Annotated in this window: 46 protein-coding genes and 1 CRISPR repeat array (1 of these 47 cut by a window edge); of the genes, 26 read left to right on the top strand and 20 right to left on the bottom strand. The window is 47.8% G+C overall.

The window, feature by feature from the left end; translation table 11 throughout:
• Both NG792_RS17125 and NG792_RS17120 read right to left on the bottom strand, forming a co-directional pair.
• A protein-coding gene (locus tag NG792_RS17125) for a dynamin family protein (protein WP_261236180.1) crosses the window boundary here: on the bottom strand, positions 1–1,367 show its 5' portion. It extends 1,078 nt beyond the left edge of the window; 1,367 of the gene's 2,445 nt are visible here — the first part of the coding sequence; its start codon is at positions 1,365–1,367; its stop codon lies off the left edge, out of view.
• Positions 1,368–1,578: 211 nt separating this feature from the next.
• On the bottom strand, positions 1,579–3,048 hold the full coding sequence (locus NG792_RS17120) for a GH25 family lysozyme (protein WP_261236179.1): 1,470 nt from the start codon (positions 3,046–3,048) through the stop codon (positions 1,579–1,581).
• A 346-nt stretch (positions 3,049–3,394) separates the two neighbouring features.
• Between NG792_RS17120 and hisA the strand changes: the two genes are divergently transcribed.
• Complete coding sequence (gene hisA / locus NG792_RS17115; RefSeq protein WP_261236178.1) at positions 3,395–4,168, top strand: 1-(5-phosphoribosyl)-5-[(5-phosphoribosylamino)methylideneamino]imidazole-4-carboxamide isomerase; 774 nt, start codon at positions 3,395–3,397, stop codon at positions 4,166–4,168.
• A 701-nt stretch (positions 4,169–4,869) separates the two neighbouring features.
• Here hisA and NG792_RS17110 read toward each other — a convergent pair.
• Positions 4,870–6,234, bottom strand: coding sequence for a PAS domain-containing sensor histidine kinase (locus tag NG792_RS17110; protein ID WP_261236177.1), 1,365 nt, complete (start codon positions 6,232–6,234; stop codon positions 4,870–4,872).
• A 197-nt stretch (positions 6,235–6,431) separates the two neighbouring features.
• On the bottom strand, positions 6,432–8,291 hold the full coding sequence (locus tag NG792_RS17105) for a CheR family methyltransferase (protein ID WP_261236176.1): 1,860 nt from the start codon (positions 8,289–8,291) through the stop codon (positions 6,432–6,434).
• Between the two features lie 558 nt (positions 8,292–8,849).
• Between NG792_RS17105 and sipA the strand changes: the two genes are divergently transcribed.
• The 8 genes from sipA to NG792_RS17065 all read left to right on the top strand — a co-directional run bounded on the left by sipA (position 8,850) and on the right by NG792_RS17065 (position 15,839).
• The gene (gene sipA, locus NG792_RS17100) at positions 8,850–9,110 is read left to right on the top strand and encodes a regulatory protein SipA (protein ID WP_261236175.1); all 261 of its coding nucleotides are present in this window, start codon (positions 8,850–8,852) and stop codon (positions 9,108–9,110) included.
• Positions 9,107–10,006, top strand: a complete 900-nt coding sequence (locus NG792_RS17095) for a YegS/Rv2252/BmrU family lipid kinase (RefSeq protein ID WP_261236174.1) — start codon at positions 9,107–9,109, stop codon at positions 10,004–10,006. The genes sipA and NG792_RS17095 overlap by 4 nt, the downstream gene beginning before the upstream one ends.
• A gap of 788 nt (positions 10,007–10,794) precedes the next feature.
• A complete protein-coding gene (gene coaD, locus NG792_RS17090; protein WP_261199123.1) occupies positions 10,795–11,343 on the top strand; it encodes a pantetheine-phosphate adenylyltransferase in 549 nt (182 codons plus the stop codon).
• Positions 11,256–11,888, top strand: coding sequence for an ATP synthase subunit B family protein (locus NG792_RS17085; RefSeq protein ID WP_261199122.1), 633 nt, complete (start codon positions 11,256–11,258; stop codon positions 11,886–11,888). Before coaD ends, NG792_RS17085 begins: the two co-directional genes overlap by 88 nt.
• Positions 11,889–12,166: 278 nt before the next feature.
• The gene (locus NG792_RS17080; RefSeq protein WP_261236173.1) at positions 12,167–13,624 is read left to right on the top strand and encodes a DUF2157 domain-containing protein; all 1,458 of its coding nucleotides are present in this window, start codon (positions 12,167–12,169) and stop codon (positions 13,622–13,624) included.
• 217 nt (positions 13,625–13,841) lie between these two features.
• On the top strand, positions 13,842–14,534 hold the full coding sequence (locus NG792_RS17075) for a GDYXXLXY domain-containing protein (RefSeq protein ID WP_261199120.1): 693 nt from the start codon (positions 13,842–13,844) through the stop codon (positions 14,532–14,534).
• 30 nt (positions 14,535–14,564) lie between these two features.
• On the top strand, positions 14,565–15,092 hold the full coding sequence (locus NG792_RS17070; RefSeq protein ID WP_261199119.1) for a DUF192 domain-containing protein: 528 nt from the start codon (positions 14,565–14,567) through the stop codon (positions 15,090–15,092).
• Between the two features lie 357 nt (positions 15,093–15,449).
• A complete protein-coding gene (locus NG792_RS17065; protein WP_261199118.1) occupies positions 15,450–15,839 on the top strand; it encodes a 6-pyruvoyl trahydropterin synthase family protein in 390 nt (129 codons plus the stop codon).
• A gap of 86 nt (positions 15,840–15,925) precedes the next feature.
• On the opposite strand, the gene NG792_RS17060 is transcribed toward NG792_RS17065, so the two are convergent.
• A complete protein-coding gene (locus tag NG792_RS17060) occupies positions 15,926–16,249 on the bottom strand; it encodes a DUF4926 domain-containing protein (protein WP_261236172.1) in 324 nt (107 codons plus the stop codon).
• A 324-nt stretch (positions 16,250–16,573) separates the two neighbouring features.
• Between NG792_RS17060 and metH the strand changes: the two genes are divergently transcribed.
• From metH to NG792_RS17020, 8 genes are all read left to right on the top strand, one after another.
• A complete protein-coding gene (gene metH / locus NG792_RS17055) occupies positions 16,574–20,170 on the top strand; it encodes a methionine synthase (RefSeq protein ID WP_261199114.1) in 3,597 nt (1,198 codons plus the stop codon).
• Positions 20,171–20,645: 475 nt separating this feature from the next.
• Entirely contained in the window at positions 20,646–20,987 is a 342-nt protein-coding gene (locus NG792_RS17050; RefSeq protein WP_261236171.1) for an NADH-quinone oxidoreductase subunit K, read from the top strand.
• Entirely contained in the window at positions 20,984–22,429 is a 1,446-nt protein-coding gene (locus NG792_RS17045) for a cation:proton antiporter (protein WP_261236170.1), read from the top strand. Before NG792_RS17050 ends, NG792_RS17045 begins: the two co-directional genes overlap by 4 nt.
• Position 22,430: 1 nt before the next feature.
• Positions 22,431–22,820 (top strand): cation:proton antiporter, encoded by a 390-nt coding sequence (locus tag NG792_RS17040; protein ID WP_261236169.1) that lies wholly within the window; start codon positions 22,431–22,433, stop codon positions 22,818–22,820.
• Positions 22,821–22,828: 8 nt separating this feature from the next.
• Positions 22,829–23,074 (top strand): hypothetical protein, encoded by a 246-nt coding sequence (locus NG792_RS17035; protein ID WP_261199132.1) that lies wholly within the window; start codon positions 22,829–22,831, stop codon positions 23,072–23,074.
• 2 nt (positions 23,075–23,076) lie between these two features.
• A complete protein-coding gene (locus tag NG792_RS17030) occupies positions 23,077–23,355 on the top strand; it encodes a monovalent cation/H(+) antiporter subunit G (RefSeq protein WP_261199110.1) in 279 nt (92 codons plus the stop codon).
• A complete protein-coding gene (locus NG792_RS17025) occupies positions 23,348–23,944 on the top strand; it encodes a DUF4040 domain-containing protein (protein WP_261236168.1) in 597 nt (198 codons plus the stop codon). Before NG792_RS17030 ends, NG792_RS17025 begins: the two co-directional genes overlap by 8 nt.
• Complete coding sequence (locus NG792_RS17020; RefSeq protein ID WP_261236167.1) at positions 23,944–24,609, top strand: Na(+)/H(+) antiporter subunit B; 666 nt, start codon at positions 23,944–23,946, stop codon at positions 24,607–24,609. Before NG792_RS17025 ends, NG792_RS17020 begins: the two co-directional genes overlap by 1 nt.
• A 107-nt stretch (positions 24,610–24,716) precedes the next feature.
• Here the strand turns inward: NG792_RS17020 and NG792_RS17015 are convergent, their stop codons facing one another.
• Positions 24,717–25,556 (bottom strand): SWIM zinc finger family protein, encoded by an 840-nt coding sequence (locus tag NG792_RS17015; RefSeq protein WP_261199107.1) that lies wholly within the window; start codon positions 25,554–25,556, stop codon positions 24,717–24,719.
• A gap of 5 nt (positions 25,557–25,561) precedes the next feature.
• Positions 25,562–28,714, bottom strand: a complete 3,153-nt coding sequence (locus tag NG792_RS17010; protein WP_261236166.1) for a DEAD/DEAH box helicase — start codon at positions 28,712–28,714, stop codon at positions 25,562–25,564.
• 400 nt (positions 28,715–29,114) lie between these two features.
• Here NG792_RS17010 and NG792_RS17005 point away from each other — a divergent pair, with 400 nt between their 5' ends.
• Both NG792_RS17005 and NG792_RS17000 read left to right on the top strand, forming a co-directional pair.
• Entirely contained in the window at positions 29,115–29,378 is a 264-nt protein-coding gene (locus tag NG792_RS17005; protein WP_261199105.1) for a hypothetical protein, read from the top strand.
• 82 nt (positions 29,379–29,460) lie between these two features.
• A complete protein-coding gene (locus NG792_RS17000; protein WP_261199104.1) occupies positions 29,461–30,537 on the top strand; it encodes a coiled-coil domain-containing protein in 1,077 nt (358 codons plus the stop codon).
• Positions 30,538–30,551: 14 nt separating this feature from the next.
• On the opposite strand, the gene NG792_RS16995 is transcribed toward NG792_RS17000, so the two are convergent.
• Complete coding sequence (locus NG792_RS16995) at positions 30,552–31,535, bottom strand: SDR family NAD(P)-dependent oxidoreductase (protein WP_261199103.1); 984 nt, start codon at positions 31,533–31,535, stop codon at positions 30,552–30,554.
• A 226-nt stretch (positions 31,536–31,761) separates the two neighbouring features.
• Here NG792_RS16995 and arfB point away from each other — a divergent pair, with 226 nt between their 5' ends.
• On the top strand, positions 31,762–32,175 hold the full coding sequence (gene arfB / locus NG792_RS16990) for an alternative ribosome rescue aminoacyl-tRNA hydrolase ArfB (protein WP_261199102.1): 414 nt from the start codon (positions 31,762–31,764) through the stop codon (positions 32,173–32,175).
• Between the two features lie 96 nt (positions 32,176–32,271).
• Here the strand turns inward: arfB and NG792_RS16985 are convergent, their stop codons facing one another.
• Entirely contained in the window at positions 32,272–33,177 is a 906-nt protein-coding gene (locus tag NG792_RS16985) for a hypothetical protein (protein WP_261199101.1), read from the bottom strand.
• A 96-nt stretch (positions 33,178–33,273) separates the two neighbouring features.
• On the bottom strand, positions 33,274–33,915 hold the full coding sequence (locus NG792_RS16980; RefSeq protein ID WP_261199100.1) for a transaldolase family protein: 642 nt from the start codon (positions 33,913–33,915) through the stop codon (positions 33,274–33,276).
• Positions 33,916–33,999: 84 nt separating this feature from the next.
• Here NG792_RS16980 and NG792_RS16975 point away from each other — a divergent pair, with 84 nt between their 5' ends.
• From NG792_RS16975 to lepB, 3 genes are all read left to right on the top strand, one after another.
• Positions 34,000–34,602: a 4Fe-4S single cluster domain-containing protein gene (locus NG792_RS16975; RefSeq protein WP_261199099.1), complete on the top strand. Its 603-nt coding sequence runs from the start codon at positions 34,000–34,002 to the stop codon at positions 34,600–34,602.
• 8 nt (positions 34,603–34,610) lie between these two features.
• Positions 34,611–35,384, top strand: a complete 774-nt coding sequence (locus NG792_RS16970) for an SDR family oxidoreductase (RefSeq protein ID WP_261236165.1) — start codon at positions 34,611–34,613, stop codon at positions 35,382–35,384.
• A gap of 253 nt (positions 35,385–35,637) precedes the next feature.
• Positions 35,638–37,113, top strand: a complete 1,476-nt coding sequence (lepB, locus tag NG792_RS16965) for a signal peptidase I (RefSeq protein WP_261199097.1) — start codon at positions 35,638–35,640, stop codon at positions 37,111–37,113.
• A gap of 67 nt (positions 37,114–37,180) precedes the next feature.
• Here the strand turns inward: lepB and NG792_RS16960 are convergent, their stop codons facing one another.
• From NG792_RS16960 to NG792_RS16925, 8 genes are all read right to left on the bottom strand, one after another.
• Entirely contained in the window at positions 37,181–37,699 is a 519-nt protein-coding gene (locus NG792_RS16960; protein WP_261236164.1) for a porin family protein, read from the bottom strand.
• Positions 37,700–37,948: 249 nt separating this feature from the next.
• Positions 37,949–40,132: a pentapeptide repeat-containing protein gene (locus NG792_RS16955; RefSeq protein ID WP_261199095.1), complete on the bottom strand. Its 2,184-nt coding sequence runs from the start codon at positions 40,130–40,132 to the stop codon at positions 37,949–37,951.
• A gap of 9 nt (positions 40,133–40,141) precedes the next feature.
• Entirely contained in the window at positions 40,142–40,465 is a 324-nt protein-coding gene (locus tag NG792_RS16950) for a hypothetical protein (protein WP_261199094.1), read from the bottom strand.
• 634 nt (positions 40,466–41,099) lie between these two features.
• The gene (locus tag NG792_RS16945) at positions 41,100–43,019 is read right to left on the bottom strand and encodes a GTPase family protein (protein WP_261236163.1); all 1,920 of its coding nucleotides are present in this window, start codon (positions 43,017–43,019) and stop codon (positions 41,100–41,102) included.
• Between the two features lie 508 nt (positions 43,020–43,527).
• Positions 43,528–44,604 (bottom strand): fatty acid desaturase, encoded by a 1,077-nt coding sequence (locus NG792_RS16940; protein ID WP_261236162.1) that lies wholly within the window; start codon positions 44,602–44,604, stop codon positions 43,528–43,530.
• A gap of 394 nt (positions 44,605–44,998) precedes the next feature.
• Positions 44,999–45,160, bottom strand: a complete 162-nt coding sequence (locus NG792_RS16935; RefSeq protein WP_261236187.1) for a hypothetical protein — start codon at positions 45,158–45,160, stop codon at positions 44,999–45,001.
• 65 nt (positions 45,161–45,225) lie between these two features.
• Positions 45,226–48,162, bottom strand: coding sequence for a Calx-beta domain-containing protein (locus NG792_RS16930; RefSeq protein WP_261236161.1), 2,937 nt, complete (start codon positions 48,160–48,162; stop codon positions 45,226–45,228).
• Positions 48,163–48,433: 271 nt separating this feature from the next.
• A complete protein-coding gene (locus tag NG792_RS16925; protein ID WP_261199090.1) occupies positions 48,434–48,577 on the bottom strand; it encodes a hypothetical protein in 144 nt (47 codons plus the stop codon).
• A 259-nt stretch (positions 48,578–48,836) separates the two neighbouring features.
• Between NG792_RS16925 and leuS the strand changes: the two genes are divergently transcribed.
• Positions 48,837–51,398 (top strand): leucine--tRNA ligase, encoded by a 2,562-nt coding sequence (leuS, locus tag NG792_RS16920; protein ID WP_261236160.1) that lies wholly within the window; start codon positions 48,837–48,839, stop codon positions 51,396–51,398.
• A gap of 141 nt (positions 51,399–51,539) precedes the next feature.
• On the opposite strand, the gene NG792_RS16915 is transcribed toward leuS, so the two are convergent.
• Complete coding sequence (locus NG792_RS16915; RefSeq protein ID WP_261236159.1) at positions 51,540–52,520, bottom strand: RpnC/YadD family protein; 981 nt, start codon at positions 52,518–52,520, stop codon at positions 51,540–51,542.
• 349 nt (positions 52,521–52,869) lie between these two features.
• Here NG792_RS16915 and crn3 (NG792_RS16910) point away from each other — a divergent pair, with 349 nt between their 5' ends.
• Positions 52,870–53,196 (top strand): CRISPR-associated ring nuclease Crn3/Csx3, encoded by a 327-nt coding sequence (crn3, locus tag NG792_RS16910; RefSeq protein ID WP_261236158.1) that lies wholly within the window; start codon positions 52,870–52,872, stop codon positions 53,194–53,196.
• Positions 53,193–54,083 carry a CRISPR-associated ring nuclease Crn3/Csx3 gene (gene crn3 / locus NG792_RS16905; RefSeq protein ID WP_261236157.1) on the top strand — a complete coding sequence of 297 codons (891 nt, stop codon included), beginning with the start codon at positions 53,193–53,195 and terminating at the stop codon, positions 54,081–54,083. Before crn3 (NG792_RS16910) ends, crn3 (NG792_RS16905) begins: the two co-directional genes overlap by 4 nt.
• 213 nt (positions 54,084–54,296) lie before the next feature.
• Positions 54,297–56,771: a CRISPR direct-repeat array (repeat unit 35 nt; unit sequence GTTTCCAACAAGTCCGATTTTAACTAATCGGTAAG).
• A gap of 347 nt (positions 56,772–57,118) precedes the next feature.
• Here the strand turns inward: crn3 (NG792_RS16905) and cas2 are convergent.
• Positions 57,119–57,394 carry a CRISPR-associated endonuclease Cas2 gene (gene cas2, locus NG792_RS16900; RefSeq protein WP_261199085.1) on the bottom strand — a complete coding sequence of 92 codons (276 nt, stop codon included), beginning with the start codon at positions 57,392–57,394 and terminating at the stop codon, positions 57,119–57,121.
• Between the last annotated feature and the right edge of the window lie 277 nt (positions 57,395–57,671).

The raw sequence follows: 57,671 nt of genomic DNA, 5'->3' as shown, positions 1-57,671 counted from the left end.
AACAGCAGGCAGATGGGTTGGAGGTCATTGGCGAGGGTTTTAAAAAGAAGAGGGCGTTTTTCGTTGGTTAAGTAGTTGGTAATGCTGGTGCGAAACTCCTCAATGCCACTATCAGAAATGAGCTGATTTAGCAGAGAGGTTCCGCATTCGTTGAGGATGCGGACGTAGTTTTCATTCGGGGTTTCGTAGCTGTAAACCGCAATTTTAAATTGACTGGGGGAGAGTTTCCCGGAGTTGGCGCAGTAGCGGTTAAATTCGTTGACAAATTGCGGGGTGTCTTCCTGGATGCTGGTGTTTTTGACGCTTTCGGCAAACAGGGAATCTAATCCATAGCGATCGCGTTCGCTGGTTTGTTTGATTTGACTTCCCCAAAAACCCAGCAACCCACTGGTTTTATAGAGGCGTTTGGTATCTCGGAACTGAGTAACAATTAAATCATCTAACCGTTGCCGCAGTTGGCTATTATACCAGGTTTCGTCAATGCGGTTAAAGACATAAAAGACGCGATCGCGAATTCCGGGATTAGACCGCATTTTTTCCAGCAATTCCGTCTCTTCCGTGGTCATATCCCCTTCAGAAGCGGGTTTGAGGACGCATACCACCGCTGAGGTTTCCGGGTCTTCAATCTTGCGGTAGGTGAGTTCTGCATCCCGTTTCACCGGCGCATCAATTCCCGGCAAATCAATCAGCACATTCCCATCTTTGAGCAAGGGATGATAACAGTAATATTCAATCCGTTTCAATACCGAACTATTGCTACCCCGCCGCGCATAACTTGCCGCCTCTTTGAGGTTGGAAAAGTTAAACTGTTCCATCGAAAACGTGTTATTATTCACTGGATGGATGCGGCTGCTATTTTCTGCAAATCCATCCAGCAATAAGATTAATGCCTTCGCTTGCTTCGCTAACTGGGATTTACTTTCCCCCCCTTCTTTAGTCAGAATTGTTTGCCCAATCTCACGCACCAGTTTCAGAACTTCGGGTTCATTAATATTGGTTGCTGCTTTGATGCCCAAACGTTCACATAAAGCAGTAATCTGGTCTTTAATCTCACTTTCACTCAAAAACGTGAGGACGACTCGCCCTTGGTCCGGTTCAGCATATTCAATATAGCACTCTGTTCCGGTGGCGTGACCTTCTGCACTGTAGAGCAATTCTCGTTCTAACAGGGCATTAATCAGCATGGATTTACCCGCACTAAAAGCCCCAGCAAAGACAATTTCAAACTTAGGGGCGACGGCCTTTTTCAGAGAGGACTGAACAGCGGTGATATCCTGTTGTCGCAAAGCGGGTTCTTGATGCAACAATTCGAGAATGCGATCGACCTGATCCTGTAGATGCTGACACTGAGGGAGTAATTGAGTCATAGCAGTGGTGAAAAATGCCACAAAAAAACATTATGTCTCTAAGTATTCCACAGTTGCCTAGAAAACTATCACCCAAAAAATTTACCAGAAATCATGCTCCTCCATAAAAAAAAATCGGGGCAAATTCTAAACAATTGCCCCGACTTCGCCCTAGGTTAACTTGAGTTCAGCGGTGACCCAAAAGTCTCACATCCGCCCCCCCCTGAGCCCCTTAACTGCGCCACTTGCGGGTAAACTCATCCAACACTGAACTATGAATCTGCCGTTGCAACCAGTGGATTGCCTGTTGTTGATGGTTTAACCCTTGATAATGTTGGCAGACATCTACCAAAGAAATATTCCCAGCAACCGCAACTGATGAGCGATTGCGCCATTGACGAGAAAACTCAGACAAGGTAGTAGTGGGAATCTGAGTTTGCAACCACTGGAGGGCCTGCTTTTGGTTATTCAAGCTTTGATAATAAGTGCAAACATCGACTAAATCGATATTTGTAGATTGAGCGGCCATCTGCTGATTTCCCGATCGCCACCACCGGGCAAATTCGTTTAAAATCCCACTGGAAAGCTGACCTTGTAACCAAAAGATCGCCTGGTCTTGCATGGGCAATCCTTGATAAAATTTGGCCACATCCACAAAATTAATCGGGGATGACGCCGAGGCATGACCCCGCCAGCGACGAGCAAATTCTAGTAAATTTGCCTGAGATAATTGACCCTGTAACCAATTTAAAGCTTGATTTTGATGGGAAAATCCCTGATAAAATCGACAGACATCAATTAACCGAATCACAGGGTTCGGACTCGACTGAATCGGAGGCGAAGGAGGTGCAGGAGTTGGCGGTGGAATTGGAGTCGGTGTTGGAGTGGGAATATAAATCGGGGTAGGCGTCGGTTGAACTTGTGTCGAGGGTTGAATAGCGCTCACTAAAGCCGCCCAAGTCTGAATTCCGACAATGCCATCTACGGTAACATTCATCGCCCGTTGAAACGCCATCACTGTGGAGTGCATTGTAGCGCCAAATACCCCATCAATGGCACCGGGATTAAATCCTTTATCCCGTAAGCACATTTGGATATACTTAACATGGGAGCCTTTCCCCCCTTGGCGGCAGACGTTAAACCAGTTGATATCTACACCGCCATTAATTCCGCTGACTTTACCGCTTTCGGTGTATTGCCAAAAGGTCCAACCATCCCAACCCCCGGGAACCCAGGGATTATTGGTCTGATAGTGAGCAATCCACAAGGGATAATCGGTAAAAATTTTAGGATCACCAATCCGTTCCCAAAAACTGGGAAAAGTGTAAATAATTGGGCGACGTTTTGTCTCTTTCTCGACAATTTCGATCCAAGTTGTAATATCCCGAATAATCGAACTTGCACCGACTCCATCAGTGGACTCAATATCCAGAACTGGCGGCAAATCATTGGCTTCCAGTTTCACCGTTTTGAGGAAAATATCCGCTTGTGCTCTGGGGTCTTGTTTGGCACGGTAGAAGTGATAAGCACCCCGAGGTAACCCCACCGATTTCATTGCCGCCCAATTACTGCGATAGGAATCGGCCACAAACGTAGCGCCTTCGGTTGCTTTGGTAAAGGCAAACCCCATGCCATCCCCAACCACGGAATTCCAGTTTACAGGGTCTTGCCAATCGGAAACGTCGATACCTTTTGCACACATAATGGTAGATCTTGTTGAAAGAGTGAGGAACTGAGTGGCTTTGTTTTGGCTAAACTTCTCAAGGAAGTGGCCCGATGTTTGATACAATTAGGAGGCAATTCCTCGGGTGTTAGCCCCTGCACAAAGGCCGATCGCAGCTTGTGGTGCAGGAGGGAAAGAAGAGAAGGAAAAAGCCTGTGCTTCTCCTGCCACTCCCCGAAAATACCCCCTTGGAGTGATAAGTAAACTATACGGATGGTGATGACTTGGATCGGGAAAGGGTCAGGATTTAACTTGATCTGCAATCGATGACTTTCATCCCATCCCGTGCCATAGTAATTGAGTAAAATTTGAGGTCAGATTGTTTATGGAAGTGATTCCAGCGATTGATTTATTAGAAGGTCGTTGTGTCCGTCTGTATCAGGGGGATTACGATCGCTCGGATGTGTTTAACGAGGACCCGGTGGCAGTTGCAAAACAATGGGTAGACGAAGGTGCGACACGCTTGCATTTAGTGGACCTAGATGGGGCAAAAGCGGGGGAACCGCGTAATCTGAAAAGCATCGAGGCGATCGCCCGCGCCGTATCCGTCCCGATTCAAGTCGGTGGCGGGTTGCGCGACTATGCCTCCGTTGCCAATTTATTATCCCTCGGGATTGATCGCGCCATCCTCGGGACTGTGGCAGTTGAAAAACCGGAACTCGTCCAGCAACTCGCCCAAGAATTTCCGGGTCACATTGTGGTCGGAATTGATGCGCGAGATGGCAAAGTTGCCACCCGGGGATGGTTGGAAACCTCGGAAGTATTAGCGACGGTCCTGGCGCAACAAATGGTGGCGTTAGGTGTTGCAGCGATTATCTATACGGATATTCATCGCGATGGAACCTTGGCAGGACCGAATATTCCGGCATTGCGTGAACTGGCGAGGGCGATAGATATTCCGATTGTGGCCTCTGGGGGTGTGAGTTCTCTGACGGATTTGCTCAGTTTGCTGGCCCTGGAACCGTTAGGGGTGAATAGTGTGATTGTAGGGCGTGCGCTTTATACGGGGGATGTTTCCCTGAAAGAAGCAATCCAGGCGATCGGTCCTGCAAGAATTCAGGATGTGCCACCGGATTTCGGTTCTTCTACTTTTGCTTGAAATTAATAGACCTCTTGCAAAATAGCGATTTGCTCCCCCTTTCCCCCCTTAGAAAAGTAGGGTTTTGACCTTCAGGGAGTTTATCTCACATTTTAGCTCACTTCCGGTCCCCTCCCCTTGGCAAGGGGAGGGTTAGGGTGGGGTCCTCTTTAATCTCACTTGCCCTCCCCTCCCCAAGAATCTAGGGCTGTTTCATTGTCAAATTTTCCTTACCCCGTAAGCTTTACAGCCCGAGGGTTTTCGGCCTTATTTCCTAAGTTGAAACTAAGGACCACCCCGCCCCTACGGGGCACCCCTCCACAGGAGGGGAATTCCACCCCGTCCCTTCGGGACACCCCTCCTGTGGAGGGAAATATGCCCCAAAATTCCCCTCCCTTGGAGGGGTGCCCCGCAGGGGCGGGGTGGTCAATTCTAGCTAGTAATCAAGTATTGAGCTATGCTTCTTTACTCAAAAGTATATGTCTCTTCCCAATCAAGACACCACCCCGTCCCTACGGGACACCCCTCCACAGGAGGGGAATATGCCCCAAAATTTCCCTCCCTTGGAGGGGAATAGCCTGTATCCCCGGCCAGATAAAGCGATTGAACAATGCAAAAATTAATTGGGCTGGGAGAATGAAACAGCCCTCCCCAAGAATCAGGGGAGGGGACCGGAAGTGAGCCGTTATATATAAAGGCACATCACCATGAGCGTAAAAAACCTACTTTTGTCTGCCAGAAGTCTCTTCTACGGGTGAGAGTAGGCTGTTTTTTAACGGTAAGGATAAGGATTTGGGGGTGGAAGTGGTGGGGAGGGTAATGGTTAAAGTTGTGCCACCGCCAACGGTGCTTTCCACGGCGATCGCCCCACGGAGCAAGTCTACGGATTTTTTGACGATCGCCAATCCTAAACCCGCCCCTGAAAGCTCGCCGACGTTACTGCCTCGATAAAAGATTTCAAACAAGCTAGGGATATCTTCAGCGGGAATCCCCAAGCCGTGATCGCGAAAAGTTAAGATGAGCTGAGTCTCTTCACATTGTATAGAAATGTTGATTTGGCTGAACTCAGGCGTAAATTTGAAACAGTTTGAGAGGAGATTGCGGAAAATATGTCTGAGCAATTTAGTATTTGTAAAGACCGAGTGACAGTTCCCTGTTACTTGAAAATTAATAAAACGTTCCCCGGGGCTATAAAGATGTTTATATTCTTCTATCAGTTTCCAACAAAATTTCTGTATATCAATTGGAGAGGATTGAAGCGAACCACAATTTTGCTCTCCATTAAAAATTAAAATATCATCTAAAAGGAGGGTAATTTGTTTAATTGATGCCCTGATTTTTGAAAAAAGTGGAGTTCTTTTGGATTGTTTTACTCCATCACTATATCGTTCCAAAAGTTGTGTACAAAGATGAATCGTATTGAGGGGGGTGCGAAATTCTTGGGAAAGGATTTGGATAAAGCGAGATTTAATAAGATGTAATTCTCGTTGTACCGCCAGCTCTTGGCGATTTTTTTCAGCCTCTTTTAAATCGCTGATATTGCGAATCAACCAGCGCAACCCCGTGAGATTTCCCTGGAGATCGTGAACTGGAGAAACAGAAATTGCAGCAGGAAAGGACTCGCGATCGCGCGGGAGCATTCTTACTTCCCATTCCCTTACCGTTCCTACGGTTCGGACTTGCTCTAGTTGGCTGCGAAAGGCACTCCGTTCTTCCAGGTCTACAAAAACTGCTAAAGGTTTGTCGATCAGGAAGGGGCGACGTAAGTTAAATAACTCTTCCGCTGCCGCATTCGCTGCTTCAATCACGCCCACAGCATTCGTTACTAAATAAGGGTCCGGTGCTTCTTCAAATAACTTTTGATAGCGGTCCCGTTCTATTTCTACTTCTTCCCGAGTCGAGAGCAGTTGTTGATTTTGCTCCTGAATCTCCTCCGTGGCAACGTGCAGTTCTTCCAATGCCGTTGAGAGTTCGCCAAATACCTGTTCTAATAAGTCCGGTGGAGGGGAAGAAAACTCCTGAGCCAGTTGTTGCATCAGCTCTAAACGCACTCTAGCCTGTTCAATCTGCCCCGTAAAATTTTCCATCTTATTTCCTTGCTCCCGTTTTAGCCCTAACTTTAGGATAGTAGCTAATTGCCCAGACAGCCACCCAACGGAAAAAAGCCTAAAAAACTCATGGGGGGAGCCAATGGGGACTCCCAGTTCAGGGGTGATTATTTTCGTGAAATCGAGCCCGAAATCCCTGGCGGGAGAAGGGACAAGGCTCAAGAAGACAACCCCGGTTAAACTTCCTTGATTAAAAGAATCACCCCCAGAGGTTCTTTACTCCCATCTTGGAGGGGATTAAAACTTAGGCTGCACTGAATGGATTCACCTTGATTATTTAACGCATCAATGAGCATTTCTTCATCCGGTTGTGTTCCACTCAAGCATTGATAAAGGGGGTCGCGCAGGCGTTCTATGGGTAAGCCAATATCCAAACTAAAGATAGATTGCTGATTCACTTCCTCAGCCTTCGGTCCCCAGAGATTTTGGGCCGCTTCGTTCCAAGTTTGAATTAGAAATTGACGGTCTACCACAATCACCGCTGATGGCAGACTGGCAAAAATAGACTCTAAAAAAGCGTTACATTGCTTCAGTTCTAGAGTTTTTCTCCCGAGTTCATCATTGATGGTTTGAAGTTCCTCATTGCTAGATTGAAGTTCCTCATTCATCGTCTCTAATTCTTCATTGGTAGACTGGAGTTCTTCGTTTGTCGTCTCCAGTTCTTCATGGCTAGACTGGAGTTCCTCGTTAGTCGTCTCCAGTTCCTCATTGCTGGACTGAAGTTCCTCATTCACCGTTTCAAGTTCTTGGTTAGACCGTTCGAGTTCCTCTTGTAACTGGTGATAGCGAGTGACTTCGTTAAAACTGATACTCACCCCGAGGGGATCGCTGGTAGTTTGCTGTAAAAGGGAGATTTCAATATCCAAATACTGAATGCTGCCATCACTCCAGGTGCGAATGACATCGCTCACGAGAATCGAGTTACCTTCTTTGTAAACCCGTTCAATCTGCGATCGCAACTCTACGGGACGGTAAGAAATTTCTAAATCCTGGAACGGTCGTCCCAGGTCCTGACCATCAATGCCAAAACGGGACCGAGCTAACTGATTGGCTAGGATGAGATTGCTATCAGCGTCTACTACAATTTGCGCCACGGGCATGGCATTAAAAGCTGCTTCCAAGACACGAACATTTAAAGTCGATCGCATCCCGGCTTCTTCTTTTCTATTTTGTGTTAACACTAAGAGGCGATCGCGCCGGTCCATTTTTCGGGCTTTCTTAAAAATGCGGTGTTGTAAGTTTAGGGGACTAAACAGATCGGTGTTAGTGAGTAGCATTTCGGCTTTACCCAAAAACAAAAAGCCTGTGTCGTTGAGTGCAAAATGAAAGCGAGCCAAAATTTGCTTTTGGGTGTCCGCATTAAAATACATCAAGGTGTTGCGGCAGATGAGCAAATCCATGCGAGAAATAGGAGCATCGTGAATCAAGTCATGACGACCAAAAATTACCAGCCGACGCAGATCCCCATCTAATGCAAGGCGATCGCCCACCGGCTTAAAGTATCGCTGCTGCAACACCTCCGAGATGGACTCGATATCTTTTGCTTTATAGGTGGCATTCCGTGCCTGTGTCAACGCTTCCTCATTTACATCGGTGGCGTAAATTTTCACCCGCCGCAGACACTCTTCAATGCCGAGGGTTTCTGCCAGTAAAATAGCCAAGCTGTAGGCTTCTTCTCCCGAGGCACAACCAGCAGTCCAGAAGCGCAGGGGTTCATCCGGGGATTTGTGTTTAATAATCAGCGGCAGGATATGGGTGGCTAAGTATTCCCATGCTGTGAGATCTCGAAAAAAGCTAGTAACGTTTATTAAGATCGTGTTGAATAAGGCTAGGAATTCTTCGGGGTGCACTTTCAGGTAGTCCAGATAATCCCCAAAGTTTTCAATATGATGCACCTGCATTCGCTTGGTGACTCGACGCTGGAGGGAGGAACGCTTATATCCCACAAAATCAAAGCCACGCGATCGGCGCAGATACTCTAGAAGTGCTTCAAAGATCGTAGTCTGATCATTAGCCGCCACTGTTGATGGGAGCATGAGGACACAGTTAAGAAAGGATAGGAGAAAATTAGCAAAAGTAACCTACTATCGCAGTCCAGATTTTATGTTTTATCATAAAAGTTACTGGCGCAATACCGGATCTTACTGATTTTTGTAGATTTTAAGGTTGCCCCTGTTCGCCTGCTGTGGCACTGCTGTGGCTCAAAATCTCCGAGAGTCAATCCGGAAGTGGAGGGGTATTGTTGATTGAGATGGGGTCCGATGAACACCGGGGGTAGGACAGTCCGCAGGTAGGTCCCCGGGTATTCCGTTGGAGAGAAGGGGCCCGCCTCTGGAAATAGGGAGAGCTACAATATCAAAAGCCGACGGATTAACAAGGGGCGATCGCATTGCCTCTCTCCCACCGATATTTGGGCCTTATTGGAGTGATTAATACTCCTAATTAGGTAGTGGAGTGAATAAATTTTTAGGGAAAATGTTTGGGGTAAGTCCTGATTACCTCTGTCCTTTAATCATACTCCCCTTTAATCGCTTTAGACGAGATGGATTTTATCCTTTAAAATTTAAGAGATAAATCCTCAAATTCCCAAAGCAATGTCAAAAGAATTCACCCTCGGCGATCGCGTTCGGGTTGTCGCCTTACCCGCCTACCTCAAAACCGCTGAACCCATCCCCATGCTTCGTCCACCCAATGCCGTCAGCCTGGGGGAAGAAGGGACGATTTTTGATCGCAAACCGGGAGGATATTGGAGCGTCCGCTTTAAAAAAGGGGCGTTTCTCATCGAAAGCCACTATATTGAACCCATACAGGATACCGTGGAAACATCTCACGAAGGAACAGCAGAAAACGAATGAGCACCCGTTCAGCTTGCTTAATTTTTAATCCCTCTTCTGGCAACGGCAATCCCGAAGCCGAACTCAAACAGATTTTTTCACTTTTAGAACCCGAAATTACACTGGATATCCGCTATACGAAAGCCGATTTAGAACCCAGCCAACTGGCGCAAGAGGCGATCGCCCGGGGGGTTGATTTAGTGATTGCTTCCGGTGGCGATGGTACCGTTTCTGCGGTAGCCGAAGCCTTAGTTAATACGGAAATTCCTTTAGGGGTGATCCCCAGAGGGACCGCCAATGCCTTTGCCAGCGCCTTGTCCATTCCTACAAATATAGCCGGTGCTTGTGAAACGATTTTAAATGGACTAATCCGGGCGATCGATGCGGCAACTTGCAACGGTAAACCCTGCATTTTGCTCGCTGGAATTGGATGGGAAGCTGAAACCGTCGAACAAGCCGATCGCGAGGCGAAAAACTGGTTTGGAGTCATGGCATATTTGGTCGCCGGAATCGAAAAACTCTGGGAGATCCAGTCCTTTGAAGTCGAGCTTGAAATGGACGGAGAAATCAGCAGACTGCGGGCGATCGCTGTCACCGTTGCCAATGCTGCACCCGCTACCTCAGTCCTAGCTCAAGGACCTGGCGGCGTCATCCCCGATGATGGATTGCTCGATGTCACGATTCTATCCACCCAGACCGAAATGAGTACCTTGGGAGCGGTTTCTAGCTTAATGACAGGCGCATTACGGGGAGTCGCTTCTCAACACAATGATGTCTTATACCTGCGGACCAATCGCATCAAAGTGACCACAAATCCCCCCCAAAAAGTGACCGTTGATGGGGAAATCACAGGGACCACCCCCGTAGAAATTGAATGCATTCCCTTGGGTCTAAAGGTCATGGTTCCCGAGATCTAGCCTACCGGACAAGGCTCAAACAAGGAAGCACCTCCGGTCCCCTCCCCTTGCCAAGGGGAGGGAACCACCTCCGGTCCCCTCCCCTTGGCAAGGGGAGGGTTAGGGTGGGGTTCTTGTGACGCGATTCCCTACGGGAGAGCTTCCGCTTACCGCGCCTCACCAAGTAAAGAGCAGGGTTAGGGTGGGGTTCTTGTGACGCGATTCCCTACGGGAGAGCTTCCGCTTACCGCGCCTCACGAAAAAAGAGCTTGGATCAGCCTCCATACAAACGCTTAAGCCTCCTTTGAGTGCCTGACGTAGTTTTCCCACCTCACCGCCGACACCCCACCCTAACCCTCCCCTTGCCAAGGGGAGGGGATCATCAGGTGCAATTAATAGGAAGGCAAATCACCATGAGCGTAAAAAACTACGGTGTCAATTCTCAGGGGAAAAAGTCTAAATATTCTTCTAAATCCCAGATATTTGGCGCAAATGCTCCAGTAAATATTGGGTTTGATTTGACCTTTAATTTCTGGATCTGATCCCGGGAAGGTAAACTGTTCACGGTGAGCAGATAGCTTCTCAAAAATTTCCCTAACAATAGCCAGTCCCCTGGTAAGAAATAAGCCCTAACTATGAACAAAGCAGGAACTTGAGTGGCGAGTCATCCTAAAGGTGGTATCATGGGGTTTGTTAGCCGTTGCCATTTCAACAAAAGCAAATGTCCAAACGGCACATTTGCCCTAACCGAAATGGCATCGGACTTGACCTCTAAAGTCCCTCCCTGCGAATCTGATAACTAAATCCTTGTGATTGCAATTTATCCGGGCAGCTTTGATCCCATTACCCTAGGTCACCTTGACATCATAGAGCGAGGGTGTAAGCTGTTTGACCAAGTGATTGTAGCAGTGGTCATCAATCCCAATAAAATCCCACTGTTTACTGTGCAAGAGCGTTTAGAACAAATTCGCCTTGCGACCCCCCATTTGTCTAATTTAGAAATAGACTGTTTTGAGGGCTTGACGGTGAACTATGCCAGAATTCGAGGGGCGAGTGTCCTGTTACGGGGACTACGAGTGCTCTCGGACTTTGAGCTAGAACTCCAAATGGCTCATACCAACAAAACCCTAGCTACTGAAATTGAGACCGTTTTTTTAGCAACTTCTAACGAATACAGCTTTTTAAGCAGTAGTGTAGTAAAGGAAGTTGCCCGATTTGGCGGCTCCATCGATCACCTTGTTCCCCAGCACGTTGCGCTTGATATCTACCGATGTTACGCCAAGACACAGCCCGGATTGACCCAGACGACAGATCGAGTCTCCCAGAAGAATCTCCCGAGCACGAGCAGGGACTCCTAGATATCCAGAGGGAACTAAACCGACTGGAGGAGATGATTCTCGAAAGTCCGCGCATCCCGTTTACGGGAAGGACCCTGGTGGATGAGGAGCAGTTGCTAGAGCAGCTCGATCTCCTGCGGCTGAATTTACCTGCTGCCTTTGAGGAAGTAGAGGAAATCATCCGCCACAAGGACGAAATCATTGTCCAAGCCGAACAATATGCCCAGGAAATTTTGGAAGCTGCCGAGCAAAGGGCGGCCCAAATTCTCGATGAAATGGGGATTGTCCGACAGGCAAAGCTAGAATCAGACCATCTGCGCCAACAGGTTCAGCTTGATTGCGAATCCGCCCAGGAACAGACGATTTCGGAAATCGAACGGTTGCGACGGCAAGCGATGGAGGATCTGGAGGATATGAGGTCCCGGGCGATCGCGGAGGCGGAGGCGATCGAAAAAGGGGCGGATGATTATGCCGATCGCGTCCTCTACAACCTGGAAAGTCAACTCTCAGAAATGTTGCGCGTCGTTCGTAACGGCAGATCCCAACTTGGACCCGAATCCAAGTAAAAACCTGCACCCGATCGGGTGGGGCTAGACGGACAAAGCCTGCCTACGCAGCGTCATACAGAAAATGGACTTTTGAAAAGCGGATTTGGTATAACCCGTTGTCGCAAGGCCCTTCCCCTGATCCGAATCCTCCTCCAACCTGACGCTGATGCCCTTAGCCCTGGGGAATTAGGACCGGGGTCCCAGCCCCCCTCAAGGGGGACTCTCACTCATGAGGTCCCCAACCGAACCAGCGGGTTTTTACCCTACAACGCTGTCATCTTTTATCATTTCCCTTCATGGTTTCGGAAAAGTTTCGCCGCCAATTACGCACAGAGGCTCGTTCATGGACGATGGAGGGCTTGATTTCCCAGGAGCAGTATCAAGAGTTGTCCAATCGCTATCTCTTTGAAACCCTCGATCGCCCAAATCAGAATCAGTTTATTGCCCTGCTGCTGGGGTTGGGAGCACTGCTGATCAGTGGCGGTGCGATCGCCCTGGTTCAGGCGAATTGGGAAGTCTGGTCCCGGGAAAGCAAAACCGCTGTACTGGTGGGAATCTTCATCGCTGTGAATCTGTGCGCCTTCTATTTGTGGGGGGATCCTTTGGGGCGATCGCATCGCTTCCCCAGATGGCAAACCCGCACGGGACATGGATTATTCTTCCTGAGTTCCCTCCTATTGGGTTTAAACATGAGCTTAATCGGGGAAATTTTCCTCATGAAGCCGTCTCTGGGAGAATTTTGGTTAATTTGGGGATTGGCAGTGCTGGTCATGGCCTATAGCTTACGTTTGACTGGCTGTGGGATTTTAGCGACGCTGTTAATTGGGGGAGGATACTGGCCCGGTTTAGCCCAGGTGTATCAGGGTGACGGATTTTTTTGGATCCGGACTGTGGTCCTCCATCTGCCCTTAATTTCCGCCTTCCTGTTAGTGCCCCTCGCCTACTGGTGCCGATCGCCCTGGATTTTTGGATTGGCAACCCTGGTCCTAATTCAGTCGGTGCAAGTCAATCTGATCGTGGGGTTCAGTCTGCTGAATGTGCCCAATCATTGGATGCTGGCGATCGCCTATGCCCTACCGCCTGCCCTCCTGTGGAGTTACGATGATCAACCCTGGCAAGTCCCCTCCCTATTTCAGGGCGGCGAAGATCTCCCCCATTTTCGACCCATCTCCCGCACCTTGGCCCTCATCTTTCTGGCCCTCTCCTTTTATGTAATCTCCTTCCATTGGTTTTGGTCCTCCACTTCCCCCCTCGCCCCTTGGGACCCCACCCTGGCCGAAATTCCCCTGGAACAAGGGTTTGCTTACCTCCTTGATGTCCTCATCGTTCTGGGGAGTTGGCTGGCTTTGGTGTGGCATTTCAGCAGTTCTGGGGATAATTTCCGGCGGTTTTTATCCCCGGATGCCTACTTGAATCATGCGATCGCCCTCGTGATTGCGATCGCCACGGGAATGCTGTTTTGGCATTTTGGCATCCAACCTTTACCCCTGCTGGGTCCCCTAATTTTTAACATCCTGCTATTTTTGTTAGCATACGGATTGATGCGGCGGGGTCTCACCCAAAGCGATCGGCGGATTTTTTGGGCGGGTACGCTATTATTAACCTTGCAAATTCTCACCCGAGTCCTGGAATATGAAACCGGATTAGTCTTGAAATCCATTGTTTTTGTTCTCTGTGGAATGGCTACAATTGCCATTGGCCTCACCGTAGGCAGCCGGATTAAACCCCTGGAAAATGAAGACTTGACTTTGTAATGAATGGTCCACACTCATGCTGTTCTCAATATCTATAATTTATGAGGAGTGCGAGCATCTTGCTCCCTTTCTAAAATAGCGAGCAAGATGCAAGGCTTGAGTCCGGGCTTCGCTACTTTTTAAAATGCTATTGATTGGATTAAAAAGCCGCATTTTTTGGTCAATTATAATTTCCCCCCTGACCCCAAAACGATTAGGCCGGGGTTTCTTCTAAATTATGGAAAACGAGCAGCCTTCTTCTTCCAAAAAAATCAAACCCAGCTTAGTGGTGGGTCGATTTTTAATTCCGCTGTTCATTCAAACGGCTGCGATGCTGACCGTGGCCTTCTCTGCGGTTCAGACCGAATGGAAGGGGGAATTAGTGACTTTAGAAACTGAACCTGTTAACTTGAGTAAATTTATTAGAAATTCTTCAAATCGGGTCAGTTATAGCATTTCTAACTTCAAAAATTTAGAAGAAATTCCTGGATGGGAAGAACTGCCGGGAACTCCAGTGCCTTGTCCCCGGAATAACCGCTCGGGAAATTGGCAGAATGAGTGTAATCCAGAGGCTAAATTGTTAGACCCCGATTTGACCCTCTATGTAATTTTGGAACCGCCAACACCGGAAGAAACCGGGGAAGTGCCAACTCCTTGGAACGCGGTAAGGGTAAGTCGCGATCGCCCTCGGGAGTTAGGAGAAAATCAAGTCATGATTAAGGGGAAATCTTTAGAAGATTTGGTGGAGTATGAGGGAGAAAAATTTTACCTGATGCGATCGCAACGGGAGGAAATTTTGGAAACCTTGGATTTGACCGACAAGGAGGAAAAACTAGAAACCTTAGTGATCCAGCTCAAAGTGAATGAGCGAGGAAATGCGGTCCCGGTTAATTTGTGGATCGGCGATCGCAACTATTCGCTCTCAAATTGAATCAAACCAGTAACCTTTAAGCAGTAGGATATGAATAGTTTAGCTCGGTTTATCGTCACAAGTCTCAGCCTGTTTTTATTGGGTTGTACACCTTCGGGATTACCCCCTGCTGCCGATGCACAAACCAATGGGGAGACTGTATCCTCCTCACCAAGGGTTCAAATAGAGAGGGGACAAGATTTGCCCATTACAGCACAAGCAACCATCGGCGACCAAACCATTGATTTAGAAGTGGCAACCACACCACAACAGCAGGCGATCGGACTGATGTACCGAAGTGAGATTGCGCCTAATCGGGGGATGTTGTTTCCCTTTAATCCCCCCAGAACCGTCACCTTTTGGATGAAAAACGTGGAGATTAACCTGGATATGATATTTTTGCGGGATGGAGAAGTCCTGGCGATCGCTGCTGATGTTCCCCCCTGTACCAGCGATCCTTGTCCCTTCTACGGGCCCGAAAATAACCCCGTTGATCATGTGCTGGAACTCGCAGGAGGACGCGCTGCGGAACTGGGGATACAAGTGGGAGATCGGATTGCGATCGACTTTTTAAAGTAAACATTCTGGAGATGGCACCGCTTTCTCGTCACCATTTCCTGTTACCCCAACCCGTAGATACTCTATGGATCTGCTAAGGGTCGGTGGATAAACCGTTGGATTCAAAAGGCTTTTGGGAGATTAGACTCCCGAAAGCCCCATACTACTCCGGGGATGTGGACTGGCAAGATAGGGTAAACGCCAGGATGCGGAAGGCGATCGACTCTACAGGAGTCACTTCTGCCAGGAGTTTTAGAACCGCCGTGGTATGTTTTAAGAGAGTTTCGACTATACTAAAAGATTATTTCAACCGCAGTGGATCGGATCCTTAATTATTGTCCGAATCGAGGAGGGTTGCGATCGCATGAGGGAAAAACAATGCCAAAATGGAAAGTCACAACAGAATTCACCTTTGATAGCGCCCACTTCATCAAAGACTACGATGGACCCTGTGGACGGATGCATGGACATACCTATCGAGTGCGCATAGAAGCCACAACCCACAAGCTGCACTCCTCTGAATACTGCCCCCATGAGGTCATGGTTGCCGATTTCAAAACCCTCCGTTGGGCAAAACGCGACGTCACCAAAGGCGGATTAGATCACTGTGTCCTCAATGACGTCATGCCACCGGAATACGAAACCACCGCAGAGATGATCGCCAAATACATTTACGACGAAACCAAACGCCGGTTACCAGAAGGGGTGCGCTTAAAGGTAGCCGTCTCAGAAACCCCAAATTCCTGGGCTGAGTATGAGGATGATTGAGGGGAAGAATAGAAAAGCAGCCTTTGTGAAAGCTGCTTTTTTGTGAGGAATTGACAGGATGGGGAGGGTTTGAGCAATTGCTAAATTTATCCACTTTTCCCAGGAGAATAAACAGACCGAGCAAACTCTAAAACTTCCTGTTGACGTTCCTCCGACAACCGGGAAAGCACCGCCCCCAGCCGATCAGATACGGAAAGCCAACTCTTTGTACTGGCTTTCCAAACCACGAGAAACTCTTCCGAGGAGAGGGTACATAACGCTAGAGTTTCTCCCTCTTCATTGGCAAATTCAACCTCATACTCTCCTTCGGCAAAACACTCCACAATCGCGCCCTGACTTCCGGCTTTCAGATGATAATTTGGCAAATCAACTAACAGTTCAATGACATCAAATAACTCTGGCTCAATCATAGTCTTTTTATAACATATAGTGTCACTAATCTAGCAGAATAACTTTCCGATTCTACTTTACAACCCGTGCGATCGCCCTCTCCCCACCCATCCCATTGACAATCTGTAATAGCCGGTTGATTTATCCCAGAACCGATCGCCCCCAATCCGCCATAAACCAGAGGTGCCCAGCCGAAAGGGGCCTACCCTGTGCTGATTATACTTTCACTCGCGATCGCACCCAGGGGGGAGAGTGGATCCAAAAACTGGTAGTCTGGACTGCTGAACCTCAAACCCCAGAATAAGATAAAGTAATCACATACTAAATCTTATCTTGATGTTGCTATGACCCCTGCTTTTCTTCAACGTCTCCATAGTCCCGATCGCCCAGTGATAGTCTTTGATGGTGCAATGGGTACCAGTCTGCAATTTCAAAACCTGACTGCTGATGACTTTGGCGGCAAGGAATTGGAAGGCTGCAACGAATATCTCGTCTATACGAAGCCAGAAGCGGTGAAAACTGTCCATCGCGGGTTCCTGGAAGCCGGTGCCGATGTCATCGAAACCGACACCTTTGGCGGGACTTCCATTGTGTTGGCGGAATATGATCTCGGCGATCGCGCTTATGAACTGAATAAAATGGCGGCGGAATTGGCTAAAAGTGTGGCTGCCGAATATTCTACGCCGGAAAAACCTCGGTTTGTAGCCGGTTCAATGGGTCCGGGGACGAAATTGCCAACTTTGGGACATATTGAGTTTGATACCCTGAAAAATGCTTTTAGTGAACAAGCTGAGGGTTTGATTGATGGCGGCGTTGATTTATTAATTGTGGAAACTTGTCAGGATGTGTTGCAAATTAAAGCAGCATTGAATGGCATTGAAGCGGTTTTTGAAAAAAGAGGTCAGCGGTTACCCTTGATGGTTTCCATCACGATGGAAGTCATGGGGACAATGTTGGTGGGTTCGGATATTAGTGCAGCTTTGGCCATTTTAGAACCCTATCCCATTGATATTTTGGGTCTCAATTGTGCGACGGGTCCGGATAAAATGAAGGAACATATCCGGTATTTGGCTGAAAATTCTCCCTTTGTGGTGTCTTGTATTCCTAATGCGGGGTTACCGGAAAATATTGGGGGACAAGCGCATTACAAGTTGACGCCGATGGAGTTGCGGATGGCGTTGATGCACTTTGTGGAAGATTTGGGAGTGCAGGTGATTGGGGGATGTTGTGGGACGCAAGCCCCTCACATTGCTCAGTTAGCCGAATTGTCTAAGACTTTGAAGCCGAAGGAGCGATCGGTGCGGGTTTGGGGTGAAAATGGCAGTCCCCCGCCTCGCAATTTGTTTCAATATACACCGGCGGCGGCTTCGATTTATAGTGCTCAACCTTATGAACAGGATAACTCGTTCCTGATTGTCGGGGAACGGCTGAATGCCAGCGGTTCTAAGAAGTGCCGGGAGATGCTGAATGCGGAAGATTGGGATGGATTAGTGGCCCTGGGACGGGAGCAAGTGCGAGAAGGCGCTCACATTTTGGATGTGAACGTGGACTATGTGGGACGGGATGGGGTGCGCGATATGCACGAGTTGGTGTCCCGATTGGTGACGAATGTGACCCTGCCTCTGATGCTGGATTCCACGGAATGGGAGAAGATGGAGGCGGGGTTGAAAGTTGCCGGGGGTAAGTGTTTGATGAACTCGACTAACTATGAAGATGGGGAACCCCGGTTCTACAAAGTGCTGGATTTGGCGAAGCAGTATGGTGCGGGGGTGGTTGTTGGGACGATTGATGAGGAGGGGATGGCGCGGACTGCCGATCGCAAGTTTGAAATTGCCAAGCGGGCTTATGATGCAGCGATCGCCTATGGTGTCCCCGCCCATGAATTGTTTTTTGATACCCTGGCGTTACCAATTTCTACGGGGATTGAAGAAGATCGCGCGAATGGCAAAGCTACAATTGAATCAATTCGCCGCATTCGGGAAGAACTGCCCGGTTGTCACATTTTGTTAGGGGTTTCTAATATTTCCTTCGGCTTAAATCCGGCGGCGCGACAAGTGCTGAATTCGGTGTTTTTACATGAAGCAATGCAGGCGGGGTTGGATAGCGCCATTGTTAGCGCCAGTAAGATTTTACCCTTGGCAAAAATTGACCCGGAACAGCAAGAAGTCTGCCTGGATTTGATTTACGATCGCCGTCGGTTTGAGGGGGATGTTTGTATCTATGACCCCCTGGCGAAAGTGACGGAATTTTTCCAAGGAAAAACCACGAAACGGGACCGCTCGATTGATGCCAGTTTGCCCATTGAACAGCGGCTCAAAAATCATATTATTGATGGCGAACGGATTGGGTTGACGGAAGCCCTCACCGTGGCGTTAGAAACTTATCCGCCTCTGGAGATTATCAATCAGTATCTTCTGGATGGAATGAAGGTGGTTGGGGAATTGTTCGGTTCTGGACAAATGCAATTACCCTTTGTGTTGCAATCGGCGGAAACAATGAAGGCAGCGGTTGCTTATCTTGAACCTTTTATGGAAAAAGAAGGGTCTGAAGATAATAATGCCAAAGGCACAGTGATTATTGCCACAGTGAAAGGCGATGTTCACGATATTGGTAAAAATTTGGTGGATATTATTCTGACGAATAATGGCTATCGGGTGATTAATTTAGGGATTAAGCAGCCGGTGGAGAATATTATCCAAGCCTACGAGGAACATCGGGCGGATTGCATTGCCATGAGTGGACTGTTGGTGAAGTCTACTGCATTTATGAAAGAAAATCTGGAGGTGTTTAACGAACGGGGAATCAGCGTTCCTGTGATTTTGGGGGGTGCGGCGCTAACTCCGAAGTTTGTCCATGAGGATTGTCAGAATACTTACAAAGGTCAAGTGATTTACGGTAAAGATGCCTTTTCTGACTTGCATTTTATGGATAAATTGATGCCTGCTAAGGCGGCGCAAAATTGGAATGATTTTACGGGATTTTTGGATGAGGCTGAAGCGAAAGGAAATGGGGGATTAGCCACCTCGGAGAATGGGAAAAAGCTAGAAAAGGCTACTCCCAAATCTCCAGAACCGCAGGAAGTGGATACGCGCCGTTCTGAGGCGGTGGCGATTGAAATTGAGCGTCCTACGCCGCCATTTTGGGGAACGAAAGTGCTGCAACCGGAGGATATTCCTTTGGCGGAAGTGTTCGAGTATATGGATTTACAAGCGCTGTTTGTGGGACAATGGCAATTCCGCAAGCCCCAAGGTCAATCTCGGGAAGAGTATGATGCGTTTCTGGCGGAAACGGTACATCCCATTTTAGCGACTTGGAAGGAACGGATATTCTCGGAGAAGTTGTTACATCCCCAGGCGGTTTATGGTTATTTTCCCTGTCAGGCTGAGGGGAATAGTTTGCTGGTTTATCAGCCGGAGGAAGGGGAAAAAGGTGCGGTAACTGAACCCGTTGCTACCTTTGAGTTTCCACGGCAAAAGTCGATGCGGCGGTTATGTATTGCGGACTTTTTTGCACCGAAAGAAACGGGTCATATTGATGTGTTTCCGATGCACGCGGTGACGGTGGGGGAAGTGGCGACAGAGTATGCCAAACAGTTGTTTGATGGCGATCGCTATACGGATTATTTGTATTTTCATGGGATTGCGGTGCAAACAGCGGAGGCGATCGCCGAATGGTTACACGCCCGAATTCGCCGGGAGTTGGGATTTGCCAGTGAAGAACCGGATAATATTCGGGAGATTTTGCAGCAGCGTTATCGCGGTTCTCGGTATAGTTTTGGCTATCCCGCTTGTCCGAATATGCAGGACCAGTATAAACAATTGGATTTGTTAGGCAGCGATCGCATTCACTTGTATATGGATGAAAGTGAACAGCTTTATCCGGAACAATCCACCACGGCGATCGTTACCTATCACCCAGTTGCGAAATACTTTAGCGCCTAATCTCTCCCTGGGCAGAACGCAATTTCAACTCAAGAGGTTGAGGCGATAATTCTGGCTGGATTCCTCGTTCCCCCCTTGAACCCCCTCTGGTCCCCCTTAAATGCCCCTCCCTTCCCCCGATCCTCGGGGGAAGCCACAGGAATAAATGTTTAATTTCCCGGGGAAGCCACAAAAAGAAATGTTGGATTCACGGGGGCTTTTTTGTTCGCCCTGAAGGGTTCCGATAGAGAGACTCAATGATTCAGATAGGGGAAATTCCGGAATCGACCGGATTTTCTCAGGAGGGCTTTTAAAGATTCAATCCCATAAGTCTTTTTACAGCAGGATCTATAAGCCAAACTCCCTAACCCACCCGAAAAATTCTTATGATGTTTTCCCGGGAGGATATTTCAAAGTGTAGGCGATTACGGTACAATCATTATATTAAATAGTTCACTGAACGTAACCCGTCCTCCTTACCTCGCCTACCCTTGCTGTGTTAGAAGCTTTTGTCATTACCACCATTTTGTGTGGATTTTTCGGAATTCTCTTTAAAAAGAACCTAGTAATGAAAATTGTCTCAATGGATATCATGAGTACAGGGGTGATTGCCTATTATGTATTCGTGGCATCCCGAGGCGGTTTCATTACCCCTATTACGGGCGTCGATGGGGCTGACAAAGTAACCTACGCTGATCCAGTTCCCCAAGCCGTAATTTTAACGGCGATTGTGATTGGGTTTTCAATTCAGGCTTTAATGTTAGTTGGGGTGATGAAATTAGCCCGGGATAATCCCACTTTAGAACTCACAGAAATCGAAAAAAATAACACCCCATGAATACCCTGACAATCGGCTGGATGGCCCTGCCCTTTTTGGCAGGATTTACCATTTTTATCATTCCTCAACTTGATCGCTACCTTGCCACCCTGACGCTGGTGGCTTCCGCCGCATTTGCCGCAAAAATCTTTTTACTCGAATCGCCGCTGGCTTTGCAATTACTAGATTCGGCGGGGGTGACTTTATTCATTGATCCCGTTAGCGCTTACTTTATTTTAACCAATGCTTTGGTAAGCGCTGCGGTGATTTTGTACTGCTGGCAAACGGAGAAAAGTGCATTCTTTTATGCCCAGATGATTATTCTGCATGGTAGCCTCAATGCCGCCTTTATTTGCACCGATTTTATGAGCTTATATGTGGCGCTAGAGGTGAGCGGAATTGCGGCTGCATTGCTGGTGAGCTATCCGAGAACTGATCGCTCAATTTGGGTGGCATTGCGCTATCTATTTGTTAGCAATATCGCCATGTTGTTTTATTTGGTGGGGGCAGTTCTAGTTTATAAAGCGCATCATTCCTTTAGTTTTGAAGGATTGCGCGGTGCACCCCCGGAAGCTTTAGCTTTAATTTTCATGGCTTTGTTAACCAAGGCGGGGATTTTTGTCTCGGGATTGTGGTTACCATTAACTCATTCAGAATCAGAAACGCCGGTTTCGGCCCTGTTGTCGGGAATTGTCGTCAAAGCCGGTGCATATCCCTTAGTGCGTTGCGCTCTAATTTTAGAAGAAGTGAGCCCAATTGTGCAGATTTTTGGAGTGGGAGCAGCGATTTTTGGGGTGAGTTATGCCGTCTTTGAAAAAGATACCAAACGCCTGTTAGCGTTTAGCACCGTTTCCCAGTTAGGGTGGATTATTTCTGCCCCGGAAGTCGCAGGTTTTTATGCTTTAACCCACGGATTAGTGAAATCGAGTCTATTTCTAATTGCGGGAAATTTGCCGAGTCGAGAGTTTCAGGTACTGCAAACTAAGCCGATGAATACCGCCCTCTGGATTCCCCTGTGTTTAGCGGGTTTATCTATCTCCGGATTTCCCTTATTTGCGGGGTTTGAAGCTAAGATGTTAACCCTACAAAATTTGCTCTCTTGGCAAAGTATCCCCATGAATCTGGCGGCAGTAGGAACGGTAATCTGCTTTTCCAAGTTAATTTTTCTCCCTCATGATTTCCAGGCTGAACCTAAACAACCCATGCGGGTTGGGTTTTGGTTGGCGATCGCTCTCTTGCTGGGGGGATTAATTGTCGCCAATGCGGTTCATTATGACGTTTATACCGTAGCCAATATTCTCAAAGCGATTGGGATTGTGGCAGGTGGTGCAGTGATTTATCTAGCCCTCATTCAACGGTGGGTTGTGAATTTACCGCGAATGTTCGAGGAATTTGAGCATTTAGTTGGGGTGATGAGTCTGATTTCAGTTCTGCTGTTCTGGTTTGCCTGGAGTTGGCATTAATATGATAGGATACCTCAATTTAATCTTACGATTGGCCATCTGGTTTCTGCTGACTTCGGATCTGAGTTTAGCCAATATCATAATTGGAGTCACAATTTCCCTCCTGTTGCCTCACAACGATAAAACTAGAGGGCAGCTTCAAGATTGGATGCGGGCATTGTGGGAGATGCTCGTGGCAGTTCCCACCGCCTATAAGGAAGCCTTTGAAATCATCTTGTTCCCTCATCGGTTTGAAGAAATTACCCTGGAACAAGCCCCCCCTCGTCGTTCCGCAGGATTGATTTTTTTAGACATTTTTTTGATTACCTTTACCCCCAAGACGATTGTTTCCAGATATCACGAAGAAGGGTGGTATGAAGTCCATCGTTTACGCCGGAGAAGCCCCCAATGAATTTAACAATGAATGGCATACTGTTTGCCATGATTTTGGCACTGCTAATTCCAATTTATGAAGCCTGGAAAGATGATGATATTTGGCAAAAAATGTTAGCTTTTGCCAGTATTGCATCGAAAACTTCTATCATAATTTTGGTCATTTCTGTGTTTCGCGATGATTGGAATATCGGGGTCGCAGGAGTGATTATCCTCAGCGTGGGGAATGCCGGTTTAATGTTACTAGCTCATATCATCAAACGATTGAATTAATTATGATGGACTTCCTGAGTTATGGTTGTATCGGGTTAGGAATTTTCTTCTGGTTTTGGGGTACTTATCCGTTACTCGGGCAGCGATCAGTGTTATTTAAGCTCCATACTCTTTCGGTGTCGGATACCCTAGGTTCCATGTCTATTACCGTTGGATTGCTGTTCCAAATTCCCTCGGAATGGCCTTTGATTCTGCTGGCCCTGATTTGTTTAGCAATTTGGAATACAATTTTGGGATATGTATTAGCCTATTGTTCCATTGGAGAAGAAACTCATGACTGAGTATTATATCTATCCGCTCATGGCGCTTTTGCCCTTAACCGCTGGTATGTTAGTGATGCAATCGAATCCCTTTCATGCCCTAATTAATCGGGGGATATTAGGGGCAGTGGCGGCCTTGATTTATGGCCTCTTGGGGGCCCCAGATGTGGCGTTAACCGAAGCGTTAATGGGGACATTACTGGCGATTACCCTCTATGCGGTGGCGGTGCGTTCCTCTATGGTGATGCGGATGGGGTTTAACCAAGGGGACTGGCTCGAAGGCGATCGCCCCGCAGGAAAACCCATTGAGGATTTACGAGCGGTTTTTGCTAAACGGTATATGCGCCTTGAATTAGTCCCTTATCCCGATGACTCAGCCCTGAATCAAGCATTCGCGGATAAAGACATTCATGCCATTTATGTTAAACCAAAGCCGGTACAACCTAGCGATCGCACCTTCTCGAATACCTTAGAAAAAGTCACAGAATATCAGACAACCACCCGGATTAAGCGTCTTTATGAAATCATGAAAGATGAACTCCCCTCAGAAACAGATGTGACTTATTTCAACCCTTTAATCAGCCCTGTGAGTTCATCGGAGCAGCATTAATGAAATGGATTTATGTTCTGGCCGGGATAGCACTTTCCCTAAAAATTTTATTAACCTCTAATTTTATTGTGGCGGATGAAAGTACCCTAGAAATTGTCCAAGCGGTGATTCAGGAAAGTGGTGTTCCTAATGCCGTATCCGGGATTATTTTGAGGAATCGCTTGTACGATACTATCTTTGAAGTGGTGGTATTTTCTATTGCAATTTTTGGAGTCAATTATTTACTTGCCAATGAAAAGCCATCACCGCAGGTGCGTCAATTCAACGATCCGCCCTCCATTGTTTTAGCCCGCTTAGGGGCAACGATCGCCGCATTAGTCGGCGTCGAACTGGCAATTCGCGGCCATTTAAGTCCTGGGGGAGGGTTTGCTGCCGGGGTAGCAGGAGGGACGGCGATCGGGTTAATTGCTATTACTTCATCAATGGAAGTGATGCAGTCTATTTATAAGCGTTGGCATACGGCGACTTGGGAGAAGATTTCTGTCCTCATTTTCATCGGATTATCCATACTGACCCTGGGGGGAATTGAGTTACCTTACGGTGAGTTTGGTACCTTGCTGAGTGGGGGAATATTGCCCATTTTAAACATTCTCGTTGCTATCAAAGTAGCATTGGGTTCATGGGCGGTAATTTTGCTATTTATTCGGTATCGTGGCTTGTTGTGAGAAAGTGGTTTTTTTTAATTAGCCTACATTTTAGATTATCCTAATTTAGGCTGGGAAAAAATCTGTAATCTAGTCCCCTCCCCAATCCAAAGGGGAAGGGACTGGACTTACAAGACTTCCTTATTTTTCGTTTTGACGCGAGTGTAAAAGTCGGACATCACCTCCAGGAAGGAAATATCTTTATGCCAAAAGTGAGGAAAATCACCGGCTTTTTTAATCAAAATTGCAGGAACGATCGCCGGTTGAGACGGCGGGGGTGGGGGTGGCAGTCGCTTGGAACCCATCCAAAATTCTTTTAAATCGGCGGTGGCATTGACGGGGACTCGTTCCGGTTCGGTGTAATAAGATTCCGAGGGTTCCGGGGCGATCGCTGTTTCATGCAAGGAGGCAGAAAGCGCTTCTCCTAATGGGGTTTTTGCGAGTTCATGTTGCAAATCTTCCCGAGACAGTCCCCGCAGTTCAAAGAGTAAGAAGGGGTCGGAATCTAATTGCTGGGCAACTAAATAATAAACTCCAGCAATATGTTTACAAGGGTTGGCATAGTCGGGACAAGAACAGCTTGTTTTGAAGTCTTTGCGACTGTCGGGAAGTAAATGCAGTTTCAAATCAGCAAAGGCGGAATCAATATTATCCGGCACTTCATTCATTAACAGTTTCGAGACAAAACTGGCATTTGAGGCAATGACTTTAATCGCCTTGGACCATTGCGCTGGTGAAATCGGATTGATTTCAATTTTGACAGTATAGAGAGGTTCTTTGTAAACGCCAAAATAGGGATTCACCGAACCCCGCACTTTAGCGGTAATTTGGTTGTTGATAATCCGATATTCTTTGATTTTTCCATTATTGGCGTAGGACCGGCCCCGTCCCAGTCGGCTGGAATCGGTAAAGTCTTCTAAGGCATCAATAAAACGTTTTCCCCACCAGGTTTTGCTAAATGTTGCCATGCGGTTTACTCCAAAATTGCTTGTTTATTTAAGGCAATCAGTTTTTTGAAACTGTCGTTATCCAGTTCGGTTAGCCAGGATTCATCATTGCCGACGATCGCCGAGGAGAGGCGCTTTTTATCTTCCAGGGTGCGATCAATCCGTTCTTCCAGGGTCCCGATCGCAATAAATTTATGGACAAACACATTTTTTTCTTGTCCAATTCGGAAGGCGCGATCGGTGGCTTGATCTTCCACTGCCGGGTTCCACCAGCGATCAAAGTGGAAAACGTGATTGGCTTTCGTCAGGGTAATCCCCACCCCTCCAGCTTTTAAAGACAGAATAAAGACTGAGGGTTCGGTGTCGGGGTCTTGAAACTCTGCAATCATTTTTTCCCGTTTTTCACGCGGAGTTCCCCCATGTAGGTAGTGGGTTTTGTAATGAAAAGTCTGTTTGAGATATTTTTCTAAGGCCCCACAAATTTCGGTGAATTGGCTGAAAATCAGCAGGCTTTCTCCTTCGGCGATGACTTCTTCTACCATCTCCACTAGCCGTTCTAATTTATGCGATCGCGAGGGGAGAAACTCGCTGTTATCTTGTAGAAATTGCGCCGGATGGTTACAAACTTGCTTGAGTTTCATCAGAGTAGATAAAATCAAGCCTTTGCGCTGAATGCCTTCAGCTTGTTCTAACTGTTCTGCCACATCTTTGACCACCGCCTCATATAAGGAAGCCTGTTCTTTGGTGAGGTTGCAATATTGTTTATGTTCGACTTTATCGGGCAAATCCTTAATAATCGAACGGTCCGTTTTAACCCGACGCAGGATAAAGGGTTCTACCAATCGTTTCAACGTGGTTGATTTAATCGGGTCATTGTCTTTTTGAATGGGCATTTCAAACCCTTTGCGAAACTGGGTTTCTTTCCCCAAATATCCCGGATTCAGGAAGTTAAAAATAGACCATAAATCTAACAGCCGGTTTTCAATGGGGGTTCCCGTTAAAGCGAGGCGATGGGTGGAGGGAAGTTTGGCGATCGCCTTGGTTTGTGCCGCTTGCGGATTCTTGATATTTTGCGCTTCATCCACCACAACCCGATGCCACTTTACTCCCTTAAACAGTTTTTCATCTTTGCGGGCCAAAGTAAACGAAGTAATCACCACATCATACTTTAAACTTTCGGCTTTGAATTCCTTCTCATCGTTGAGGCGATCGCTACCGTGATGCACCATTGAAGTAATATGTGGTGCAAACCGTTCAATCTCCCGTTGCCAGTTACCAATCACCGAAGTTGGCGCAATTAATAACGTTGGTAAAGGGTTCTCTCCTCCCTCTCGTTCTAATACCAAACAAGCAATCACTTGTAACGATTTTCCCAACCCCATATCGTCCGCGAGACAGCCATTGAGTCCCAACTGTTCCAAATATTGCACCCAGGCAACCCCGCGTTTTTGATACTCTCGCAACATCCCTTGCAACTGCGCCGGATTTTCAATCGGTTCCAGACGGCTACTATCGCGAAGTTTAGCCATCATCTCCGCTAAAACTTCATCCTGTTCCACCTCAATTTCACCCGAGGCATCGCTGATTTTCTGCATAAACTCTTGCAAGGACATTTCTGGCTGTTCATCTTTATGCGACTGCCAAAATTCCAGCATTTGTTCCATTTTCTTCGGGTCTAACTCAATCCATTCCCCGCGAAATTGGACTAAGGGAGTTTTTGCTTCAACCAGTTGCTGCCATTCCTGTTCACTAACCGGCTGTCCGGCAATGGAAAGCTCATATTTATATTGAATAATGTGCTGTAAACTAAACAAACCTTTGTTTCCTTGTCCCGCTGATTTCTTTTTCGAGGAGGCTTTCAGACGGAGGGTCGCCCGTCTGCGTCCTTCCGGTGTCCACCAAGCAGGAACGATCACTTTATAGCCGGAATCTTCTAAAATCCAGGCACTTTCTTTGAGGAACTCAAAGGCTTCTGATAAGGTTAACGCTAACCCCGTGGGACGGTCCGTTTCTAGCCCTTTTGAGAGTAACGGATACATCCGGGCGGCATAGCCCAAATTTAACAGCAGATTTTTTTCAAAATCCGCCCCAAAGTTTTTGTAAAAAGTTTTTTTCTCGGTTTTATTCAACCTCCAATACTCCTCTAAGGGAAGTTTCAAAGAAAGGTCTTTTTTAGAGGCTGCTAGAAATTCAATTCGCCAATGGTCGGGCTGTTTGGCGGTTCCTTCTTTAAGTTGAAAACAGAGATAAAATGGGGCGGTTAATTGTGCACCGGATAACCGTTCTTTCCAAGTGGCCCACTGCTGGTAAACTTCTCGGGAAACATCGGACCTCTTTATACTACTTTTACTGGTGTAGATAAAAGAATCCTCCAACTGTTTGGAAACGGTTTGGGGAATGGGAGTCTGGCCGACCAAATTATTCAATAAACATTCAGAAAAATGGCGCAGCAGACTGGACGGTTCGTAAAATTCTAACGGGTTGGGGATGGCAGCAAAACCGGAAACACAGGCTAAAGGCATCGCCTCACTATACTGCTGAATATCTGTTTCATACTGGTCCGATAAAATTTCCCAATAGGAATAATACTCGTCAGTTTGAACGGTTTTAGCTTTTTTGCCTTTTCCGGTGGTAGAGGTTAGGCTAGAATACTTTAAGGCTGGAATGTATTGGTCTTTGAGAATAATTTGTTTGAGAACTTGGCTATATTGATACCAAAACATTAAATCAGCGCCAAGCTGAACCTCCGCCAGATTATTGATGGCGATAAAGTGTAAATCATTTAATGTTTTCGTTACCGATTTTACGGGGTCAGATTTGACAATATCTTCGAGGTGATAGCAATCAATTTCCCAAGGATGAAACTCGCAGGTGTCCGGGGGTTCATCTTCTAGGTAGCGAAACAGTTCCACAGAAGGCAGGGGTTTATCTTCGGTGGTGGGAAGAATAAAATACTGAGATGAAATGCGATTTTTAAGCCCATTTTGGACGAGTTCAGGAATTCCCAAGTTTGCCCGCAAAAATTCCGCCAATTCCGCTTTTTCTAAATGGGCGGGATGGCGTAAACTGGGCTGTTTCCGGCTAGGTTTGGGAATCGTTTCCACCCAGAGGTAAAATCGGCCCTGACGAATGAATTCGCTGGTATTGTTGGGGATCCAAGTGCCATGAAGGATTTTCATACACAAATCGCAAGGTTAAGAGGTTGGGGGATGTCCTACGGCGAGGCAACCGAGGAGAGATGCAATAGAGGCCCCTGATATTAGGGGTAGTTTATAGAGTACCATAATCCCTGTGGCGGGGCGATCGCCTAGGTTGGGAATCCAGGTTCAGTAACCCGGGATTGCCGGTCCCCAAATGGAAATCACGGAAAACCCTGGGGGAGATTCCACTCAGACAGAATTTCTTAATTCGTATCTTGGATTACAATTTAATGGGGGTTAAGCATTGTAATGATGTACTTACTCCAAGAAGTTTGTTACATTTATTAATAAAATTTGGGTCAAAACGGTATAAATTCACGCAGTAACTGAATAGAAAGACCGGTTAAATATTGAGCAGACCTTTAAACCAAACATTGCTATGAACCCCTTAAATTCTTTAACTTCTTGCTGTCGCAATTGTCGGTACTATGAACCGGAAGGAAGACGGGGTGGGGCTTGCCAGCAACTCAATGTCCCGGTTCAAGCAACCTGGAAATCTTGTTCTCTGGCTAGTCCAGCATTTACTCCCTCTTGGAAAGCCTTGCAAGATGTACTCCAGTGGGAACAGGAAAACCTCGATCGCACAACAGCAGCCAGTCTTACCACCCCAGACCATCCCAAAGCTGAAGTGAATCGCCGCTAGAAACGTCTTTTAAACCCTCTGTTCAATCCATTGTTTCGGTTGTTCTGTATTCTGGAAAAAGAAAATTATCCAAATCCAGGACATGACAACCTCGCCAAATCTACAACAGCAGTTCAATAAAATCGCCAATTTATTAGAGCAAATTCAGAATTTAGGTTTAGATTCTGAAGATGGAGAGACGAATTTTTTATCGTCTCTCCATCAATTTGAAACCGTCGCCCTTCCATTTGAATTCGTGCAACAGGGAATGGGACTCTGGGAGGCAATTTTTCCCCCCGAGTTGCTGCGATCGCTGGCGACGGAGGATCCGGATACCTTAGAATCCTTGGCGATCGCCTTATTGCAAACCCTGCAAACTCAACTGGCCATTTTAAACCCTTGGTTCCCCCTACTCACCACCCCTCCGGCATTAGCCGATAAAATCCGCGATCGCACCGCTCAAATTGAGCAAATTACCACGGAAAAAGCCGAACTGTTAGCGGCATCCGAGACCCTGTTCCATCGCGAATTAGAACTCCGTAAAGCTGGGGAAACATTACGAGAGTTAAAACAAACTCAGGCGGAACTCACGGCCATTGAACAGGAATTAGCAATCACGGATTTAGAAGACTTACGCCGGGACATTTCTAACCGGCAAAATGCCTTAGAACAGGACCGTAATCAGCTAGAAATTATCAAACGCCAAAAAGCTGAAATTGAAACTGAAATTGCTGCACTTCAAGGACTCAATCATCAAATTTCCCGAGAATTAGAAGGACTACAACTGCGCCGTTCTCGCTTAGAAAACCAGACCCAACAACAAGCAGTGCAACTGATTACCTTAACCGAGGCTGAACAACAACGCCTAGGAACCGCTTTAGTCCCTTTGTTAGCGGAATTAGCGGAACAACAGTCAGCTTATCAAAATGCTCAAGGGGAATTATCTCAAGCCATTGCTGATTTTAATCGCTATCAACAACAAACCCATGAATTGATGACTTATTTAAAAATTCATTATCAAACGGATGTAGAATTAGGTCAGAAACTGCCCGTGAATAAACCCCAAATCGAGACTATAATTCAGAGGATTCAGAACAATTTAGACCAATTGGATCAGGAATTAAGGATTGCTCACCAGCAACATGAGCGATCGCAGGAAAAAACCATTATCACCTTTTGAGTGAAAATCCGGTTTCAACCCAGACGGGGTGCACCCAATCGACTCAGCAGCATGAGAGACCAAGGCAGGTTAAGATTGGGAACCAGTCCGGCATAAGGTCTCAATTGGGGGACGGCAAAGGGGAGGACGAAGCGCAGGGACCGCAACGATACGGGGGATGTGCCATCTTCATCGACCAGTCCATACCGTTGCGCCACTTCTGCCACAATCTGGACCCGTCCGGTATGCTGCATCACGGTGGGGTCGGCAGCTAAAGCGGCGATCGCCCGTCCGGTGAGGAGGGGTGTTTCCCAGTTGTACCGTTCTCGGAATCCAGAAAATTGGCGATCGTTTATCTCACTTGCCGCCATTTGATCCGCCATACTGGACATTAGTTCCGTCCCTACAATTCCCGGCCAAATCGAGAGGGAGGCGACATTATAGGGTTTGAGTTCCACCGCCATATCTGCCGCGAGGCGATCGCAACCGGATTTCCCCACCCCATAAGGCACTCCAAAAATATAAGATAGCCCTCCCCAAGAGGAAATCGTACAAATCAGCCCCTGCTGACGCGGGGCCATCATTCGCGCCCCCAAAACACTCGTCACATAGTGACTCCGCAAACCCACATTGTTACAAGCATCCCAAAAACTCGGTTCACTCTCCCAGAATGGCCGACCCTGACTATTCATTAAAGTTTGCACCCCGGCATATACATTGTTCACCAAGAGGTCAAGCTGGCCGAAATCCGATTGAATCCGCTCAAACAGCGATCGCACTTGGTCATCATCACTATGGTCCACCTGCACAGGGATACATAGCCCTCCTGCCGCTTCCACTGCCGCTTCGGTCTCTTTCAAACTCCCCGACAGTTCCCCCTCTCCACTCGTCGGGTCCAGACTGCGCCCGGTGATATACACCGTCGCCCCCGCTTCCCCCAGTCCAATGGCGATGCCTTTACCCAGGCCCCGGGTTGCCCCGGTTACAACAGTAACTTTGCCCTCAAGTGGTTTAGTCATGATAAATTGATGATTATTTGGGTTATGAATTTCGCAATTAATGACTCATTTTACTACAAGCAGTGGGTTTCGGTGGAAATTAGCCCTTATCCCTGAGCTATTTTTATAAGGCATCTTCCCCCACTCACCCATTCCCGGATGGTTTATAATAGAATCGCGGTCAAATGCTAATTCTCTAACAAGTTGCTGAACCAACCCCGTGAAATTCTCATTTTATTACTAAATTATGCTACAAATTTCTAACAGCGTCAGTATCCTAGAAAACGAAATTCAAATTAGTGCAGTTCGTTCTCAAGGAGCCGGGGGTCAAAATGTAAATAAGGTAGCAACGGCGATTCATTTGCGTTTTGATATCAAAGCATCTTCCCTACCGGAACGCTACAAAAATCGCCTATTGACTCTCAGCGATCATCGGATTACCCAAGAGGGTGTAATTATTATCAAAGCTCAAGAATCTCGCAGTCAGTTAGAAAACCGCAATGAAGCCTTGCTGCGCTTGCAAGAATTGATTAAAAGTGCCGTTGCTGTGCCTAAAAAGCGCTTTAAAAGCAAACCGACTCGCAGTTCTCAGCGCAAACGCCTCGACAGTAAAACGAAGCGCGGACAGATTAAAGCGATGAGACGGACAGTTATGGATTAATCATCCTGCTTAAAACAGCGGCGAGATTCATTGGGGGAAATTTCTTTTTCAAAGGCGATATGGAGTGGCATCATTATGCCACTCCATATCAAGAAACTAGGACCGGCCAAAGCGTTGCAGTAACTCTTCCCGAGAAAGGGTTAATAACAACGGAATTAATTCTTCACCCGATACCTGTAATAATGCCTCGATAATGGAAGCGAGTTCTTCATCAATCGAACCAAATCGAAACTTGAGAAGCTCTTGAACCCTTTGCTTCCGTTCTTGTTGGACTCCTCGTTGGAGACCCTCCTGTAAGGTGGCTTCTCGCCACTGGTAATAAGCTGGTGATAAGTTCATAATTAACTCCGGATTTTCTTCCTCTTGATTTTGCCTGAGTTGTACGTTGATGCGCCAGTTTGACAGAATTTCTAACAGGTTGCGCCGGAATGGATGTCCCTGGGGTAGAGAGAGTAACTCATTCACGGCTTGTTGTTGGGTGGCCCCTCTTCCTAAGACTCGCAACCATAGGGTATTGAGGTTGGCGGGGAGTTGGTCGATCGCCACTAATGCTGTCTTCTCAAATTCTGGCATAAAATAAATCCCGGGTAGCCAGTTCCCGGACTCATCGAGTTGTGCGCCAAATCCGTTCACCAGTCTTTCGGAACAAGAGGGGGACAACACCCAGAGTCGCGGTAAGTCCGATTCCCCCAGGGAGTTCTTTTCCCGTCGCGCTTGTCGCAGCAAGTCCCCTTGTAGGGAGTAGAGTTTGAGTTTGCAGGTTCTAATCTCCACAGGGGTGGGAGCGTTTCTAAACACTTCAAATAAGCCCGTTGTCGCTGCCATTTGTCCTAGAACTCCCAGGGTTTCTGGCGCAGTGGAGGGGGTGGCGGCGGGGACGAAATAGACGTCGATTTGTCGCACTTCGCTGGGAACATCACGACTGGTTTGGACTTGTCCCAGATATGCTAATAATTCCTCTAAATATTGTTTAGCAAATTGGTCATGAGCAGTTCGGGTCATGATTCGGTTTAATTGCGGATATCCCTGATATGGAAAATAGGAGTGCGTTAGCCAAGCCTGTGCACTCCTATTATTATAAACCAATTTTGTCGCCTATTAGGACAAACTTAAACCTCTCCCTTTGTGATTGAATTCTTCTACAGTTTGTTGCGAGAGTTCATGGGAGGAAATTGCTCTCAACATGGCGAGGGGTAAGGTTAAGTGATGGGCCCCGGCTTGTAAGGCGGCGGCGGCTTCTTCTGGGGATTTAATGCTGGCGGCGAGAATTTCTACGTCACTGCCTTTTAGAATATCTGCCATCGATCGCACTAAAGCAATGCCATCCCCTAATAATCGGGTGGCGCGGTTGACGTAGGCGATCGCCATTTTTGCCCCCGCTTCCTTTGCGACGGCAGCTTGGGCAGCACTATAAATCGCCGTAACGGAACAAGGTATGTCTGGAGATAGATGCGCGACCACTTCAAATCCAACCGGGGTGGCGGGAACCTTTAAAATAGTGCGATCGCCAATAAGTTCCCGCGCTTTTTGACCTTCCCTGACCATTCCCTGAAAATCCGACGCCGTAAGTTGGTAAAATAATGGCCCCGATGTGAGGGTAACCAATTTTTTTAACGTATCTTCCGCAGATAACTCACTCGTTGCCAATAACGTCGGATTGGTGGTGATTCCCTTGACCCAGCCCATCTTTTGGGCCAGTTCTGCCTCGGCGGCGATCGCTGAATCTAAATAAATTGCCATGATTCTACTCCCTTTGAGTTCCATCCCAAAAATACGGGAAATTGGTTACTCTTGACAATGGACCATACCCCCAACCCTAACCCAATGACCTTACTGAACTTAGCAGAACTTTGTCCCATCACCCGCACTCTCGGTCCGGGTCAACGGTTTGCCATTTGGGTGCAAGGCTGTTGTTTTAACTGTTCCGGTTGTATCTCTCCGGATTGGATTCCCCAGGTATCCGGGACTTGGGTGGAACCGCGACGCTTGGCGGAAACAATTTTATCCGTCCCGGGAACAGAAGGGTTAACGGTTTCCGGGGGAGAACCGATGTTACAGGCACAGGCACTCAGTGAATTATTTGAACTTTTGGCAGAGATGGATTGTTCGATTATCTGCTATACCGGGTTTACCTTAGAACAGTTACAGGCGAAATCCGACCCGGCGATCGCCCGAGTCCTGTCCCAAATTGATGTGTTAATTGATGGACTGTATATTCCAGAACTTAACGATAACCAAGGGTGGCGCGGTTCGGGCAATCAACAGGTGCATTTTCTCACCCCTAGGTTGTTAGCGGAAGCGAGTGCTTTTTCCTCTCGTCGGCGCGATGTGGAAATTCACCTGAGAAATGATTCCGCTTTGATGGTGGGTGTACCGCCTCGCCATTTCTCTGATACCTTTAAACAGGCCATTGATAAGAGTTTATAGCAAGGATTATGGTGTCTCTCAAGGGTAAAATTGTTTTGATTACGGGTGCAAGTAGTGGAATTGGGGCCGCTTGCGCCCAATTGTTGGCCCAGGCGGGTGCAGATTTGATTTTGGCGGCGCGGCGTTTGGAACGGGTGCAGGAGTTAGGCACTCAACTGGCGCAACAGTATCACATTCAGACTCATGTTTTGGGGTTAGATGTCTGCGATCGCCAAGCGGTTGACGCTACTCTGAATCATCTTCCGGACCCTTGGAATCGGATTGATATTTTAGTCAATAATGCGGGTTTGAGTCGGGGATTATCCAAACTCCATGAAGGCAATATCGATGACTGGGAAGAAATGCTAGATACCAATGTCAAGGGATTGCTATATGTGACTCGGGCGGTGGTGCCCCAGATGGTGGAACGGCAATCCGGTCATGTGGTGAATATTGGCTCGATCGCCGGTCGAGTCGCCTATCCGGGGGGGAATGTGTACTGTGCCTCAAAAGCGGCAGTAAGGGCGATTTCCGACGGGTTGAAGCAAGATTTAATCGGGACTCCAGTGCGGGTGACGGAAATCGAACCGGGTTTAGTGGAAACGGAATTTAGTCTCGTGCGCTTTCATGGCGACTGCGATCGCGCTGAAAAGGTATATCAAGATTTAACCCCCCTCACCGGGGAAGATATTGCCGATTTAGTGCTTTTTTCGGTCACTCGACCCCCCCATGTAAATATTAGCGAAATGTTGGTAGTGCCAGTGGATCAGGCCAATGCTACCCTCGTTCATCGGCGACGTTAAACTAAATTAAAGATGCGCGTGAAGGATAGACTACAGATGCAATCTACGACTCATGGTGACGGGTTAACTATAAACTTCTGGCAGAATTCTCTCAAGCCCCCCTTAACAAGGGGATTGGGGGGATCAATCCGGACTTTGGCAAGAAGTCTTATCACCCAACACTGGGCGATATTCCAGACAAACCAACTCTCAACGGGGCGAGGGTTGAGTGTTGCGGTGATTTGTGCTGTACCGGATTTTGGGGAATAGGGTCATGACACCGGCAAAGCTACAAGCACAAGCGAAACAAGGCGATCTACGGGCGATCGCCGCCTTGATTGATGAGTGTTTAACCCCCCACGGCATGAGAGCTCAGGTGCGCTTGCATCAGGGTTTACTGTCCGTGAGTGTGCAAGCGCCGACTCCCAAACATCGGCAACGCTGCGTTGCTGCAATTCGGGAACTGCTGATGAAACTGAGAATTCCCGCAGTCGCCCGGGTCCGGATTTTGGGCAAAAATCGCGATCGCTCAGTGATTTGGAGTGAGGAATTTGCCCTAGGGAATGGAACTGATGTGCGAACCGTCGCCCCCCGACGGCGCAAACAGCAAAATGAGGACAACACCGATACCCTGGCACTGGCATTGTCCCGAGTCACCCCTCGTCCCTCCTCAACTGGCATACAACCCAGGCGATCGCGCAGGGCCAAGCTGCAAAAAGACCCGTGGTTAGCGGTTAACTTATCCGCCCTGTTTCCGGGTCTGGGGCAGATTTATGCGGGAAAAATTTTCCGAGGGTTGGGAATTATTTTAATTGAAGCCGTCTTAATTGCCGTGGCAGTTTCGGCCTTCTATAGTCCCCAGGGAAACACCCTCACCAGTTTGGGATTAGTTTTCCCAATTCTTGGCATTTATTTGGTCAATATTATAGATGCTCATCGATGTTTTAAAAACCTATCTTTTTTGCGACTAGAAAGGGTTCTTAAGAATAAAAGAAATAAAAATAATCCTTGGGTTGCAGTATTTTTATCCCAACTGTTACCCGGACTGGGCCATCTGTATTTAAAAAACGTCGGGCTAGGCGCAGTCTTGATGATTAGTCTAATTGTCGCCTCTAATATTGCCCGATTTCATCCGGGATGGTTGCTGGTTCCGCCTTTACTGTATGCGATCGCCTGTTACCATGCTTATTTTTCCTGTCCGCGATCGGCCCTCCATTCCCATGACCCGATTGTGATGATTGTGATTTTAATTGTAGCCTTCAAGCTCACCAGTATTTTGATTCCCGCTTGGGTCGAACATGATTTTGTCCAACGGTTTACAATTCCCAGTGATTCCATGGTTCCGACTCTCCGTTCCGGGGACCAAATCCTTGCTTTCAAATCTCGGGGGCGTCCTCCACAAAAGGGGGATTTGGTGGTATTTCGTGCTCCCGAATTCGCCAAAACCCTTGACCCGAATGCTGGAGATTTATTTATCAAACGCACCATTGGGATGCCTTTAGATGTAATCCGACTCAAAGATGGGATTATCTATATCAACAATGAACCCCTTTCCGAGGACTATGTTGTTGGCCCTGCCCAGTACAATTTAGACCCGCAGATAGTCCCCGCAGATAGTTATTTTGTGTTAGGCGATAATCGCAACAATAGCTTTGATTCTCACGTTTGGGGATATGTCCCCAGAAATCATATTATCGGCAAGGCGTATAAAATCTACTGGCCCCCAGACCGGATCGGACCCTTGAGGTAAATCCGCCCAGGGGAGTGTTTAGAGACTTGCTGGACACTTCTCTAAACACTGCACCTATCTGCCCGTCTTAAAATCGTAAACCGACGCCGCCTTGGACAGAGACGGCAGGTTTGCTTTCATCCTCATAAGCATCTAGGGCAATCACCGCATTCCCAAAGACGATGAATCGGGTATTGGGAACGGCGAAATCTACCCCGGGTTGAATCGCAAAGCTAACTTTTTGGCCCACGGGGGTATCCCCAGTGGTGAGGGCCGCACCTGCACCCAAGTAAATATCAGTTTGCCAGGTGAGGGGATAGTCGTAGGAAATGGTCGGGACCACGGCGGTTCCATCTCCGCTAAAAAAGGCCTGAGCCCGTAAGGAAATTGGCACGGGGAGTAGTTTATAGCGTGCTGCTAGTAAAAAAGAGTTTTGCCGATCGCCGTCGAGTTCGCTGATTCCAGCCGAGCCACCAATCCCAATATAACTCCCATAAGCTGCTTGAGCCGATGCCGGTTGACTCGACAAGGCTAAACTGCTGGCGATCGCCCCTGTCCCTAACAACAGAGCACCCAAAGTTGAGGCAATTTTTTTCAGACGTTCCATTTCCCTACTCCTCTATCCCACTAAAAACAAATACTTCCAATGTTCCGTCGATTCTAGCTTAAGTTGAATCGATGAACCATTAGAAGTCTGTTTCCCTATCCCTTCGGGAATGGCAAAACCCAGAGGAGTCAAGGGTGTGACTCAAAGGTTAACTCCGGTTAACTGGGTTCAAAAATTGGGGTTGAAAACCCCAAACCCGGTTTCTGGTGGATTGCCTGCGGGACCAAGGCCCTGGGGAGAAACAACCCCTTAAGGTTGGGAACAAAGGGGATAAATCCCCCCTTGGGCGCAGATATAAACAATTTGTTTATCATCTAAATTTCGGGCTTTGCTAAAATCAACCCCCCGCAAAAATCCGGATGGGGTGGGGTCGGAGGATTGCATCAGGCGATCGCCCGTTTGGGTTTTGGGTTTGAAAAACACGGCCCCTTGGAAATCCGCCCCTTCCACATTCGCCCCTTGAAAATTCACCGAGGTGAGATCGGTTTGGTGGAAGTTGGCATTTTGTAATTGAGCAAAACTCAAATTCCCACCTGCTAGTTTCGTCCCACTCAAGTTGGCATTTTGGAGATTAGACTCGGTGAAATTCGCCCGACTCAAATCTGCCCCCTGCCAGTCCGATCGCGTTAAGTCCGCCTTTGCTAGGGTCGCGCCGGTTGCCACCACCCGGGGGAACCGCGCACCGATGGCGAGAATGCCGGTTAAGTTCGCGGAGGCTAAATGAGCACCCACCAGGGTAGCATTCGTGAGGTCCGCTTGCAGCAAATCTGCCCCGATCGCCTGGGTGCTGCTGAGGTTGGCCCCGGTGAGTTGAGCCTTGGAGAGGTTGGCCCGATCCAGTTTGGCACGACTGAGATTGCTATAGGCTAGGATAACATGACTCAGAAATGCCCCGGTAAAGTCCGCATCCGTGAGGATGCTGGCAGTCAAGTCGGCTTTTTGGTCATCCACAGTTCCGAAACGGCGATCGGGTCCAGGACTGGAAAATTGACTGCTTTTAAAACTGGCATGGCTTAAAATAGCGCCCCGAAATCGAATTCCGGATAAGTCAGTTTTTTCTAACACCAAGGTGAAGGGCGCTGCTTCTGTGGTAATCTGCCCCAAATGAGTGCGGCTGAGATCGAGAGAGTCGAACTCGGTGCTATAAAGTTGGAGGAGTTTGGCGATCGCCCGTTGGGTGGCTTGGAGTCGCAGTTGCACCACTTCAATCTGCTCCTCATTGGTGCTATAACGCAGGGAATCCAGGTCTGTGCGGGTGGCTTGATTTAATCTTTGCAAATAGGGGAGCGATCGCCCTCCACTGCTGACTAAAGCTTGTTGCAACACATCCAGTTGAGCCGCCTCCGTTTCCAGGGCCAGCATATCCGCTAAAATTTGGTACTGGGCCTCGGGATTCTCGAAACTGGCCAATCCGAGAATCGCACCTTGACGCTCATCCGGTGCAAATTGGCGGACCCAAGTGAGAAACTTTTCCTGATCTCGCGCTGCCTGAGTCCGGGCATTTTCTTGAGATTGGATATAAAGTTGAGTCGTGAGGAAGGTTCCCAAAATTGCAGCTAGACCCACGGCCAATGCCAAGGCTTTTTTCGCGCTCTTGTGAAGGTGAATCCCATTCCACCACTGATCTACCCCGGGTTTTGATTCGGGCATCCGTTCAATGGGCCCGCCTGTCTCTAATTGAATTCCCACCTGTTTTGAGTTGCTGCTGTTCATGTTTCTACTAAGTCCCGAAACGCTGTGTCGGCTACTGCGGACCCACGTTCCGGCGAGGCGATCGTGGAGGGTGCGGGACTTGGGATCAAAGTAACTCCAGAGTCCATCAAAGACTACCATTAAGGCCGTCGTCAGTCCCAAAATTACTAAGTCCGGTACAGCGCCTGTGATGAGCCAGATTACATAGGCGCTGGTGAGGGTGACTCCCCAACGGCCTACAGCCTCTCGCAACAGGGCACGCCCAAAACCGGGCGCTTTTCCCGAATCCGTCACCACCTGGAGGCGCAACCAGCGCTTGGGTAAAGTCTGACCCGTGAGTCCGAGTAGATATAATTGCCAAATACTGACGCTCAAGGCGGCGATCGGGCCAATTGTCCAGAGGAAATTGACAAGGGGAGGGACCAGACGGGTGCAGCGACGTCTTTGGAGAGGGGGACAAGTTGGGGGCAGTGCCAGAGTCCGGGCGATCGCACGTTCCAGGGTCACCAGAACCGGATTCAGAGGGACAGGTTGCACATTCAGATACCGCGTGGCGTGCCATCCCACAGACAGGGGAACTAGGGCGCTAACGGCAATCAGCGCCAGTTCTACTGTACTTGCTGCCAACCGCCGTGGAAATAGGGTCACGGGGTTGACTTTCCCCGGACTCGGGGGTTTGCTTCCGGTTGTGGATTTGACCTTGGGTGCAGTTCGCTTCAGACCTTTAGATTTCCCAGTCACTCTTATCTCTTATGGATTTGGATTGGAGGATTTAGACGCTAAAAATAATTTATATCCGACAAATCCTAACACCCCAACTGCGGCCAAGGTAAAGGCTAACCGAACCAAATTTAAGACTGTACTCACGGCGGATAAGGCAAAGACTGCTCCCACCGCGATCGCCACTACTTTCCCTCTATCAGGCAGTCCTTGATACCACAGGGTTAACTGTTGGTAGACCGATTTCAAGGAGGGGGTGTCCGGGGTCGAGGTGGGTAAGGGTTGCGGTTGATGGATTTGCGCCTCTAAATCTTGTAGTTTGCGCTCTAATTTTTGCCGTTCTTGAGGATTCATGAGTTTTTGATGATTCGAGGAGGATTGTATTGGACTCCAGTCCCCCAGGGCACTGGGGAAGCTGCTCCTGTGATTGTAGCGAACCTCGGTCTGATCATGGGGTTTCAACGGGATGACTCTGAAAAATCGGAGACAATTGAGGGGTTTTGCCAACCCTCATGAAGAAGAAATTTAGGATGAATTTTTACAAAAATAGGTACATTTAACCCCTATAAATCCGCACTTTGGCTGATTTTTTTCTCAGGGCTTAACAGTAGGATCTAAAGAGATTGAGAAATGTGCATGGCGAACCCCCAACGATTTGGGGGTTTTTTATTGAGGTCAATTCGCCTAATTATTCGCTCCACCATCAGGGGTAAGGGTTGGTTTTGTATCGCCGATCGCGATCTGGGGCAAATATGGAGGTGTCAGCTATTCTCTGGATTCGGAATCACCAATTTCTGCCCCCCTGGGGTGAGGCTTCAGTGTGTAAAAAGCAAAAACCCCAGTTATTTAATTTCACTGGGGCAGTTCCTTTCTCTATAATTGACTCTCTTGTTCTCTATTATCACCCAGAGTAGTCCTCCCGGACATCCGCCAAATGACTGAGTATTAGTCGGCTAAAAGGCGCAAGGGCCAAAACCCCCACCCTTCTTCAGGATGTTGGTTGTGGCTCCAAATAGGACTCAAAGCGCGATCGCAGTTGTTGTAAGGTTAATTTCTGGGTCCAATATTCAACTAAGGCATGACCGAAGGCCCAGGCATTGCGATCGCTCGTTCCCCGATTATCCCGCAGCAAGGGCCACAGGGAGAGCAAATCAAACTGAAAGGGTTTGGCGTCGGTATTCAACAAATTAAATAAGTCATAGGCCATTTGCAGTTTACCAATCACCACGGGTAACTGTTCTACCGGGATTTGTTCCGCTAAGGCGTAGGCGAGGGTCGGGGACCCGGTGGAGAGGGTGGAAATGAACTGGAGCACGGGAGTCTTGAGTAAAGAGGTCACGCCTTGGGTGGTTGTCATCTGGAAGGTATAGCGATCGATAATTCTAGCCGAAGTCACGATCCGGGATTCGCGATCGCGCAAAAATCGGGCGAGGCGCTGTTGTTTCGCCGGGTCGATCGCCTCAATCAGCGCTACCGCCAGGGTATCGGCATTCCAAGCAGTTCGCCCTTGTTGTGAGTCTTGGGTCACAATGGGTAAAATGCGATCGCAATATTCCCCCAATTGTTCAGTGCGATACTGCGTTGCTTCTCGAATGGATTTTTCTTTGGGTTTATCCCCCCAAACCCAATCATAAGGAGGATTCCACTCCCGAATCGGACGCAAGCGATCGACTTGCGTCACCACGGCGATCGCCGGTAAATCTGACACTTCTGCCTTGATTTCTTTGAGAAAATCCACATCCATTTGCAGGGCCGGATCCATAGCGGGGGTCACTAACAATAACAAATCGGCGGTTTTGCCATAGTCGAGCACCATCTCTCGCAAATCGGCGCGTTTTGCTTGTTCATATCCCGGGGTATCCCATAAAATCAAGGTTTCCCCGCCCTCACTCTGCCAGTGATAGTTGGAAATTAGGTCCGTACTCGGCAACAAATCAACTTCGGCGCGATCGCTGTCAAACAAGGTATTAATCAGACTACTTTTTCCCGCCCCTGTGCGCCCCACTAACAAAATATTAATGGGCTTTTGTGCGATTTTTTCCACAGGTTCTGCTTGGGAGATAATCTCTCGCAGAGTTTGGGTTTTGGCCTTCGGTAAAGCGGGAGTAGCTATGGGTGAAGCACTCTCGGGTAAAGTCCGATTTCCATACAAAGTAGCCGCTTGCCGACTCAAATTCCGTAATGCTGCTTCGCGCAACAGTTGTCCCAAATTTACTAACAATTCTTGAGTTGCCCGATTGCTAGAACCCTGGGAGGCGACTCGGGCAGCCGCTACAGCCGGATTCACAAACCATTGTACCCAGTTCCAAACTTGGAACAGTTTCCGCGCCGACGGTTCCAATTTTCGATACATTTCATAAGCTTGAAAGGCTTGTCCTACGGTGACTTGATTCAAGGCGGGTGAAAGTTGTTGCATCCAGCGGTCCATATCATCGACGGTCCCGCGAATCAGTCCATAAGCTTGGGGAATGTAAATATTAAGTAGGGGATATTTGACTTCTGGATTATAAATTAAGGCAATGGCGGTTACGACTTCCTGACATCGGTTTCCAAAGGTTTGTAAATCCTCCCAAATCGGCGCATCAGTCCGAGAGGTTTCTAATATCTTCTGTAAGGCAATTTCGGCTTTTTGAGTGGCTTCATCAGCGGTGGGTCCGGTGTTTTGTTGTTTAGACTCTTCGATGTCCTGATTCACCTGGGCGATCGCCGCTTCCATTTCCGCCATCATCGGTTGAGTCCACCGCACTAATATCCACCGCCACCCGACTAAAACTAGGGTAAATATGGCCCAAATCCAGTTTAGATTCCATTCATGTATTTGGGTTCCGGCTGCCACTAGCAAAAAGGTAACAATCGCGGCGATCGGCAGGGCTAAAACTACCCATTGCCAAGTTTTTAATCTAACCATTGATCTATGCCTCCTGAAATAAATTGGGTTTTCTAAATTGATAGGGAGTAAACAGCGCCTACATTTTTCTGGGGTGAAATAATAGATGCATCCGGTCCTCCTCCCAATTTTAGACTAAACCCAATAAAAACCCACAGGCTGAAGCCCGGAGGCTACACGAACGTAGACGCGCTAGCGGCTTCGGTGAAGGGTAGCCTGCCTAAGCGCTATCGCGCAGGCTGCGCCAAACGCAGGCTAAAGAATAAGATAGGACTTTCACAACCGGATTGGGTATAACAATACTCTTATAGCCCGCGCAGGCGGGCTTTGTCCGTATAGCCTCCGGGCTTCAGCCTGCGGGTTTTTACAATTGCGGGTTTTTACAATTGCGGGTTTTTACAATTGCGGGTTTTTACAATTGCGGGTTTTTACAATTGCGGGTTTTTACAATCCCAGGCAAAAAAATAGCCCGCACAGGCGGGCCATTTGCCAACGGTCCCAACCCGGAAGGGATCGGGACTATTTCTAGTTATTTCGATTTCGGCTTCCAAGGGGATTCATAGTACACCTTGGACCCGCTATTTGGCACAAAATGACAGGACAAATAAGAGCGAATAAAGCTCTTTAAAATGGGTTCGTTGGAGGAGCGATAATAATCACCTAACAAGGGTTTAATCGCCTCGGTTGCTGTCTTTAAGTGATAGTGGGGCATATTTAAGAAAATATGATGCGCCACATGAGTGCCAATATTATGATGGATGGGATTTATAAATCCATAGTCGCGATCGATGGTCGAAAGCGCACCTTTGAGAAAATACCAATCCTCTCCTCGATACCACGGAATATCATCTTCCGTATGATGCAAGAAGGTCACTAAGTCCAACCACATCACAAAAATGATATAAGGTACGAGGTAATATTTAACCAAAAAGACCCACCCAAATTGATAGGTGAGCACCCCGAGGAATGCCACCATCATCACCCACAGGACCGAACTGGTCACAATATCCCATTTTTCCGAGGGACGGAACAGGGGACTGCTGGGGAGAAAATGGGAACCGGCGCGATCGGGCGATCGCTTGAACAGATAAAGCGGATAGGCTAATAAGGGTAAATAAAAGCGGAATAGCTTTTCATACCAAGGCATCCGATTGTATTTTTCCTCAGATACCGGATACCAGCTTTCGTCTGTGTCTAAATTTCCCGTGTTTCCATGATGGGTCCGATGACTGATCCGCCAACCGTGGTAAGGAACTAAAATGGGAATATGAGACAAATGTCCGATGAGGTTATTCAACCATTTGAGCTTAGAAAAAGAGCCATGACCACAGTCATGACCCACGACAAATAATGCCCAAAACATTGTCCCTTGCATCACCCAGAAAATGGGAAAAAAGAACCAGGAGTCCAGATTGTATGCGATCGCATACAGTCCCGCAATAATCCCAATATCCAGAAAAAAGTAACTCAAAGACTTGGGTATCGAGGGTTCAAAACACTCGGCAGGAATTGCCGCCTTCACATCCTGAAGAGTAAAGGGTAACTCTTGGGTTTGTGTCTGTGAAACTGTACCAGTCGTCTGATCAAGAACTGTGTTTGCTTGCACGAAATTTCCGCTTTTACCTGATTTTCAAACCTGCCTTTCACCTTTCACCCGTCCCTTTCCGCCTAAAAAGGCTTTAAAGTCTTCTCCCCAAAGAGACCCGCGTTATTCAGTCTCTTCATTCCCCCGATGCGGTCCTCCTCATGATTGAACGAATTGAACCCCACGGGTCTGAAAACGCTGAGAACTCCCTGACGCTTTATAAAAAACTTCCGGGAGACGGAAGATGAAAAACGCAGCCGATAAACGGAATTTATTTTAACCCGTTTTGAGCTGAATTGTTAAGAAACGTTTCAAAATTACGGATTATCCTGCCTAAAACTCATAACCCCTGCCTATTTCTGCCTCGGGATGCCCGATCTCCTCCCTCAAAAAGTTGCGTGTTAGCAATAGGCGATTAGAGGAGTCCCAATCGGTCCCACTCTGCTTCCGTCACTGGGGGAATATTGCGCTCTACCCGTTTAAAGTCCCAGGTTGGCGGTAAAATTGCAGCGCCGGTGATTAATCCCGATCGCAAGTTTACCCTCAATTTTTCCACTCCATTCCATCTACAGGACACGATTCAATTCGTTCTCTTTCTATTCGTAGTAACGACTTCTGTCGTTACTACAAACATAAGAAACATTATCCTAGAAGGATATCATCGAGGATGAGTTTGTTGGGAACGCTGCCGAAACTGACGGAACGGGCGACTCCCGCGAAGGGGAGGGTTACTTGCTCAAATTCTTCATAAACATGGGGTAAGGAACCTGCTGCGGTGGTGGATAAGGGGATGGATGCCAAAATGTTGCCGGATGCGCCTAATCCGTCATAGAGGGTGACGCTGTGACGGGCGAAAGGGGAGGCATAGAAGAAGGAGAGTTGATTGTCAAATCCACCTTCTACATTCATGACGATCGCCGAGTTTTCTCCGTAAGTGAGGGCAGTTGTGCCGCTGGGGGGAGGGGCAAAATTTCCGCCGAATTCACCGGGTAATCCCAAGGCATCTAAGGCATCGGTACTCATGATTCCCAAGGCGTTGGGGGAAAAAGATATCCCGCGATCGCCATAAAATCCGCTCACGGGGTCTAAATTTCCCACGCCTTCAAAGTTGAGTAAGGCAGGCAGATCGCTGCGGGGAATGATGAGGGTGGCATTACTTTGGATACCAATTTCTACCCCGGGGGTAGGATTGATTAAGGCCAGATTGAGGGTCTCACTCACTTCGACGATCGCATCGTTGGCGATGGGAAGGGTGATGGTTTGGGCGGTTTCTCCGGGAGCAAAGTTGACCGGAATCGGCGTATTATTGTAATCAAAGGGTGCAGTGGCCGTCCCATTCCCTAAAACTAAGGTTGCACCAGCAGGGAGATGGAGTCCGCCAGCGCGGGTGACGGTGACGGCGACAATTCCGGTCCCATCTTCTTCGAGGATGAAGGTCGGTGCACTAAATTCTAGGCGGATATCATTGTCTAATATTGCTAAAGTGGCAGTATTTTGCGCACCAATTCGTGCCCCTAGACTGGGGTTGGTGAGGGTTAATTGCAGGGTTTCGTTGGGCTCGCTGTCCGTGTCATTGACAATGGGAACGGCAACGGTTTGAACGCTTTCTCCCGGGGCGAAATTGACGAGAATTGGGGTATTATTGTGATCCAAGGGAGCGGTGGCCGTGCCATCGGTGAGGGCGATCGCTGCGGAAAAAGCGGTCTCCAGGCGGCCTTCTCGGGTGACGGTTACCGGGGCGATCGCTGTGCCATCTTCAGTGGTAACAAAGTTCCCTGCACTAAACTGCAACAGCACATCATTATCGATAGTGGTGAATACTGCCGTACTGGGTTGCCCTAGGGTTGCCTCACTGGTGGGATTAAGTAAGGCCAAATTGATAGTTTCATTCGGTTCTATGGTGTCATCATCCACCAGGGGAATGGCCAGGGTTTGGAGGGTTTCTCCCGGTGCAAAGTCTACCGCAATGGGGGTGGGGTCGTAATCCAAGGGTGTCGTAGCGGTGCCATCACTTAATCCAATGGTGACACCTGTGGGGATGCCTGTAAACCCAATGCGCTGCACTTGGATGGGTTGGATGGGGGTACGGTCCTCAACTGCGTTAAAATCTGGACGAGTAAACTGCAAGGCAGCATCATTATCGACGATGGTAAATGTGGCGGTATTGGTTGTGCCTAGGGTTGCGCCTCCGGTGGGATTAACTAAAGTGAGGGCTACGGTTTCATCGGGTTCTATGGTTCTATCATTAGTGATAGGAATTGAAACGGTTTGAGTGGTTTCTCCCGGGGCAAATGTGAGAAGGAGCGGGGTACTATTGAAATCCTCCGGTGCAGTTGTCGTCCCCTGTGTGAGGGCCAGGGTGACGCTCACTGGACGATTGAGGGAACCTGTGCGGGTCACGGTGACTGGAACAATGGGGGTACTATCTTCCAACCCCTGAAAGTCGGTTTGACTGAACTGTAAGCTAACCGGATTGATGGTATTATCGACGATAGTAAATGTGGCGGTATTGCTTGGGCCTAGGGTTGCGCCTCCGGTGGGGGTAGTGAGGGTCAAACTGAGGGTTTCAACGCCTGTGGCAATCAGTTCATTGACGAGGGGAATTGTGACGGTTTGTGCGGTGACTCCTGGGGCAAAGTTTACCGGAAGTTGCAGGGTATTGAGATTTTCAGGAGGGTTAGGGATGTTGGGGGCGAGGGTGATGGTTGCACCGACTGTACCCTCTACTATGCCACTGCGGAGGACGGTGATGGTGGCGATCGCCTCACCTTGGTCATTGAGGGTAAAGGTTTGCTCACCCAAAGAAAGTGCTATATCGTCATCCAGAATGGTGAGGGTGGATTGCGATCGCCCTCCCACTCCCAAATTCTCCGTGGGAGTGACTAAGCTAAGGGTGAGGGTTTCCGCCGGTTCTACAATCTGATCATCAATCAGAGGAAGGGTCACCACTGCTTGAGATTGTCCGGGGGTAAAGGTGACCACCCTTGGACCTCCGAGGTAATCGGCGGAGGCGATCGCCGTCCCATCCGTCGGCAAAATCGTCACACTGGCCGCCTCACTTAGGTTGCCGGTGCGAACTAACCTCACTTCTACACTGGGAACCCCCTCCGCCACTGTAAAATTAGTGGCACTCAACTCGACAATACTCGCCCGGGGGTCTAGGGTTTCATTTAAAAAATCCGTGGCATCCAAATTAATTGACCCGAATACTTCCCCAATTACCTGGCGATCGCCATTCTGGATCACCAATTGAGTCCCGATCGCCACCGAATTCGGATTCCGATTGTCCGCTGGATCAAAAATCGGTTCCAGGCGAATTTGAGCAAATCTTAAGGTCCGGGAAACCGCCAGTCTATCCACCCCTTTTTGAAAATCCACAATCGTATCTCTGCCGGATCCTAGAACAAAAATATCCGCCCCGGGACCGCCAATTAAAGTATCCTCTCCTAGACCTCCAAAGAGGATATCCTCTCCGCCATTGCCCAAGATAGAATCATTGCCATCGGCGCCAATAATGGTATCGTCGCTGTCGGGAGCAATTAAACTATTCCCTTGATTATCCCCAAAAATGAACGTCATCCGTTAATCCTCCTGTTAACCCGTTGTGCTTTACCCCAATGCACCCCAATGCATCTGATCGCGAAGCGGGGCCTTGGCACGATCTGGCATTTAAAATCAATAGAAATTGCCCTGCAAAGTGACTAATTCCCATCCTCCTAAATTTTTTCGGACCCTCCCCACGGGACAGCCGAAAAAATGAATTTTTGATTTGCTCAAATGGGTGAAGAGTTTATCGCCACACCCATCGGGTTTTCCCCCATTTGAAGACCCCTTTAAATCATTCGGCAGTTCAGGTCAGCAATTTGCTGTGGATCCAGTTGCCTGCCGATGCCACATCGAGACCCAACTGTAAGCGTTTTCGATATAGCATCTGACGTAATTTCAGCTTCCAGATGCTCCCTGACGGTAAAATTCCTGGTAAAAATAGTAGCATATTGCCGGGGGGTCCGGCATGATAAGCGTTACCTCAAATGGGGGTAGCGCGTCAGGTTAGCAACCTGGTTTTTTGAAAAAATTTGAGCCAGTTGGCAACAGATTAGGGCCAGAAACCCGGTTGCTTGTGCCTGGGTTCTCATTCCGCCTCGGACGCCCTGGGGACGCCACAGGCAGCTACAGGGGGTCTCCAAATTTCCTCAAGAGTATGTCAAAATATCGATGCAAACGCGATCGAGCAATTGAGTAGGAGATTTGTCGTGGAATCCCGTTATAATCCCGCATCCCTTGAGGAAAAGTGGCAACAAACTTGGACAGAACGCCAGTTATATCAAACCCCAAAAACCCGCGATCGGCCTAAATTTTATGCCCTGTCCATGTTTCCCTATCCTTCGGGAAACCTGCACATGGGTCATGTCCGAGTCTACACCATCACGGACGTGATAGGCCGTCTCAAGCGGATGCAAGGGTATCGTGTCCTGAATCCGATGGGATGGGATGCCTTTGGACTCCCGGCAGAAAATGCCGCCATTGAACGCGGGATTCATCCGGCGAAATGGACTTATCAAAATATCGCCCAGATGAAACAACAACTCGAACGTCTGGGAATTGCCTTCGATTGGACTAGAGAAGTCGCCACCTGTTCCCCAGACTATTACAAATGGACTCAGTGGATATTTTTGCAGTTTTTTAATGCTGGACTTGCCTATCAAAAAGAAGCAGCAGTTAACTGGGACCCCATCGACCAAACCGTACTCGCTAATGAACAAGTGGATAATGAGGGTCGGTCCTGGCGATCGGGGGCAAAAGTTGAGCGGAAATTGCTCAAACAATGGTTCTTCAAAATTACCGATTATGCTGAACAATTACTTAATGATTTAGACCAATTAAGCGGCTGGCCGGAACGGGTTAAACTAATGCAAGCTAACTGGATTGGTAAATCCGTTGGCGCTTATTTAGAATTCCCCATTGTAGACAGTTCCGAAAAAGTTGCCGTCTTTACCACTCGTCCCGATACAGTCTATGGGGTAACTTATGTAGTCTTAGCCCCGGAACATCCCTTAACCCGAAAAGTCACAACCCCCGACCGATTAGCAGCCGTTGAAGCCTTCATCCAAGAAGTTAGCAATCAAAGCGAATTAGAACGCACTGCCGACGATAAACCGAAACGGGGAATTCCGACCGGAGGAATGGCAATTAATCCTTTTACTGGGGAACAAATTCCGATATGGATTGCCGATTATGTCCTCTATGAATATGGCACTGGCGCAGTTATGGGAGTTCCCGCCCATGATGTTCGCGATTTCAAATTTGCCCGGGAACAGAATTTACCCATTAAACAGGTAATTGTTCCCGCCGCTACTGCAGATGAAAAAGCCGAGTTAACAGAGGCATATACAGAACCCGGAATTGTCATTAATTCCGACATTTTCAATGGCATGGAATCGACTACGGCTAAAGGTGAAATTATTGCCCATGCCGAGAAGCAAAACTGGGGCAAAGCGCGAGTCCAATATCGCCTCAGAGATTGGTTAATTTCCCGGCAACGATATTGGGGTGCACCCATTCCCGTGATTCACTGTCCGAGTTGCGGGGCCGTCCCAGTTCCAGATGAAGATTTGCCCGTGCAATTACCAGAAGATGTGGCCTTTTCCGGACGGGGATTATCTCCCTTATCCCAGTTAGAAAGTTGGGTGAATGTGCCTTGTCCCAGTTGTGGAGAACCGGCGAAACGGGAAACCGATACGATGGATACCTTTATCGATTCATCGTGGTATTTCTTGCGCTATCCCGATGCTCAAAATGCGGACAAAGCCTTTGATACCCAGCAGGTCAATGATTGGTTGCCGGTGGATCAATATGTTGGGGGAATTGAACACGCGATTTTGCATTTACTCTATTCTCGCTTCTTTACCAAGGTATTGAGAGACCGAGGTTTATTGAACTTTGATGAACCATTCCAACGCCTGCTGACTCAGGGGATGGTCCAGGGTTTAACCTACAAAAATCCGCAAACCGGGAAATACATTCCCTCGGCCCAAGTTAATGCCAGTGACCCGAAAGACCCGGAAACCGGAGAAACCTTACAAGTCTTCTATGAGAAGATGTCTAAATCCAAATATAACGGCGTTGACCCGTTAGAAGTGTTGGCAAAATATGGGGCCGATACGGCGCGGATGTTTATTTTATTTAAAGCGCCACCGGAGAAAGATTTAGAATGGGAAGACGCCGACGTTGAGGGACAATTCCGCTTTTTAAATCGCGTCTGGCGGTTGGTAACGGAATATGCGGGAACGACTCCGGCCAAAGAGGTGAAAGGGGATTTAAGTAAAGCTGAAAAAGAATTGCGACGGGCGATTCATACGGCGATTAAAGAAATTACCGAGGATTTAGAAGGGGAGTATCAGTTTAATACGGCAGTTTCGGAGTTGATGAAACTCAGTAATGCTTTGAATGATGCAGACTGCAAAAATTCGGCAATTTATACTGAAGGCATCAAAACGCTGTTAATTTTGTTGGCCCCTTTTGCACCGCATATTGCCGAGGAATTGTGGCAGGAAATTGGCAATAAAACCTTGGTTCATGAGCAATCTTGGCCGACGGTGGATTTGGATGCTTTGGTGGTGGATGAAATCACCTTAGTAATTCAAATTAGTGGCAAGACCCGGGGGACGCTTCAGGTTCCCTCCCAAGCAACTCGGGAGGAGTTGGAACAGTATGCGCGGGAGTCGGAAGTTGCGCAGAAGTATATTGCAGGACAGGAGGTTAAAAAGGCGATCGTGGTTCCGGGTAAGTTGGTGAATTTTGTGCTGGGGAAATAGAAAGTTCGTAGTGACTCCTTCAGGAGACCTGAAAAGATAAACCCTGAAGGGGTTACTACAAACTTTCGTAAAATGTTTGTAGTGACTCCTTCAGGAGTGCTCATTCAATTTACCACCTTGACAGGGCTAGGTTAGTTAACTTTAGCTATCTGTTTGGGGATTCAGAAGTTGCTCAAATTCAGCTATGGAACCCACGGAAATGGTTTGACGATGTAGCTGTTTTAGAGTTGGAATCTCCTCCAAACGATTTATCGCTTCTACTACGGACTGAGGGACTTCCCCAAACCGGACTTGCAAAAGCTCTAGGATATTTTCCCGCTGATTTCGCAAGGTTCCCTGTTCGAGTCCCTGTTCCATTGCTTCTTCTCGGATGAGTTCTTCCATGGGACTGATGAATGGCATTTGTCTTTCCTCCCGATATTCAATGAGTTGGGTTCTTAATTGTTGTTCGAGTTGTTTGGGTAAGCTCATCATGCGATCGATGAACCGGAAGAGATTCTCGACTTCTTCTCGACTATATCCTCGGTCAAACAAGGAACGGATTAGGGTCCATTTCCACTGTTTTCGTTCTTCCATTTTGCGGTTGGTGGCCTGGGTTTTTAAATGGGCCATGACCATCAGCGCAAAGGGATTCTGTTCTGATTCTAACTCTTCCCACTGAGTTTGGTAGTCTAGGAGTTTGGCTGTGGGAAATTTCAGTTTTAGCTCATATCCATCCAGGGTATAAGCATATTCGGTGGGTCGCCAAGTGGCTGTATCATCCCCTAAGATGGCGAGACTGACGACGGGTTTGTCATACTGGTCAAAGGCGCGGTAGTTATAGCGATAGATGCGTTTGGGAAAGTCGCTAACGGATTGACTTTGGACTTCGACGTGAATTAGTATCCATAGGGGATTGCCGGTGATAAGTTGAACTTCAAAGAGTTTGTCGGGAAATTGGGTGCCGGTGTCGGAGTCGCGGCCTAGTTCTAGGAGTTCTTTGTCTAGGGATTGATAGGGTTGACTCCAGTCGATTTTGCTATGAATTTCGGGGAAGAAGAAGCTGAGGAATTGCTCAAAATAAAGGGTGAGGGCTTCTTTCCAGGGGGCATCATAGTCGGCTTTTACCGATTCATATTCCATGAGAGATGATTAATTTTTACGAGTTTTATTATACAACAAATCGGGGTTTTATTAGGGGGTTAATTAAGGATTTTTATAAAAAATATACCGCTTGCTTTCATTCCGGATTGATCCCCCCAACCCCCCTTAGAAAGGGGGGCTTAAGACAATTTTCCTCGTTCCCTGGCTCTGCCTGGGAATGCCAAATTGGAGGCTCTGCCTCCTGGGACTCCTCCTCCAGTGGCGTCAGGGAGTGTCGCACATCTTTGGCTATGGCGCAGGGTTGGTATTTGGCTGGATGTGTCGATAACACCGGGTACACTAGAGGTGCTATATCATATCTCCAGTGATTCTATAGAGGTGCAATACCATGAAACCCATTGCCTTGACTGTTATTCCCCATCACACCCGGGATGGGATGGGGTATCAACATATCCGCATTGAGATTATCAGCGAGGATGGGATTGTGGAGCCCGATGACCTGAAATCCCTGGAACTGCCGCCTCTGGATGGGTCTCAAGGGGTGGTGTTTGAGGGGAAATCTCCAATTTGGGTCTATGCCTATCTGACCCATGAGGCCCATGCGACTGCCTGGGTGGGTTGTTATGACCCGCGTTTGAACGGGGCGGTGGTGGTGGCAACTCACACTCGCGGGGTGGGGGTAGGTTCGGTGCTGCCGTTGGAGTTACCGGCATGAGTGGGATAGTACAGTTGACCGTGAACCCGTTGCAGGCGCGTGATGGGGAGTTGTATCAATGTTTGGAAATTGCCACTTCGGGGAAGATTGAACCGGAATTGCTGGGTTCTCTCACTTTGCCCCGGGAACTGGATTTTTCCAAAGGTATCATTTTGTGGGGGGCGGCCCCGATTTGGTTGACGAGTCATCTGGTGCAACGGTGTGACTCAGCGCCTTGGGTGGGATGCTACGATTTGCAGTTGGGTTCGGTAGTGGTGGTGGCGAGTCGGATTCCGGAGTTGGCGGCAGCGGAGTCGTTTCGCTTGGTCCCGAGTCGCCCTCCTGGACCGGCTTTGTTTATCGGGGGGCCGCCCAATAGTGGGAAGAGTGTGCTGTCTTACGCTTTGGTTCGGGGGTTGCGAGGGGCCAACCCAAACCGGCGCATCCACCTGCATCGGGCGCAGTGGGATGGGGAGGGGAATTGGGCCATTGAAGCGAAGGATCGCGCTTTGGTGGATAGTTTGCGCCAACAGCATAAAGCAGGCTGGTCTGAGCGCTTTTTCCAGCATCATGCGGAGGCAGTGGGTCATATTCGCGAGGCGATGGATTTGGTGCTGGTGGATTTTGGCGGGAAACCCAAACCTCGGGATGTGATGGTGCTCCATCGCTGTACTCACTATTTGATTATTACCAGCGACCCGGAGGCCCTGGCCCAATGGCACGATTTCTGTCAAGTGCAGGGGAAGTTGACTCCGGTGGCGGTGATTCATAGTGTGTTGGAGGACCGGGTGGAGGTCCTGCAAACGGAACCGTTTTTAGAAATCATTGCAGGGCCTTGGATGCGAGGGGAATCTGCCCGGATACCGGATGCGTTGTTATCTGCGGTGATGAGGTTGCTTGCGATGTGAGGAATGGGTGATTTTTGGGGTTAGGGAAGACAAGGGGGTTTCTTTCATCCACTGAGGCGATCGGGCAACAGTTCTCGTAGAAACCCGGTTTCTGATGTCCTTGCCAGGAGTTAGAAACCGGGTTTTTTTCATGAATTGAGGTGACGGGGCAAAAGTTATCGCAGAAACCGGGTTTCTTGGTCTTTTGCCCTGGGCATCGTAAGTTTTTAGAAAGTTTCCAACGATTCCGATTTTAACTAATTGGTAAGGACCGAGCTCTATGCCATAAGTTGATGATGTCAACAATGGCGTTTCCAACAAGTCCGATTTTAACTAATCGGTAAGACCGGCGAAGAATACACTTTCGTTGAAAGTGTCACTCAAGTTTCCAACAAGTCCGATTTTAACTAATCGGTAAGAAGCAGTAAGTACTAACTCTGACCTACCTATCAGACCTCAACTGTTTCCAACAAGTCCGATTTTAACTAATCGGTAAGACTTCGCAACCTTGGTACCTTTCGCCGCTGCTCAAAAGTTTCCAACAAGTCCGATTTTAACTAATCGGTAAGTTCCCTCCATTATTACGATGGTCGGCGAGCACTTAACACATGAGGGTTTCCAACAAGTCCGATTTTAACTAATCGGTAAGCCGATGAAAAAATCCTAGGTTGGGTGAAAGAATACGAAGTTTCCAACAAGTCCGATTTTAACTAATCGGTAAGCGGGTTTAAGAATATAAAATAGCCCTTCTCTCTTCACAGGTTTCCAACAAGTCCGATTTTAACTAATCGGTAAGTCACTAACGATGTCATTACTGGCAAGAAAGTGACGACTAATGAGTTTCCAACAAGTCCGATTTTAACTAATCGGTAAGTTCACACGGCAGACGGACAATCTTTCAGACTATTTGTTAAGGTTTCCAACAAGTCCGATTTTAACTAATCGGTAAGCATCTCAGGTGCAGCCAACAACGTGAAGAAAGGCAAGTCCTTGTTTCCAACAAGTCCGATTTTAACTAATCGGTAAGGATGACTGATTGTTAACCTTCTCTGAGGAAATCAAATGAAATCCAGTTTCCAACAAGTCCGATTTTAACTAATCGGTAAGAGTTTCTATACCTTGAAAGTGGAACCTATGACTCAGGGAGTTTCCAACAAGTCCGATTTTAACTAATCGGTAAGGAGCATATTGAACTAAATGGAAAAGACTTTCAGTACGCCTTAGAAGGTTTCCAACAAGTCCGATTTTAACTAATCGGTAAGGCTATCTGGTCTTAAGTCTACATATCGTTAGGTCCATATATCGTGTTTCCAACAAGTCCGATTTTAACTAATCGGTAAGAGGATGCACAATTCTCCCTGAAAGCTCCTTATGGAGAACGAAAGGGTTTCCAACAAGTCCGATTTTAACTAATCGGTAAGTTCCGCTCTTTTCGGTTTCGCTTCTCCCAGTTTTTCGCAAGAAATGTTTCCAACAAGTCCGATTTTAACTAATCGGTAAGTGTTGCCGCACAATGCGGCGGAGATTGGTGGCAATTTGGTTACCAGGAGTTTCCAACAAGTCCGATTTTAACTAATCGGTAAGATTTATCTGAATGATGAATTCTTAGGATCGGTCCACCCAGGTTTCCAACAAGTCCGATTTTAACTAATCGGTAAGAAAAAAAGACGGAGAAGTCATCGACGGAGCCGTCCGTGTAAAGTTTCCAACAAGTCCGATTTTAACTAATCGGTAAGCCCTGGTTCCCGCCGCAGCCGCCGCCAAAAATCCTAAGTTGGTTTCCAACAAGTCCGATTTTAACTAATCGGTAAGTACACGCTTAACTTGTCAACCGAGTTCGAGCCTTCCATGAATGTTTCCAACAAGTCCGATTTTAACTAATCGGTAAGACTCATTATCTCTGAGGAAAATCAATGTCTAACTACAAAGGTTTCCAACAAGTCCGATTTTAACTAATCGGTAAGGATTACAATGCGGATGGTGTTTCCGATATGTCGTTGATAATTGTTTCCAACAAGTCCGATTTTAACTAATCGGTAAGCATCAGGAATACAACAGTTACTACCAATCCTATCAAGTTTCCAACAAGTCCGATTTTAACTAATCGGTAAGGAGTACTCAACTGCATGGTGTATGTCTGCTGTTAAGTAGTTGTTTCCAACAAGTCCGATTTTAACTAATCGGTAAGCTGACATTTGTAGTTATTGGAGAAAGAGATGGAAGTTCTAATTGGTTTCCAACAAGTCCGATTTTAACTAATCGGTAAGGTGGATTCGTTCTGGCAACCGCCGCCGCTGTTACCGCCCAGTTTCCAACAAGTCCGATTTTAACTAATCGGTAAGGACTGTGAAGAACTTTTATTGAAAGCCCGAGGCGTTGAGTTTCCAACAAGTCCGATTTTAACTAATCGGTAAGGTCTCAAACCTATCTTTCGAGATGGGGAACGGGCATGATAGTTTCCAACAAGTCCGATTTTAACTAATCGGTAAGTCTTGGATGCTTGACTTTAGTTTTAATGGTTATAATTGTTTCCAACAAGTCCGATTTTAACTAATCGGTAAGTAGCGAGGAAACAAATCCAATGTCCATAACTCAAAAGTTTCCAACAAGTCCGATTTTAACTAATCGGTAAGTTTTAGGCACTCAAATTTCGCTCGAAAACTTTGCCATTAAAGTTTCCAACAAGTCCGATTTTAACTAATCGGTAAGTCCTCTGCCAGGAAGCCTGACGGAGAGAGGGTTTCAAGGACCAAATCCGCAGAGGGGGTCTTAACCTGTCAACAAGTTGGAACTTATTGCGAATAAGCCCCAGATTCATGACCCGGACCCCTGATTCTGCCCTCGATCCGCAGAGGTCAACGACAAAATGCGGGTTTCGAGGTTTGGCTGACCTCTGCGGATTTATAAAACTTTACAAATCCGCTGTTTATTTTGGAAAGGTGTTCTTCCCTACTGGAAGCATAGCATTGCCAGTGGAAGGGTGCAACAAAAAACCCCCAGGAGGTTAACCTGGGGGTAATGGGGGCCGAGTCACTCGACAGGGAAGGGGGAAGGGCCTAGATAATGTAGAAACTCGGGGGCGGTTGGGGGAATTCACTGCCGATGGTTAGGGTTTTGGAAAAGGCGTTTTCGCTGATCCAATACAGGCGGATATTATCCTCTGTGGGTTTAACCAATCGCTGCAATTTTTGGTGTAGTTTTTGCATTTCTTCTAAGCTGAGAAAGCATTCAAATACAGATTTTTGGACCCGTCGTCCGTAGCCTTCTAAACAGGTGGAGAGTTTGAGACGCCGACGATCATCGGGGATATCGTAAACTACTAAGACTAGCATTGGTTATTCGTTATTGGTCATTGGTTATTTGATGTGTTGCCGGGATCCGGATTGATCCCCCCAACCCGCCTTATTAAGGGGGGCTTTGGAGAATAAGGGGGGTTTGAGAGCATTTTGTAAAATCTCTCAATGATTGATTTGGGTATTGGTTATTAGAGCGGTTGCAACAATCTGGGTTGATCCCCCCAACCCCCCTTAAGAAGGGGGGCTTTGGAGAATAAGGGGGGTTTGAGAGCATTTTGTAAAATCTCTCAATGATTGATTTGGGTATTGGTTA

The sequence above is a fragment of the Laspinema olomoucense D3b genome, assembly GCF_025370785.1.
GTDB classification, from domain to species: domain Bacteria; phylum Cyanobacteriota; class Cyanobacteriia; order Cyanobacteriales; family Laspinemataceae; genus Laspinema; species Laspinema olomoucense.
The sequence above is the reverse complement of the archived record's forward strand: the minus strand, read 5'-3'. Positions and strand labels throughout refer to the sequence as shown.

Coding starts and splice junctions, on each gene's coding strand:
- NG792_RS17120 (WP_261236179.1), bottom strand. CDS start 3,048: ATGTGTGCAAAAGGTATCGACGTTTCCGATTGGCAAGACCCTGTAAAC.
- hisA (WP_261236178.1), top strand. CDS start 3,395: ATGGAAGTGATTCCAGCGATTGATTTATTAGAAGGTCGTTGTGTCCGT.
- NG792_RS17110 (WP_261236177.1), bottom strand. CDS start 6,234: ATGGAAAATTTTACGGGGCAGATTGAACAGGCTAGAGTGCGTTTAGAG.
- NG792_RS17105 (WP_261236176.1), bottom strand. CDS start 8,291: ATGCTCCCATCAACAGTGGCGGCTAATGATCAGACTACGATCTTTGAA.
- sipA (WP_261236175.1), top strand. CDS start 8,850: ATGTCAAAAGAATTCACCCTCGGCGATCGCGTTCGGGTTGTCGCCTTA.
- NG792_RS17095 (WP_261236174.1), top strand. CDS start 9,107: ATGAGCACCCGTTCAGCTTGCTTAATTTTTAATCCCTCTTCTGGCAAC.
- NG792_RS17085 (WP_261199122.1), top strand. CDS start 11,256: ATGTTACGCCAAGACACAGCCCGGATTGACCCAGACGACAGATCGAGT.
- NG792_RS17080 (WP_261236173.1), top strand. CDS start 12,167: ATGGTTTCGGAAAAGTTTCGCCGCCAATTACGCACAGAGGCTCGTTCA.
- NG792_RS17075 (WP_261199120.1), top strand. CDS start 13,842: ATGGAAAACGAGCAGCCTTCTTCTTCCAAAAAAATCAAACCCAGCTTA.
- NG792_RS17070 (WP_261199119.1), top strand. CDS start 14,565: ATGAATAGTTTAGCTCGGTTTATCGTCACAAGTCTCAGCCTGTTTTTA.
- NG792_RS17065 (WP_261199118.1), top strand. CDS start 15,450: ATGCCAAAATGGAAAGTCACAACAGAATTCACCTTTGATAGCGCCCAC.
- NG792_RS17060 (WP_261236172.1), bottom strand. CDS start 16,249: ATGATTGAGCCAGAGTTATTTGATGTCATTGAACTGTTAGTTGATTTG.
- metH (WP_261199114.1), top strand. CDS start 16,574: ATGACCCCTGCTTTTCTTCAACGTCTCCATAGTCCCGATCGCCCAGTG.
- NG792_RS17045 (WP_261236170.1), top strand. CDS start 20,984: ATGAATACCCTGACAATCGGCTGGATGGCCCTGCCCTTTTTGGCAGGA.
- NG792_RS17040 (WP_261236169.1), top strand. CDS start 22,431: ATGATAGGATACCTCAATTTAATCTTACGATTGGCCATCTGGTTTCTG.
- NG792_RS17035 (WP_261199132.1), top strand. CDS start 22,829: ATGAATGGCATACTGTTTGCCATGATTTTGGCACTGCTAATTCCAATT.
- NG792_RS17030 (WP_261199110.1), top strand. CDS start 23,077: ATGATGGACTTCCTGAGTTATGGTTGTATCGGGTTAGGAATTTTCTTC.
- NG792_RS17025 (WP_261236168.1), top strand. CDS start 23,348: ATGACTGAGTATTATATCTATCCGCTCATGGCGCTTTTGCCCTTAACC.
- NG792_RS17020 (WP_261236167.1), top strand. CDS start 23,944: ATGAAATGGATTTATGTTCTGGCCGGGATAGCACTTTCCCTAAAAATT.
- NG792_RS17015 (WP_261199107.1), bottom strand. CDS start 25,556: ATGGCAACATTTAGCAAAACCTGGTGGGGAAAACGTTTTATTGATGCC.
- NG792_RS17010 (WP_261236166.1), bottom strand. CDS start 28,714: ATGAAAATCCTTCATGGCACTTGGATCCCCAACAATACCAGCGAATTC.
- NG792_RS17005 (WP_261199105.1), top strand. CDS start 29,115: ATGAACCCCTTAAATTCTTTAACTTCTTGCTGTCGCAATTGTCGGTAC.
- NG792_RS17000 (WP_261199104.1), top strand. CDS start 29,461: ATGACAACCTCGCCAAATCTACAACAGCAGTTCAATAAAATCGCCAAT.
- NG792_RS16995 (WP_261199103.1), bottom strand. CDS start 31,535: ATGACTAAACCACTTGAGGGCAAAGTTACTGTTGTAACCGGGGCAACC.
- arfB (WP_261199102.1), top strand. CDS start 31,762: ATGCTACAAATTTCTAACAGCGTCAGTATCCTAGAAAACGAAATTCAA.
- NG792_RS16985 (WP_261199101.1), bottom strand. CDS start 33,177: ATGACCCGAACTGCTCATGACCAATTTGCTAAACAATATTTAGAGGAA.
- NG792_RS16980 (WP_261199100.1), bottom strand. CDS start 33,915: ATGGCAATTTATTTAGATTCAGCGATCGCCGCCGAGGCAGAACTGGCC.
- NG792_RS16975 (WP_261199099.1), top strand. CDS start 34,000: ATGACCTTACTGAACTTAGCAGAACTTTGTCCCATCACCCGCACTCTC.
- NG792_RS16970 (WP_261236165.1), top strand. CDS start 34,611: ATGGTGTCTCTCAAGGGTAAAATTGTTTTGATTACGGGTGCAAGTAGT.
- lepB (WP_261199097.1), top strand. CDS start 35,638: ATGACACCGGCAAAGCTACAAGCACAAGCGAAACAAGGCGATCTACGG.
- NG792_RS16960 (WP_261236164.1), bottom strand. CDS start 37,699: ATGGAACGTCTGAAAAAAATTGCCTCAACTTTGGGTGCTCTGTTGTTA.
- NG792_RS16950 (WP_261199094.1), bottom strand. CDS start 40,465: ATGAATCCTCAAGAACGGCAAAAATTAGAGCGCAAACTACAAGATTTA.
- NG792_RS16945 (WP_261236163.1), bottom strand. CDS start 43,019: ATGGTTAGATTAAAAACTTGGCAATGGGTAGTTTTAGCCCTGCCGATC.
- NG792_RS16930 (WP_261236161.1), bottom strand. CDS start 48,162: ATGACGTTCATTTTTGGGGATAATCAAGGGAATAGTTTAATTGCTCCC.
- NG792_RS16925 (WP_261199090.1), bottom strand. CDS start 48,577: ATGCTACTATTTTTACCAGGAATTTTACCGTCAGGGAGCATCTGGAAG.
- NG792_RS16915 (WP_261236159.1), bottom strand. CDS start 52,520: ATGGAATATGAATCGGTAAAAGCCGACTATGATGCCCCCTGGAAAGAA.
- crn3 (WP_261236158.1), top strand. CDS start 52,870: ATGAAACCCATTGCCTTGACTGTTATTCCCCATCACACCCGGGATGGG.
- crn3 (WP_261236157.1), top strand. CDS start 53,193: ATGAGTGGGATAGTACAGTTGACCGTGAACCCGTTGCAGGCGCGTGAT.
- cas2 (WP_261199085.1), bottom strand. CDS start 57,394: ATGCTAGTCTTAGTAGTTTACGATATCCCCGATGATCGTCGGCGTCTC.